A 53,898-nucleotide genomic window follows, 5' to 3' on the forward strand; every position below is an offset into this window, starting at 1 on the left:
TATACCCCCAAAGGTTTCTGATCTTTACATTTTTGAAGTCCCCAACAATAAATTCTCCTACCGTAAGGCTTGGCTTGGCGACGATCCTTACACCATCGATAACATTACCATTGGCATCCGAAAAAGGTGGCATTACATAATTGCCATCAGCATCTTTTGTCAATTTCTTCTTCAGATTGTCCAAAGTGTTGACAAAGACGATATTGGGAACATATACCCCTTCACTATCGTTTGCCATACCAGCGACCAATGCTGCAATGGCATCATAATATTGAGGATTATCTACCTTTACTGTACCCAAGATAGCAGCGTTGAAAGGTGTGGCCATTGCGTCCAATCCCTTAGCCCCTGCCAATAGATCTTGTTGCCTTGCAATGTCATGTTTACGCTTAAGTGTCGTGGTAATAGCCGATTGCAACCACTTGTAATCGAAAAGGGATTCATCGGTAGCCTTCATAACTCCCGCAACCTTGTTGGGCTGGGAATAACTGGTTACGTAATCCACATCGATAAGTGGCTTAAGAGATCCTTCCGCCACAATTGCTGCATCACCTTCCCCTGGTAATTCATCTACATAAGGAATGGAAGCTAGGTCGGTATCACCAACATCGAAGTATTGTTCCAAAAAGATTTCTTCACGCGGTACTTGACTTACGGAACTTACGCTTTGTGATGCAAAAATATCCGCTGCTCCATTGGGGGTGATGTTTCCTGTCGTTGTTACTGCAGGTGCTTTGATCTCGATTTTGAAAGATCCCGTTCCATTTACTGCATCCTTATGGAACTGCTTTAACTTTTCGTGATTTTCCTTAAGGGCTTCGCTTACCATACTTTTAAAGCTGGTATTCGCTGGGGCCACCTCTTTTTCGTTCAAAGATGTAATCTCGGAATTGAGATCTTCGATTTTTTCTTCAAGTGCTTTCAGGGCATCGGTCTTTACAAATTCCTTCATAGTGTCCTCTAGCTCTTTAATAGCTTTGGAAACGTCATCAGGACTTGCTTTATCCTCTACCATTTTTTTGATGGACTTGATCGCTTCTGAATTAAACTCAGCATGCAGTTCGCCCATTTCTGCGGGTGATTTTTTCGCGAAATCTTCTTCGGAAATACCCTTTTTCTTTAAAAATTCTTTAAAATCCATTTTTAACTTAGATAAAATTTAACTTGTTTTTCTCGAAGTGCTCTCGCGGCTTCATTTGTCTGTGAAAGTGCTTTCGCGGCTTCCATACTATAAGTAGGAGTGATAGTGTTGCTCCCTAAAGGAACTGCACTACCCTCTATTACTCTTGCTTCTTTTATGGCCCAGAAGAATCCTTTATCTTCTGCGAAATCCCTATTTATGACCTCTTTTATGTACTTTTCCCATGCTTCGTACTCTGCACCCCCATTTTCTTCGTCATTGATGCATAAGACCAATTTTACGTACCGCATCCCCACGCTGTGATTACGAACGTATTTATCACGGTATTGATCGAACATGTAAGGGTTACGGGATTTCTTTACCAAAGAATCGAACATCAAAGCTTCTGTATTCCCGGATACGTTGTAACCCAAATCCTTCCATGTATAATTTTTTGTATATGCCGTTAGGTCTTCCCCATCACTTATGATCTTGTCGAACATATTTGATTTGTGCTCCTGTACGTGCATGATCATTCTATTCTCACTTAGGGATTTCTTCCATAATCCGGGAAGGTGTACATCGTAATGGCTGTCCATAATGTTGGTAGTGTTGATCACCGCCTTTACTAGTAGCTTATCGACGTTTGCATCAATAGGCGTACCGTCCATTTTAGTTGCTCCATATTTGGAAATAGTAGGAGTTTTGACAAACGCAAAACCATCTGCTTCTTTGATAATACTTTTCTTTTGGGCAATAAGCTTGTCCTTATTTGTCCTTAGAAAATCGAACTTTTCCCTTTTGGTATTGAATTCCGGTAACGCTAAGCTCATAACTGATCTTTTTTACATGATTGGGTGCAATCGGATTCACATGCTTCACACTTTTCTTTTAGTACCATTTCACCCATGGCTTTCTTTTTTTCTTTACACGACCTTTTTAAGGCTTCCTTGTCCACTTTCCCCATTTGATACTAGATTTTCTATTTCTGCGAATTCTGCGGCACTCTCCAATGTGGCCCCAGCATCCGTCAATATCTTTACAATGTCCGCTTGCTCTTTTCGTGATTGACGGGCCATTTTTTCCACTAAGCGCATGATGGGCAAATGTGAAAAGTCCAGACCTATCTTCTTTCCCTGTTCCATATATCCAAAATGATTGGTCCAGGTATTGCCCCAATCGTCTGCCTGTTGTTGAATGGTGTTTTGCAGCCAATCCAAAATGCCGTTCTCGCGATTTTCATAGGTACTTGCACCTTCGAGATACCAGTTAAGTGCGTCCCTGTTTATACCGAAGGTCATTGACACCCTTGTACAGTCTGCGGATATACCCTGATCATATTGGAGTTTTCTAAAATCTGGGGCTAAGGATTGGATATTGATCTTTGCGTTGGTGGCTATCATGTCCTTGCGCATAATCTTATTTTCCACTTCCTCTCGTTCCTGGTCGCCAAGGTTCTTTGATACGTTCATCTCCATACCCTCATTGCTCGCGATATGCTTATGAGCCCATTGGAGATTGATGTTTTTGGATCTTTGGGCCAATTGGATATTCCTAAGTTCTTGCTCTATTCCTTTGATTCGGCTAGGTGATTTGAATACAGAATTGTTCTGCATTCCATTGGTGATATCATAGAAAAAGACCAGATCCGATAACGGTATAGGATATTCTTTGCTTCCAACCTTGTATTCGATCTCTTGCAGTAAAAGCTTCTTGAAATCACTATTGGAAATGATCATTTTATCCAACTTGTTGACATCCTTCCAATTGATACATGAAGGAATGAGATTGTTGAACGACTTTACATTATCAATATCGGAAGCTTCACCTTTATTCCTAATTTTGATCACTCTTACCGCATTGGTGCCGAGCATCTTGAACCATTGGTGTTGGTATATGAAATCCTGTTGTGATTGAAAATAGTTGGGATTTGAAATCTTTTTTACGAATGGATCATCGGGCAACTCCTTGCCTTTTAGATCGGTAACGATTGGTCTTCCCCTACTGACCATCGAACTGGTCATATCGAATGCCGTAAGAAGGGCCATATTGGAAAGTGATAGCTTTAAATAATCCCCTTCCAAAAGACTTTCATTACCATCGAGCCAATAGGAGTATTGTCCGTCCTTGTTGCGGATTACCCTTATCGCCTTTCCCAATAATGTATTGCCAAACCAGCCTATTGCGATCCTTGGACGGTCGCCATTGAAGTTTTAGGGCTGTACAGTGACTTTACCACGAGTTTTGTTTTTTTTCCTGTCCTTATGATGTTGTAATGACCGCATTTGCAAAGGACATCTCCACTTTCGATATATCCCAAATGCCTGTTACAATTCTTACAATTCATAAGTAAATCAAGTAATTACATTCAAATATACAATTATTTTTATTTGGTCTAATTAAAAATAGTAATTATTTTGTATGTTTGCACCGCGTGAACTCACACAAATATTAAAGTTAACGTTATGATTAATCGATGTTAAGACCGTCACCGGGTAACCGTTGGCGGTTTTTTAGTTTCGGACTTTATGATTGGATATTGTTTATTTGTGGTTGGTGGGCATCGAACCATGTGTATTTGATTCCCTGTAAAATTGCCAACAGGTCCGTGTCGCCCTTAGTCGTGTCCGATCCATAGATTTGGCCCATTAATGAATAACCGTTATTTTCCGATTTCACTACTCTGCAATGGCCCTGCCCTTTAAAAATCCTGGTTATGTCTTCTTCTGCAGCCAATAGATTTTCGTATTTCTCGGTATCCTCTTTGGATACTATCTCGGTAAAAAAATTATATAGTACCATTATTCTTTGTTTGTTTAAAATTAGCGGTTTGCTTGTTTTCCTTCATTTCTTCCGCTTACTACTTATGGCTTCTGTTCTCGTTATAACAAAAACGTCTTTTTTGGAATACTGTAAGCGACCCTTACGGCTAAACTGGTATGAAAGGGTGTCATAGTTCAATCCTGTATTATCGGACAAGGCTTTTATACTAGAAAATAATTTGTATTCCTCAGTTTCTTTGTTGTGATAAATGTATGCCATTTCTATAAATTAAAATTGCGTTAATGTATTTAAAATAATCATCTGCTATACATTCAAAATAACATTCTTTAAGTATATCCCTATGTATTTTTATTTGATTTATAACATAATCTAAAGCCATTTTAATAACGCTTTTGCTTCCTGTATATTCGCCAGTTAATAATTTGCAATATGTTTCTTCGTATCTTACCATACCTTTCAATTATATACTTATCCCTAAAATTGTGATAAGTATTGTTCTGATTCGTCTATCATTCCCAAATCAATTGCTATATCTGTCATTATTAATCTAGCATTAGCATTACCGAATTTATTAGCTATTTGAGTCGCTACTTCATTTGCAGAAGCTCCTGTTTTAATCATTTCTATTGCTGTTTCCTTTACTGTTTCGATAATTATTTCTAAAGTCGTCATACTTTCTATTTATTTGTTTTACACTACAAATATAAAACATATATATGTAATATCCTAATACTTTTACATATATAATTAATTATATCAGTAACTATATAGTTATCGCCAATTTAATAGCAAGATAACTGACGCAATACCTGATAGCATCTAGCAAGTGATCGTTCTTCTTAATAGGTTTGTCCAATATTCCTAATCTATCACTATCCCAGCTATATTCATCATATTCACCTTCTAAACTAGAAGAAGTACCTGTGTAACATACATTCGCCCGTTGTATCAATGAAATTCCACTGAATACGCTTCCGGCATTTTTAAAGGCTGGCATTGCATTGTATCCGGCCTTTCGAAGTTCCAATATCTTTTCGGGGTTGGCACTATCGCAGATCATTTGTGCCGACTTATCTACTCCTATCCTTTCAAGTTCATGGATAAGCCCATTTTCCATTTCTCTTTCGGGCTTATAAAGAAGCTCGTGGAAATAGAAAGTGCCGTCATTGTATTTTATACCCGCTATGGCCGTAGGGTTTGCCTGTCCGAAATCTAGGCCATAGAACTCGTCATACGGAAGCGCCAAGTATTCTGAAACAGAAATCTTCTTCCATTTCGAATATATCTTATTTGGCTTCTCGGATTTGATACCAAGGCCGTACACCTCCCACATATAAGCGTTGGCCGTTGGTTTGGACCCGTTGATACTTCTTTCATTTTCCTTGCATCGATGGATCTCGTTTATTTCGGATTTCGAGAAAAGAAACTTGTTTTCTTTCAGATCGTAACCGTACAGGTCTTGTAGGCTTATCTTTCCATCTACTACTACCTGTGCATAGGAAACGGGTTGATAGCTAAGTATCTTCCTTTTCTGCTCTCTTGGACAGAAGGGGTTATCCCTAAATGTAGAATAGATATTCTTACATCGCCAATTCTTGCTAATGGTATCGCTCCAATGCTTTGTCTTTGGGTTTAGGTCAAAAATCAGGAAATCGCTTGTACGCTGGTCTATCTGATCAAATGTTTCTTGACTTATGTTGTAGGGTTCATTGAGCCATGCAAGATCTTGGGTAAGCCCATGTACCGTTTCGTCATCGTCTCCCCCATGTATCTCGAATGTCGTTTCGTCTCCCGCATCATAATCACCATAGACATAGTAGGATTCCGATTTATTGAATTGCTTCCTTATAAATCTTCCCGTAGTCTTAAGACGTTTAAGGAAGTCCTTTAGCACTGTATCTTTACAGCTCTTTTTGGTGTCCCTCCAAGCGGTAGCCCTTTTGTTACTGTTCACTTTGCAATACCAATCTATGATATCGATAATGCTGTAGGTTTTTGAACTCCTGGAACTTCCGGTATTGTTTATATACTTATAGCGGTTCTGGATATGATCGGATAGAACTCGTTTAGCTTCGTTTACATAGGTTTTCTTTAGTTCTTCATGTTCTTGGTCATGAAAGCAGATATAGCCCGTTATTTCTTCGGAATGGTGGATTTTCTTGGGTTCATAATCAAAAACCTTTTTTTCAAATTCATAATCATCGACATAATCAAAGTTTTCGTCTATATCGGAATATGCATAAACCTTGCAATTGTAGTGCTCGTCCGACTCTCCTTCTAAGGATACAAAGAGCATTCTCCGGTTAATGGCTTGGAAGTTCTTTTGCCATACTACCGTTACATCCAATTGCCTACCCATCTTTGGAATTGCTGACAACGTTGTACGTGAAGTCGTTGTTTATTTTTTCCCCGTCTGTGGTAACGTCTATCTTATCACCGTACTTTTTAGGCTGCATCTTGGAAAGCGCCCATTTTCTTGTGTCGACCCTAAGTCTTGATCTCTGTATCGCTTCATGGTCTGTTACTTCCGTACCATCTTTCAGTATTTTTTTATCTGCAGAAGAATCGTCCGCTATTTCGAAAATTTCTTCAAAATGAAACTCTGCCCTTTCTTCACACGCACGCGCGTATTGTTCTACCTTTTTTTCATCATTTTCTAACCATGAATAGAAAGTCCTTCTTGAAGGTGTATCATGAAGTCCTAAAGCGGAACGTAAAGAGTTTCCTTCTGATATGTGCTCACATATTCTTTGAAATGCTTCTGCCTTATTTTCTTCGTTCCAATCCAATTTTATTACTGTTTTTGTTCTAATCCAATTTTACTATATGGAGTTTTTTAATATCCTCTGGGTTGTCGATTAACTCATTGATATCGTAACCGTAAATTATTATGGAAGCGTTATCGTTAGGTCTTCCCTTTTTAATGGATTCTATTGCATTTTGTATGACGTCCATTTATAGTATTGTAATAGTTCCCGTCCTTTCCGAACTAGTTGCTTGGGCTTCCGGGTTCATCTTCCATTTTGGGCAGAACCTTTTTTGTATTCCTTCCCAATACTTTTTCCCAAATAGAGATTTATCGAAGAAAAAAGCGGTATCAAGGTACTTTGGTTTTATTGAAGGCGATATCCTCTTTTCTTTCTTCTGTCTAATATGTTCTTCCATTGCTAACTTTTTAATCTCTTCTGGAAGCTTTTCTATTAGAATTTGTTTGCCCATAGTGTAAATATACTTAAAATATGTAGGTTATTTTGATAATTTAAGTTTTAATTTGTTATATTTGGCTTTGAATTGTATTCGAAATATGTTTGTTTGGTTTTAAAGCTCTGGGTGGTTCCGGGGCTTTTTTTTGTGGGGAATGAATTATTATTAAAAAACATCTGAAGATTTAAATATTTCTAAATGGTTTTTCATTATTTTTTGCTGATTCTGGGTTATTTTTACTTGGTTATCAATTTGGGTTTCATTCATTAAGAATAGAACAAGAATTGCCAAGAGAATTAAAATGCATATTATCAATATCCCTGTTATCATTTCACTTTAGTTTTTCTATTGCGTATTCGGTTAGTTCTAAACGTAATACTCTGTTTACTAGGTCTTCTATGGTTTTTATTTTTAAATTTCTTGGTAATCCATTTACAAACACAATAGACCACATATCACTAATATTTTTAACGTTATTGTGAACTCTTATACCGTTATAGAAATCTATCCCTTTTTTATCTTTTTGTATCTCCACGCCCTTAAACAACACTTTTGATTTTGCTTCCTGGTATTCATTGAAATAGTTTGCGTAGCTGTTATAGTCTGTTTCTAAATCCCCTGTATTAAAATTGTCCTCTCTCGGTTCTTCCATCGGTTTCCCTTCTTCATCACAAGGGATGAACATTCCCAAGGTTAATTCTTGTTGGAGGAAATCATTGTATCTAACAATAGATCTTAATATTTTCCTTTCATGTATAATTAATGATGATTCGCTCAGTAATGATACATCAGAAATTAGCAGGTTGTTTATGTACTGTGATAGTGGTATTAGTTTCATTTTATAGGTTTTTGTGTAGATTTTTAAGAAAATCAAAGGCCTTATGAAGCGATTTCAATGCTTCTTTTTCTTCTGAAATTTCGTTTTCAAAATTTCGTGCATTTCTAAATATCACCGACCAACACCCGTTATCATATCTGTAATATAAATACATCATTCCAAATCCAAAACTTTTATACTTTATATTTTTAAGTATATTTAAACAGTCTTCTATGTTATCCGGGTATACTTCTGGAATGATTTCTTTGAAGCCTTTGTATTCTTGTTCCTTGGTTAGTTTCCAGTTTTTCATGTTATTTAATTTGCTTCATAATTTTGTTCACTCCTTTATAAATCCATATAAAACCAACAATTGAAATGATTAAGGCAAGTATGGAATCTTTAGTAATTGTATCAATCTCAATCCTTTCATTAAATACTAGAATCAAAATCCAACCGATCAAAGCCTGTATCAATGCAGTTACGTATCTAAGCACTCTTTTTGTTTCCTTCTTTCTTCCCATTCGTTTTTAATTTATTCTGTAAATTCTTTATTTGATTCTTTTGGATGTTTACCGTTTCGATCAGTTCTTCGATAAATATTTGCAGCTCAGCAAACTTCTTATAGTTCCATATATGTGCGGTTGCTTCTCTGGAAAAATCTCCATTTTTATTAAGTTGTATATGATGTAAATGTGATTCCTCTTGTAGCTTTGTAGATCTTCGATTACATCTTTCATTCATTTTCTCAAAATAATTCTTGTCTTCTAAGGTCATTTTACTTCAATATTTTTTCCAATAGTTTTTCATATTTAGCCACTACTACAGAGTTTCCAGCTTGCTTGTAGGTTTGGGTATCGCTTACCTCTATCTTGAAATCATCTGGAAAGTCCATGAGCCTTGCACACTCTCTTGGGGTGAGTCTTCTTATTCTGTAACCAAGTTGGATATTATGCATTCTTTCACCTCCCAGACCTGAAACAATCGCTGGACTTAATCCGTTTGGGTCATAAATCCTGTTTTGTTGATATGGTTGTACACCTCCGCTCTCTTGGGAAGGATTTAATTGTATTACTTTGTACATAAGCAAATTATCTTTTTGTACTGTACTCAAGGTGTTTGAAATCAATGGGTTTTCATTAATCTCAATCATTTGCTTTAAATCTTCCCCTGAATTTCTGCTTTTTGGATTTTCTGGATTTCTACCGACCATTCTTCCTCCTAATACAATTACAGCCTGATTACATGCTGTGTCCAATGTCTGCGCTACTTGATTTCCTACCCTTCCCCTTCTTGTTACTGAATTTGGTACGCTTAAGTTGACGCTGTCTCCTGGTTGTGCAACTTCATAACCGCATTTAGTTGCCGATTTGACTTTGATAAATCCATTTGCATAACCGTGGGTTCCTGCTGATATGGTGGGCGAAACCCTATCTATACCATATACTTTTGATGCCTGTGTTTCCTGATTGATAAACCCTTCAATGTTTGGGTTTTTAGAGTTCATCATATTGGCTACCTGTTCATCGCTCAAAAAATACTTTTCGTCCACTTCATCTTCAAGTACATCCCTTAACCTTTTGGTGAGTGGTAATGGCTTGGGCCAAGTGAAATTATTATCCATATCATCGCGGATTCCGACTATGAACACCCTTTCCCTATTTTGGGGTACATTGAATTCGGTTGCATTTATTACTTTGATGTATATGTGATACGGTACTGCCCAATCGTTTGGAAATATAGGAAATACACCATCTACGCTTTTTCCTCCCAAGTAGTGCACCCATTTATTGAAAGTCCTACCTATAGGGTTTTTAGGGTCGTTCGGGTCCTTATCATGACTTAATAGACCTTTTACATTTTCGAAAATGAAATACCTTGGATTGTTCTCCCGGATAAATTCCAGACTATTGTAAAACAGTATTCCCCTTTTATCATTTTCTCCTTCCCTTTTTCCGGATAGGCTGAATGATTGACATGGAACCGTAGAAACATAGATATCCAAAGGTTTTTCCGGTACTTCCCTTTGGTACATATTAAAGGGATAATAGAAACTGAATTTCTTTGCGAATTCGTTGGCTTCTTGCAAAAATTCACTCTCTTTTTGACTAGGATTTTTATCCCTTAATGCAATTTCTTTGACCTTATCCGCATATCTTTTGTGTTCTTTGGTCTTGGCTAGTTTAATATCTTTAGGAGTGCCGTTATTTATAAGATATGTAAGCCTTGCATAGTAATCGTAATCACATGAAAATACGTTTTCATAATGAATATTTTTTCGTTTCAATGCTTCATTGAAAGCGCCTATCCCACTACAATCGCTACCTATTCTTAACATAATATAATTTACTGATTTTTAATGTTTTGATCAAATTTTTTGAAGCCTTGAAAGCATGTTTTTATTGATAGTTATCAACTTGTCAAGCTTACCTCTTTTGTTTTTCGATTCCAGGTAAACAATATTGTCCTGAAGTGATTTTATCCTCATAAATACTTCATGGGAAGTAGATTTACCTACATTGTATTCCTCTCTCTTTAAGCCCTTGAATATTTTACATCTGGAAGCAACACTCTTAGCATCACGTTCCAATAATTTACCTATCCGATAAGGTGTCAGTTCAAAACACTTTGCTTTTATAAATTCCAGTTCTTCGGTTGTGAATCTGTCTGTATTCATTCTTTTCATGATTCTCTAAGACTTTCACCGTTCCACTTGATTATGTTGAACATTTCCGGTATCCTATCTCCTATTCTATCCCCATATCTTTCCGTCAATTCGCTCGAGCTCTTGTTAGTGGATACATGCGTTATAGCACCGCGTCTATGCCTTTCAAAAAGTAATTCCCCCAATAGTTCGGTTGAATTGAAAGCCTTTTTTTCAAATCCTAGATCATCTATGTATAAAGCTCCTTTGTAGTAGTTTTTTATATCAAATGAATTGGATGCGTTTCCTTTTTTCTTGGCATCAGCAGCCCTCATGTAACTTTCTACCAACCACGGGGCCGTTACCGATCGAAACCATAATTGATTGCAATTTCTTTTTATGGAAAGTTCCCTTCCCATCCGATGAAATATTTCAAACAAAACTGATTTTCCAACTCCATAATCGCCATAAAGCATTATCCCTTTGAAAATATTTGCATTGCTCAATACCAGCCCATGCTGATCAAAGTCCAGGTTTCCGAGAAAATATTGCTTCACTGTTTCAATGATGGTATTGGAAATAAATTCTTCTCCCTTACCTTTTTCTTGTAGTACCAGTTTCGAAAATCCATCAAAAAGAAAATCAAAATCTTTATTTGTCAAAACATACTCTTTTACTGGCTCTTTGCCCTTGTGAGGGTTTTCAAAGACAAGTTGCTTGTTTGATGGGTCTATCCTATTCTTAAAATTTTGGATAGCTTCCGTTGCACTTTTAGCCATACTTTTCTAATTTTTTCATCGTTCTTGAATTCGTTTGTTTTTTCTGTTTTTCAGGCAAGTAAAAGCCTTTCCAGCCTTTATCTATGCACTGTAATAAGCATTCAATCGCAAGTTTTTCATCGCCTTTGACCAGATTGTAAAGTGTTTTTAAAGCGCGGTTTTCGGAATCAGAATTAACAAATCGGAACTTGTGATTTTTTTTTCTGTGATCTTTGTATTGCGTCCAATACTTTTCAAATTGTTCAGATTCAAAAATCAAATCCACCCCCTTTATTAGTTTTCTTTTCTTTTCTTTACTTTCCTTTTCTTTACTTTGTGTACTTTCTTCCCCTTTAAGTGAAGTTTCTTGCCCGTTAGGTGTACTTTCTTGCCGAGTAAGTGTACTTTCTTCCTCGTTAGGTGTACCACCCACATCTATAAGGGAATATCTTACTTCAACTTCTGAACACTTCCTATTGGCCTGTTTTGATACATTGATCCAAAATTCCTGAATGTTCTTGGTTGTCAATATGTTCTCGCTAGTACGCAGTTCTTTATTGAAAAGACCCACATTACAGCAATAACCTACAACCTCTCCTATGAGCGATTCTTTCAGATTAAGGGTATCGGACACGTCAAACGCAGTATCATCGTCCCACGATAAGAAATATCCTTTGTCCCTATATATTTCAGTCAATAAATAATTGTATATCAAATAGCCCTGTGCCCCAAAATGCTTAAGTAAACGCCTGACCTTCCTGTTTAGGAATATATCCGTCTTCATGGTGTAATAATCCAATCCTGTTTTTTCCGGTCTTGCCATTTTTTGCCCCTTGATCGTTTAAATTGCTATAGCCCTGTTTATGTTTAATGATAGTGTGTGCTGTATTACCTGAATCAATAGGTTCACATCAGTTACTATTAATGGATTGTCCAAATGCAATCTCCTGGATATTTCTTCGTCAATATCGTCGACCCATTTAACTATTTCCCTGTCCTTTATATCAATAAAGTTTTGTATCATTTTTTTAGAGTGCAATACTGTAGCATGATCCATTGAGTAATTAGATAAATACCCTCCAAACTCTCCTATTTTTGCAGAACTTATCGATGTTCTCTTGCATGCCAAATACTGGAATATCTGCCTTGGAATCACTACGTTCCTCCTTCTTGTCCTGGAGAATAGGATGTGTTCTTCAATACCAAAGTAATCGCTAACGCATAAGGTTATAAGTTGTAATGTTGGTTTCATGATTTCCCTGTTTGATAAGTTTTGTACTTATTGGTCAGCTTCCACAACAAGGGACGATTCTTTATATTCGGTTCCCTTCCAACCACCTTTATCATTCCTTCATTCTCCATTTCATTCAATCTTCTAGCGACTTCATGATAGGATAGGTTTCCTCTTGTAAGTGCAGATATCTGCTTAGATGTTAAACTGGAATTTGGATCTACCTGCATTGCAGCAATAATGATCTCCCAATGTTTGGATTTCTCGGATTTTATGCCTTCATATGCCTCTAATGATGATTGTCTCATTGTTCTGGATTTATAGGTTAATACTCTTTTTTAATTGCTTTACTTTTCCTTGGTAATCCTTTTTGATTTAAATTCACTGAATTCCTTTTGGTAAATTCCTAGTTCTTGATTGGCCCAATTTCTTAGGGCAATCCTTTCTTCGGGGTTCCTTAAGCGAACATCACTTTCCAAGGACTTTAATACTTCCTTTATTTTTGGTCTTAAATCGATGTAATCCAGTTTGGTAAATTTTATGTTTACATGCCTTCTTAATGAGTGGACAAATTCAAAGTACTCTTGTCCGAATATTTCCTTCAATCCATCCTGGTACGCCTTCGAATCACCTCCCCTAAACGTATTGCTCTCAAAACTTTGGATGAATATGTTATGTAGATTCAGTGCTGTTGTACGGTTAGCTCCTACACTCAAATAATGTCCTCCGTTCATTTTACCATAATTTCCCGTAGCTATACATGGATGTCCGTGGTCTATAAGTCTTGCGATTTTATTAATGTCCGGTTGGATGTATTTCTTTCGATAGTTATCCACGGTCATTAACTCTATTTTTATTTTACCCATAGTTTTTCTGTTTTCGGTCTTCCTATGTTTCTCGGTATTCTTTTCGACCTTTGGAAGAAATTGTTTTTGATACCAAATCCTTCCGGCTTCCGTTGTCGTTCCCCAATCAAATAAACATGAAGGACAAAGACCGTATTTCCTTCTCTTTACATTAATAGGTTTTCCGCAACCCATATAACCATATGCCCTACGTTCGCCCTTGCATGTTTTTTCTTGGATCATATCAGATATTAAAAAGGCAAATCATCATGAGCTTCTTCGTTTAAATCTCCTGCTGGTTCAAAAGCTTCGGATGGTGCAACTGGAGGTGTGCCATTATTTTCCAATCCCTCTATACGCCAACCCTGAATAGAATTAAAATATTTGGTTTCCCCTTGTTGGTTGACCCATTCCCTGCCTCGGATATTGATGGATACCTTTACCGTTTCGCCTAGTCTATATTGGTCTAATAGATCGCATTTATCCTGTACAAATTCTATCAAAATATCCTGTGGGTATTGTTCATCCGTGGTAATGACCATTTCCCTTTTTCGAAATCCATTGCTTCCAAAAGTTTGGGTATCACCTATTAATTTCACTGTTCCTTCTAATTCCATTTTTATTCTATTAATGTTAATTCTTGATTTGGGTCCGGAACCTCTATTCCTAGAAACTCCGCTGCCCATTTTTGTATTTCTAAAATGTATTCGGCAAATTGTGTAGTGGTCATTTCGCTGCTGGTCATTTTTTCTGTAACTATCTCTCCAGTTTGCGTATTCGTAATTTCTCTGCTGCAGGAAAATAGCGGTAACAAAATTTGATAATGTATACTATTTGAATCCCTTACCTCGCCCGTACAATCCTTTAACCCCTGTTGGATGATCGGTATCACTACTCCCCAATAAAATCGGTTTTGGGGATTGCTCCTACTCTTCTTTTTACGCTGTATGGTAAACTCTATCACCTTACCTTCAAATGATCTTATAGCAGATTCTATAAGGTTCCGGTTCCTTTTCAATCTTCCATTATTTACCTCGGATATGATGGTTACTTTTTTCATATGAGTTCTGCATATTTCAATTTTGCCCAAGCAACAACTTTGATACAGGTCTTTACTTGAAACATTCCTATGTGGCAGAACTTATCTGGAATTCCAATAGCATCGGCCATTTCTTCATAAGCTGCGTTTCTCTCCATGTGCTTTTCCTTCCAAATCCGATCGAATGCATCATGTGCCTTTCTCTTCCATTGTCTCAACTTCTTATCCGCTAACCTTCCCAACGGTTCCCCATCATCGTGCGTTCCTACATAACTATCGCATTGTGGGTAGTTATCGCAACATATCATGGATCTGTTCCTATAGGTTTTACCGTAAATGAATTCTTCACTTACGACCTTTGTCCTAGATTTACAATAAGGGCAGACCTTGGCACTTAAAATATCCTGTTGTAATGGGGTGAGTGTCATTAGAAAGAAACTGCTAAGGATGATTTTTTTGGTGTTGTGGATACTTTAGGGACTTCCACCCCTTCACTATCATAGATAACATCCTCACTTTTCATTGCCGTTTTTAGCAAGTCTTTTCTATCGGATAGTTTCTTTTCCAAGATCTGGATCATTTCATCTTCCTTGAAGTTAATGGTGTCACCTCCGGATCTATAGGAAGCGGTCAATCCAAATGCTTCAAAGGATTCTTGGCCCAATGCTTGCTTCAATACTGATTCTATCTCGCAAACAGCTTCTTTTAATCTCAATGCCTGTGCATATATTTCATGTGGATTGTGATCGCCACTATCAATTAGACTTTGTGCAAATGCATTCGATGATTTTTTCAATTCTTTCTTTGTTGGTAGAAAGTGTGATGTGGCTACTTCTTCTTCGCGCATCATCATGAATAAATCTTTTGTTTGTCCCATTATGCTGATTGTTTTAATGTTAATTTTTGTTTCATATTCTCTTTAAGTACAGACCAAGCCTTTTTTTCTAAAGGTGTAAGGCTTTCGTATACTTTTTTCAGTTGTTCCACCGTTGTACAACGTTGAAGTCTCCTATCTGCTGTAAGATTCTTTTGATCTGTTTTATTTTTGGATTTGTTTTTTATGGTAGAATTGATGTGCTTGGTAAGATCCCAAACCCTATTTCCTTTATCATCGACTACATGCGGTTGTTTCCCGGATGTCTTCGCTTGGTTTGAGGTCACTTTATGTATCGGTAGATCGTAAAGAAATCTACCTACACCAAACTTTACCGCAGCTCTTTTAAATGCATCGGAACTATGGCCTTTTTGTTTTTCAACATTGCTTTCGCTACCCGTATCGCTCCTTTTATATTCATGACCATCTGCATAAATGGTAATCTCGCAAAAAAGCAAACCTCCTTCGCAATAGTATCTATCCGACCACACACAATTAGCATCCAGAACATCTTGTACGTCCCTACTATCTATGTAGGCTACACATGAAGCTTCCGGTTTGTATTGACTAAAGGATTGTACCCTCCACTTATAAGGTATTTTCTTTTTTAAATTTGTTAGTATTTCTTGTATTTCCATGGTTTCTTGGTTTTAATCTTTATATATCTTCCACAACATCCTTCATATACACATTATCAGCATTAATCCGATCGCATACATGATGTACAATAAGGTGTCGTCTTGGTTCATCCTCTATCTGAATTAAAAAGGGATTCTATGGCTATTGCTACCCCAACATCTAATGAAGTGTGATGGGTACTTACTTGATGCTTTGTCATCCACTTTACCAGATTTGGCTTTCTTTTGGGCTTATGTCCCAATACCGCCTTTACCCTAGTTGTTCCCATCTTTCAATTTTTTAAGTTGTTGTTTAGCTTTCCTAGTGTTGTTTTGTACCGCTATAAGAGCACATATGCCCAAGAAAGTCAATACACAAAGTGCCAGTAATCCAGTTTCTAAAATCATAGTCATTTGGTTTAATTGTAATTGACCGGAACCAGCCTATTACCGTTTATGTAAATCTTTAATTCGTTATTGGTTTCTAGAAGTTGTATCTCTTCGGAAGTAGCATTCATTCCAACATTCTTTGCATATTGCTTTATCCTTTCCAATACGGCCAACCTACTTGCCTTTTTACCTTCGTAATCATCGACACCTCCAAACTCACTATCTATTGCTATAAAGGCATCATGGAATAGGCCTAGGACAAGCTTACCCCTCCTTATGTAAGCTAAAGCGCGTTCGTCCGTAGGGTCTATGAACCACCCTGTTCTTTGTTTTTTCATTTCTGTTGTTGGTTTAATTGAACCTCTCTTTCAATTGTTTTAGCAATTCTAAATCTTCTTGAATTTGTGTTTCAAACTTTTCAATGAAGACGGATAACATGTGTTCCTCCTTTTCTTCTGGAACACTATCGCTATACAGATAATTCTGCTTGTAGCTTGTTTTACTTTTCAAATCCCAATCGCCCATAATTTCTTTGGTGCATTTCTCTTGGGTTTCCAAATGAAGTTTCTGCCTCCAAAGGGATTTTCTTACTTCGTTAATACTTGTCAATACTTCCATATTATTACTATTGTTCTAGTGTTATTCCCATTATACTTGCATGTTCCACACATTCTTTTACTTCATCATTTCGCCAATACTCGGATTCTGGTATGGAATTCAACTTTTCTTGGAACATCTTTTTTAGGTAATCATAAGTCCCTAAATTCATTACTACGGTGTTGCTAAATGTATCTGGTGTCATTTCTTAAAGTTTTTCTGTTACTGAAAAATGATCATGTGCTATTCCTATAAGCTTATCAACATCGCAGTCGATATCACCTATCACCTCAAACTTTGTATGGCTCATGAATGAAAAGGAATCATAGCCCACCTCGTTATGAGTGCATTTCTCTCCCTGCAAGTAGATTTTCAAACCTTTGTAAGTGAATAGAAACAACCCGTTTCCTTTGTTCTCAATTTCACAAGATTCGTAGAATTCTTCTTGTAATTGTGGTACTGAGGTTGTCTGTGGAATTGCTATATTTGACATGACTTGTTTGTTTGATATAACAAATGTACAACGATCATTTGATTTAATCAAATTATTATTTGATATTAAATGTTAAAATTTTGATTATGAATAACCTTACCGATAGATTAAATGCGTTAGCAGGACATTTCAATGTGCCTAAATACGCGGATTTCGCCCGTAAAACTGGGCTTTCCCATCAAAGCGCATCTAATTATCTTAAAGGGAAGCAGAAACCTGATGCTGATAAGCTATCCATAATCATACAATCGTTTGATAATGTAGATGCTAATTGGTTACTCACTGGAGAAGGTCATATGATTAAGGAAAAAGGAATAAACACCTCAGAACTCACCGATTACAAAATATTAGAGACCATAGAATTCATTGAAAAGAATTTGGATAGATTCCTTGAAAAAGAGCAGTTTACAAGATTGATAAATAGACTACAGACTTCAAATACTTCGATGAATGTTGAAGAAGAAATCAGAAAAATAAAAGAGCGATTAAATAAGCTTTCTGCCGATAGTAATTAGGTCCTACATATTGAAATTTTACTTTTTCACTTACTTTAGATATTGTGTGTTCACATATTTTATAGCAATTTATCGAATTTCTTTGCACTTAATCGAATCCTAAAAAATATTACGGATATCTATATTTAGGTATTGTTTCTTTTCCTACATTTCTGGTAAATAAATCAACCAGTAATGAAGATAAAACTTCTATTTATCGTTGTAATATTCAGTATTGTTAATTGCAAAGAATCTGAAAAACAGAATATCGACGAAGTAAAGGCTCTAAAGAGGGCCGATAGTATTGCAAAAGTTGAATACTTAATCAAAGAAAAGAATAGAATACGCTTAGATAGCATTGAAAGAGTAGAACAAGATAAAGTTATAGGCGAAGTACGTTTTATGATGTCCGAAGCCGTAGCTAAAGAGAAAATAGCCAAATTCATAGAAGAAAGTTCACGCCAAAAGTTTTCGAACTATGATGAAAAATATCCTTTCATTGGTAACTATGAGTTTTCAGATTTCAAGGTGGAAGGTAGATATGATGACGACAAGTTATATTCTCTTTCCTTAGATGGGGCTTTTATTTCATGGGAGAATTTCGAAACCAAAGTCCCACAGCAGATTAACTACCTTAAAGATGTAATCCAACGAAAGTATGGACTTCCTGACGATGAAAAACATATTCCTAAATCATTTCAAATGAAAGAGGATTCCGAGTATGAAATATGCAGTTGGAATGTTGGGAAAAAGAAAATAACAATTACGGTAGAAGATAGTGGAACTTTTTATAACGTTAATTTACATATTTACTTACCTGCTAAAATTGAAGCCTTGAAAAAAGCCCGTTTAATTCGAGAAGACAAAATTTCAGAGGAAAGCAAAGATGTATTTTAAACCAGTACTTATGCAGTTAATCGATTATTTCTACAGTTAATCGATTTAGATTACGAACAGATTTAACCGCTTTCTTAGTGTTGTTGATTATTCCTACATTTAGGATATCATCATAACGATGGAATAAATACCACTTCAAATAACCAAAAGTCCATGACGAAAAACATAAAAATTACCTTTTTCCTAATAGTTTCATCCTTCACCATTTCATCTTGTTTAATTTCAACTAAGAAGGATACTAAAGAAGATGAAAAAGTTAATACAATCCCAACAGAAGATTTTAAGAAAAAGTTTGCGGGAAGTTATACGATTGAAATAAAGGGAAAAACTTTTAATGAACATGCCGAAGTATATGCTTTGAACGAAAACGGTGGGGTAAGTTGGTTATGGATAGAGAATAAAGGTAAAGGAAATACTAACATTGATGATCGTAAAGTAGGAACCTGGACAGCTACCGAAAACTCAATAACAATTAACATACAAGGTAATACAGGAGTTATTACAGAATCATATGAATTAAAAGATGAAGTTTTAGTAAACTCAGTATTACCTAAAAGATATCTTAAGCCAGTTCAATAGTCTATAAAAATACATTTTATCTAAACTGCGATTTAAACCATAACTAAAAATGGACTTAAAAGATTTCATTAAACAAACACTGATCGAGATTACAAACGGGGTTACAGAAGCACAACAAGAAATTAAGGATTCAGGAGCTTATATAAATCCGGAAGGTTTTCACACAGGAGAACATGTGCGTTCTAACTATAGTAGAGAGTATCGTCATGTTCAAAAAGTAAAAATGAGTGTCGGAGTTAATGTTGTTGAAAATTCTGAAATGAAAGGTGGAGCTGGAATTATTTCAGTATTATCGCTTGGTGTTTCTGGTAAAGTTTCTGATGTCAATACGATAACAAATCGAATTGAATTTGAAATACCGATTTCTTTACCAGTCATGAAAACCAAAATATAGCACTCTATCATATAATTAATACGCTTTACAGAATTCTATAATTTTTCATCAATATGATTAATAACATTGTCGGTAATATAAACTAACATGTATACTTAATGAAATCAAAACATTGGATAGTGATAATTGCAGGGATATCTGCATGTATTGTTTTTTTTGCAGTAATTGGCATTCCTTTTATGGAAAATTCGGTTAATTCTCACCTAACCAAGGAAGAAGCTGCAGAACAACGCAATTATGAAGATGCCGCTTTCAATGCACAACGATTAATAAAGAATAAGTTAAAAACTCCCACAACAGCAAAATTCCCAGCTTCCTTCCAAGCGACAGTCAATAAAAACGTGAAAGGTAACTATGAAGTTTCCTCATATGTAGATAGCCAAAACGGTTTTGGCGCAATGGTACGTACAAATTGGAGTGCAGAAATAAGATATACGGAATCGGAGGTCCAATTGGTGGATTATAAGTTTTATGAATAAATATATATTCCCCTCCTGGCTTCCATGAAAAAGGAAAACGAAGACGATTGGTAATGGTTCCACTTAAACGAGTTTATAAGTATTTTGTCGATTTTAGAATTTACAGTCTAAATCTGCATTTCTTTGGAAATACTCCAAATTATAGGAAATATTACAAATAGATGTGTGTAGAAGTGCACAAAATATACACATATGAACAATAATGAACTTAATTTAACTATGTATTAGTTAGTTTATGTTAATAATTTCAATATTTTTGACATGTTGCCGTTATCAACTAAAGAAGGCCAGACGATTTGTCTAGCCTTCTGAAGAGGTGCCGACCGGATTCGAACCGGTGTAAAACGAATTGCAGACCCGTTACCTAACCGCTCGGACACGGCACCCGTAAATAACATTTAAAAAGCCTTTCGAAGAGTCGAGAGGCTTTTATTTTTTATATTAGTTCCGTTTGTGTTGCTTGTTTCAGAATAGTTTCTACCATGTTCGAGAAATTTCTGTTCTCCTTCCGTGCGCGCTCCTCTACTAAATCCACTACGGATTTTTGCAGAGTAACTGTCTTAGTTTTTGTAACTTTTTTCATGACTTGAATTTATTAAGGTTATCAGATTTATCACAAATATACAAAATAATGCAATCCATTATTTTTTAATATAATAATATATAAAACAATTATTAATAATTTTGTTAAAGTTAAAACAATATCATTTGACCACCACCTAAAAATTAATTGATGGAACTTCGTTCCGAGAAGGTAGCGGGAGGCCTCCGACAAGTGGGGGTTAATGAAGTGAATTTGAGAGGGCCTGGATATCCAGATGAGTTGTATTGACAATCGATTTAACTTGTATCATTTATGATCATAGAAGAAAGAACTAAGGACTTCAACCACCTAGGAGAAGTCTTGAAAGCCTATTGCCTGAAATTGCTGGCAAGCCATTATAGAACTTACGACTGTCGTATGGGAAATAACAGTTATGAATACCTCATTGAAAGGGAAGTGTTCTTTGAGGTCAGAACAAGTCAATCGGATGATGAAAGGGTACGATTGGTACAATATCATAGCGATGGCCCCGGTATGCATAAAATTGTGGTAAATACAAATGGACAATGTTACTCCAACTTTGAAATATTCTTAAGCCTTGATGAACTGGAAAACAATCTTCCTAAAAAAATGATAAAGGAACTAGATGATGAGTTTTACAGTTATGTAGAAGTTTATGATGATGAAGAGTAAAATGACCTAATTCATGAATAAGAACAAACTGAAGTTATTAATGTTTTAATTGTTACTATACTTAAAATTGTTATTGAACGTTTAAATATTGGCACAGTTTATGCTCATAAATAAAGTAATATATTTATAGATAAATATGTAGTTAATAGTGCTTTAAGCACTGTTTTAACGATAGTTTATAGTACTTTATAACATTTTATTGTAACTTTGACGTGTCAAATATTACTTATATCATATAATAATATTGTTAATAAGCACTAAATTTTTAAGATAAATAACATGGGTGTAATCAAATCATTTTCGAGAAAGCCGGATAGTGGTAAGAAATCCGTAAAATATTCTAGAAAAGACAGTAAAGTTAATCTTACAAGAGTTTCGCCTAAAGAAATTGAAGCGAATAGAAGAAAGGCGTACCCTTATCTTTTTTAGTTAATTGACTCCCTATAATTACACTTTCTTCCATCGTTTTAACGATTGTGATGGAAAATTAATTTCAATAGATCGATATAGATTTGTGACCCGTTTTAAACGGGTCTATTTTATTGACGTCGAAGTTTATCAAAATAATCTTTATTTCATAAAATTCTTTCTCAGGGCTGATAAAGATAAAAAGGATAGGTTTAGAAAAATGACCCATGATAATGATGCATGGAGAATATTGAGTACATGTCTAGCAGTAATGAAAGAGGTTTCTACCCTAAATCCATTAGCATCTTTTGGATTTATTGGAATGCCACAAATTCATGAGAAAGAAAATTCGACAAAACGCTATAAAGTGTACCAGCAAATAGCTATAACCAACTTTCCCCCAAGTAAATACGAGCATCAAAGGGATGAAAAAATGAGTCTTTATTTTTTACTACAAAAAGAAAACAAACTATTGGATATAAATAATCTCGTAAAGGAAATGGAAAATACCTATCAGTCCTTATAGAAAAGGAATATACTTATATGTAATGTTGTACGTTGTTTAAAATATGATCTTTTGAACTCATTTTCTTTCATTACTTTTAAGTTCTCTTGTGGGTTTAACGGCATTTATCTATTTCTTTTGAGCAACCTAAATATGTCCTGTAGTTTAAAATGGAACCCCCATAATTTTAAAGTACCCGCCTCTACCCCTGGTAATATCGGCTCAACATCTTCTTTTTTATCTGTTTCAAGATTTATGATATTCTTGTTTACCTTTTCTTGGAGGGACATTATCATATGGTCCTTCTGATTTATCAAATGGTCTTTTTCTTGAATTCTATCTTGGGCCACAGCAAGCAGTTCCTTAAAATTCCTCGCAATTAACACCACATCTACTACGGCATTATCAGCTCCCACAGTATCGATCGAATTTAAATCCTTAGAATCTGGAATCTTCAAATATATTTTTAGTGCTTCAAATACATTCTTTAGGCTTTCATGTTTGTCATGTGGAGTTACACTTAATATAAACCCTTTATCATCTGTGTCAATTATAGCCGATTTAGCTTGTATACCCAAGTCTTTAAGAAACTGTGAAAAATAAATTAAATATTGCTTATATGCTGGATGAAATTGCTCATCTATTTCGAAAGGAAAATTTATAATATCTTCATTTAATTTAATATTAAAAGATCGGATAAAGGATGCACTAAATAAATTTCTTATTTGTTTTTCGGATAGAAGGATTGCATGGCTAAATTTAGATTTCAAATCCAAATTTAGTGACAGCGTAAAATGGTCATGTGATTTAGTTTTCCAAATACGGTCGATTATAAGCGAAGTTTTCCCTAACCGTAATTCATGACTTAAACTATCCATAAAGTCTAGAGTTGATATCGGAATTTCCCAGTTCTTATTGTTATAGGAAAAGTTCATTGAAATTTTTAAGCCAGGAGAGGTTATTTCATGCGCACTAAAACATATATTCTCTCTCAAAAATGCACATCCAAAAACATTAATTACAACTTTTTCACCATACTTAATGTTCCTTATTTCATCAGTAAACACTTCTTTTATAATTTCAGCTCCAAGATGTCTAAAAATAACCTTATCACTAATAAAAACGTCCTTAATATCAGGGTTTAGACTATTAGGAGCAATTTTTCCTATGTGCATCCCTTTATAAGTAAAATAATTATTTTTATTCAAATTATCCATCAAATATCTACGATATAGTTATTATTTTTTACTAGTAAAATAATTCCTTAAATTAATATTTGGGTCCCACCTATTATAGATATAAAAATATTAATATCTACTCCTCTATTCTTAGGATGTTTATGAACTTTAGTTCTTCGTCGGAAAGAATTTTATTTGCCCAAAATAATACCCAAACTTGACTTCAAGAGTTCTCTTTCCAATAGTAAACCTCTTAGATGATCATTTACCTCTTCCTCTCTTTTATCTTGGAGTACATTTAGGTCTCTCTCAAGCTGAGCATAAGATCTTTCTGGGATAAGGTCAAGATCTTTTAAATCATCAATTATTTTTTTCTTTTCTTCATCAGACATCGTCACGCACTTTTTTTAATGTAGGCCACATAACCTGTTCTTGATATTCCTTTTCATCCTTGACTAAAGGGGGCACATCAGTTATTAATACACCATTTAAGAATCTTATAATTGATTTGAATCTATTCGATCTATTGGATAGATAACGTATAAAGAATATAGAAGCCAATGATATTAAAATGCAAACAGCAATAATAGTGCCTCTATATGCTCTAAGGGGAAGATCACGGTAGGGCCAGAAAGTATATACTTGTTGATAAAATGCCATTGTGAAAGTGGACATTTGAAGAAAGAACAAAGAGATCTTTAATTGCTTGTTCTTTGTGTTTAAGGCAAATACGAAAACGGATATAAGAATTGCAAAAAATATGTACGGTAATCTTATACCCCATCCATTAGCAAGTGCTCTCCAAGTTTTCCAACCGAACACCCTATGTTCGTCAATTTTATTATCAATGAGCTCATCATTATCTTCAATTAACTTCGCTCTTTTTGGTTGAAGTTCATTAATAATTAAATTATAGGCTTGATCTCCGGTTATTTTCCCTTCCTCATATTGAGATTTAGTATAAATTATTTCATCATCTATAACCGTAACTTTACTTCTTAATTCTTTTTTATAGCTTTCAACAACAGGATTTTTTTTAGGCATTTCTATATGCACCAAAGGCGCAGCAAAAATAAATACCGCGCCCAGTGCTATAAATATAGATAGTACTATTTTACTAGTCTTTATCGATTTCTTCGTCCTTGTCTTCTGCATTTTCGTATACTTGATTGTCTGTTGTTGTATCATCTGTACATGATACGAATCCAATTGTAAAAATTGCCAATGCCAAAATTGCTAAATACTTTCTCATCTTTTATAAATTTTAAGGTTATAATAATTACCTTAAAATTAGGACGAAAAAGACTACATAAAGATTGATAACCAATTGTTTATCAACTTCTTTGTTAACATTAAATTTTATCATATTTCGGTACTATAGTCAGTAGTACCAGGGGGAATGGCAATATAAAATAAAACTTGTTTCTAACGCTTTTTTCGGTCGTAAGAAAACTTACACCTGTAAATAATTTCAATGACCACTATATAAAAACCTTAGAATATCTATGGTTTTAATTTCTATATTTAAAAATAGTTTTTGTAATGAATCAATGATCTTTATTACTTGTTTACACAATCAAATCTAAAACAAAAAAGTAAAAACAACAAATAATTAGTTAATTTTATGTATATTTAAACATTATTTTATTTAAGTTAGGTATTTTGACAAATGTTGAATTCAAAGAATACAGAGAACAACTTGGAATGTCCCAAGAAAGTTATGGGGAATTCCTTGGAATTTCTCTTAGCTCCGTACAAAGCTTTGAAAGTGGAAAAAGGCCGATTGGCAGACAAACCATTATGATCCTTGAGAACCACTTTAAATATAAAGAAGGGCCTATTGCAAAACTTCTCGATGGACATATTGATTTTATCAAGGATATGGTAAGGAAGGAACTTGAACATATTCTTCCTAAAATAGTCGATCAAGTTATCCGTGAAAAATTAAATGCCACAGAGGACCACAAAAATCTAATTGACAGCTTGAACAAAGAATTGACCGCCAAAAAATCCACAAGAAAAAAATCTAGCTAATCTTTTTAATCGGTTTTTCTTCTCGATATACCCTTTTTGACTCGCTCAATTTGTACCCAATGAGCTCGTATAGAAACATACAGCTTTCGCACGAATGATCAACGATTACCCGATTTAAAAAATTCATTGTTTCCTTGACCCTTTCCTCATATTTCAAAGTCTCCCCTATTAAATCCAGTTCTATCGTACAAATTGATTTTATATAGATGGATAAACCCTTAGAAATCTCTATTTCGCGTTCTGAATCATATAATGTTTCGCATATTATTAAATCCTCTTGAAGCTTTTGAAGCCCTCCTGGAAAATTATTTATTCTTTCTTTTAAAGACTTTTGCAATCTTACATTTTCTATTCGTCTGTCTGTCATTTGAATTAGCTGTTTGTTGTTTTCAAGTTACGAACTTATACGGAAAAGCGTAACGAAATTTACGGTTTCCCGTAAAACATTCAACAACTTCAAGTTAGCAGAGCAAAAAGATTTCTTTACTCTACATCAATTCATCGGAAATACTACACCGTTTGTCGATAATCGATTATTGTGTAAGAATATTATGTAAGTTTAAGGATGTCAAGTTATTGGATATCCAAACCAAAATCAATCCTAATTAATTGATGGAAGAACGAACGTTTTACGAAAAAAAAATTAAAACCTTCTCACAGAACGTTGTTACTATGCTGGCAAACTTATCATTTTTGGCTATATGGATGCTGGCCCAATATGGGATATTTTATCTTTCCTCCAATTATTCTACAAATGACAAGATGAACGAAAACACTGTTATTGTAATTCGCGTTCTATTTGCCATTGGCACTGTGATACCCATTATCATTAATATGTATCGCGATATCAGTATAATGATCATTCAAGCAAACAAGGAAATCCAGAATGAAAAAGACTAAAGAAAAAATAGAACAACTTCCCATAGCTTTAGGGTGGTCTTTTTTCTTTAAGGATTACCTTAATAGATTGCTAAATTATTTTAGTTGGGTTCTTGTAGTATTTCTATTTGTTGCTCCCATATGCGTATTGGTAGGAGGTCCTATCAAGGAATTTGAAGATTACTATACTGTAATCACAGAGGTGGAAATATTCTACTTATTTCCTCTTATACTGTACCAACTTTCAGGGACAATATTAACCTTAATCAAACTTAGTAGTTTAAAAAAGGAGAATACCCGTGATTCACTGGATAAAATTAAATATAAATATTTCGATATATTTAAACTATCCCTATCGATTTTAATTATTTTGTTTTATGCATTGGTCTTTTATTATGCTCAAAATTCCCTAGCCTACAAATCCAACACTCCTCATTTTAATGTTATTTTCATGACCACCATGTTCATATTATTGTTTTATGTCAATACTAAGAAGTTCGAAGATATGGTAGAAAGATTCCTGAAAATCACTATTAACTTTCTAAAGCTTATAAACATAACGGTCCCGGAAATAGAAAGATTCAAAGACATGGATTAAGTATATCCTGAATTACTCCGAAAACAATATTTCAAGGTCTTCCACCTCCGAAACCTTCTTCCAATCCTTACCTATTTGTATATAAAGGTTCTCCTTTCCTCCTGCCAATGAAATCATTTTATTGAGTTCCCCCAACCCATATACCATTACTTTGGTACTGTTCTTTTTGGTATCCGTGCATACCTTATAACTTGGTCTATTAGGAAATAGCATAGGTACTATTTCCGACCCAAGGGCTTCGGCAAGCTTTTCCATTCTTTCATGGTTCTTACCCAATGTCGCCCGGCCAAGCGTGACGCTGACACTTTGCGGCATGACCCTCCAAATGTCCTTGGCAATACCATAGGTCGTTAAACCCTTCTCTTGCATCAACCTCCATATCTCAGGATTATTTATTTCAATATCGTTCTGTTTCTTTTTTGCCATACAGCAAAGATAAAAATATTTTACAATTTTTATACTATTATTTTGATTATACAATTTTTATTGTACTTTTGTATTGATTACAATGATGGAGGATTGTAATACGGAAAAGTTTTTAAGGTTAGTTTTTTCATTTTCTAAAGCCCGTGTCCAACCTCCAAATTAGGATTGCGGGCTTTTATCTTTTGAACAATAATTATGAGAAAATCAATATTCATTATATCCACACTATTGATTATAAGCTGCCAGAAATCTGCAGTAGGTGAATGTGTGGCCTTTGAAAAAGACGGGGAGTTATTCACAATAGAAATATTCGACGCTGAAAACAGCCAAGGATTTACTGATAGGGATTTTTATCTGCAGGTAGCAACAAGGGAAGAACTAAGACAGGCTGCACTTGACAGCCCATGTAACAATAACAATTAAAAGCAAAACAGAAATGGAAGTATTCAGAACATTGATTTTTTACAGAAAAGTAAACAACGGCCCTAAGCCCTATGATACCATAGTAAAGGTATACAACACCCACAACGATAAGTTTTTTGAGGAAGTTGGAGGAGAACTGAGGGAGATAACCAAGGAGGAATACGAAAAGCTGGACAGTGATACTGCGGAGATTCTATCTAAGGAAAAAAAGTAATAACCAGAAGCGGAGGGCCAAGGAAAAAGTAATCTTGGTTGGTTTAGTAATACTGGCCTTTCCGCTTCATAAAATATAGATGCAATGGAAATAAATTTTCGTGAAGCAAGTATCGAACAGTTACTAAACCCAGACACTACTATTTGGGATTGGAAATATTGTTCGGGATGCAGTAATCAAACACCTCACACATTTAGGGTGCATGACAAAGTATGTCAATCGTGTAATCAAGTAATCTTATGAAAAACGAATTATTAGAAAACTACCAAAGATATTATCAAGTGTGCGACCCTTGGGGAAGGCACCCTATGGATGAGTAATAACACTAAAAACAAAAATAATGAACAATACAAAGGCAGTCCCAAAAGAAGAACAAATGAAAAATGCTTTAACCCATTATGAAAAAGCTGGTGCTTCAATCAATGAATGGCGAAGTGATATACCTGTAGCCATTGAACAGTTTTATAAAAAACCAAAAGAGTGGATTTTACCTAAAGAAAAAACTCCTGAACGTGTTCAAGAATATTGGTGTCCGGAAGACACAGCACAAGAGGTCTTAGTTCAATTTTTCAGAGCTAAACGATATAAAATTTGTGTAGGATGGTTCGAAGGTGGTAAATGGTGGTGCAACGATGAAGTTATTGAATACCCTGTAATTGCTTGGAAATATCTACCAAAACAATATCAACCAGAGATAGATTGGGATTTTGTTATGTGGAATGAAAAAAGTTTAAATGATGCTCAATTAATAGGTGTCGATGAAAATGGCGTTCATTATTTAGGTTCTGGAACTTGGGTAGATGGTGAGTTGCTTTATGAACCAAGAGACGTTGAAATGATGTCTGAGGATGACGCAAAATTAATTGACGGATAAACCAAAAGACTTTTTAAAACAGTAGGTATGACAACACAACTAACAATAAAAAGCATAAAATGTCCTCAATGTGGAAATGATATTTCCATAGACATTTACGAATGGGAAACGGGAACGGGAAAGCCCACGGAAGCCGGATATCATATTTTTTGTTCAGATAGTCTATTCAGTCCTAACAATTGTCAATTTACCTATGAGGAAATTGTAGGGGTCAGCGAAGAAATAAACTCCTTTTTGGATAAACAACATGATTTATGAAAACTGAAACTAAACAGAAGAAAGCAAAGTGCTATAACTGTAAGCATGCCGGAAAGCAATTTAAGATTATTGGTAAGACCCATTTACATTGCGAGCATCCCATTTACACTAAAGAACGATTTGAAAGCGGTGAATTTTCGCCATGGGATACTTTAAAGGAGTTTTGGAACACTTGCAACGATCATGAATTTAAAAGCTAATTAACCTTATAAACAAAAAGACAATGAAGAAAGTATTTAAAATAAATTCATCTGAAGGCCCGGGAACTCTAGTTCTTTTTTCTGTAGAAGAGGTAAAAGAGAATATAGTTGTTTTATTGGAAGAAATGGATAATGAAGAACATCTAACATTATCAATAGGTACAGTGTCAGATGGACAGATTGCAAACCTTCGTGAGTTTGATGGATTTTAACCTTAAAGTAAACAACTATGATAAACAAACTATCAAACGAAATCCACCAGAACAATATCCGAAAAGGATTTTACGAAGGAGAAAAGAACATAGGGGAAATGTTGGCCCTTATCCATAGTGAAGTAAGCGAAGCCTTAGAGGCTGATAGAAAGGACACTTACACAGCGGGAAACATTTTTGCTGTAAACGGATGGAACAGTGATGCTGATTTTAAAGACAGTTTTGAAAAATATGTAAAAGACACTTTTGAGGATGAATTGGCGGATATCATGATACGAGTAATGGATTTGGCAGCTTTCAAAGGAATTGATCTAGACCAGCATATATCAGCTAAAATGCGCTTCAATTCATTGAGGGAATACAAGCACGGAAAGAAATACTAAAGTAAACAGTCACGGAAAACATTGAAATCATAAAGAAGCTTTTAAAGAAGGGTATTTACCGGACATTCCCTAAAAGATTTACAGGGTGTCTGCATACTTACGATGCGGTACTTCTTTTGAACGATAAGTTTCCAATGATTTCTAAATCAAGACTACTGGAAATTATTGCCAGGAACATTTTTATAAAACAGGGCCGTTGGACATCATTCATTTGGGGTTACACCAAGGCAGCAAGAGAGATAAGTAAACTATTAAAGTAAATGATATGAACAAACAGCAATTTGAAGAAATATCGAAATGGCAGGAAAAAACTTTTGGAAAGGCTACATCACTTTCTAAGATGGCTCATTTGAAACAAGAGATTATCGAGTTAGAAAAGGAATTGATTTTTTGGAATCAAAACAAAGAATCTTTTACCCATACAGAAGCAAATAAGATTACAAAGCAAAGGGAGTTTGCAGATTGTTTCATACTCCTATTTGGTGCAGCAGCTTCGGATGGTATGACCTATGAAGAAATATGTAATTGCATTGAAGAAAAAATGCAAATCAATTATAGCCGAAAATGGGGAGAGCCTAATAAAAATGGAGTTGTAAACCACATCAAATAATCAACCACCCCTTAGAGGGTATAAATAAGAACAGATGAATATAGATTTACAAAGAATTAAACAAGCGTTGCCTAAAAGGGCCAAAGTTGAACTTATCAAATACAGGGGTAAAAGCCCTGCAATTGAGGTAAAGATATCCCCTGCATTGAGTGAAGAGGATTTTGAGCAATGCAAAGAATGGCAGCGACAAATAATAGGCAAGGAAAATATAAATGAGTTTTATACGGAGGAAACCGGAAGCCATTGGTACGTATTTCTAAAACAAAAAAACACCCCTATATCCTTTGAGATTGGTTAAGGGTTTGCCCACAACAGAAATCACTAAAGAGGGTATAACACAATAGAACATGGGATATCATTATTCTAAAGACAACAAAGACGCTTACCAGATTTGGCGTGAACATCCAGAATGCCCTATCAGAATGCCAGGATGTGCACGTACAATGACATCTGCAAGGATAGATTTTGAACGTGTTCAAGATGATGTAATATCATGGTATGAGGAAATAATTTTAAAAGATTAAACCCAACCACCAAAAGCATAAAATAACACAGTAACATGAAACAAAGTGGGAAGCGCGAAATGCGTAAAAAAGACATACCGGGGCGTCGCGATTAAAACAGAAGAAGGCCAACGGGGTTCCTTCCCACTTTTAAAAAAAAAGGAGTAAGCCGAAAATCCTTTAAAGAGTAGGCACAATTTTAAATTTAATCTATGACCAAAGAAGAAAATGAAATCTTGGAATCGTTAAAAATGTCTTTTCAGTTAGATATATGGGAAGATTTTTTATTGGTTCTCAATGAAATTAGAGGACGAGACAAAGAAATAATCTCAATGTATAGAAATAGTCACATTCATTTAAAAAGATTAAAAAATGCATGTACAAATGCAATCAATGAATTAAATCGTTTAAACGGGTCGATAGAAATTGCGAAAATGGAATTAGAAAAAGGATTGAAACCATTAGATCACATAACCTAGGAGCGTACGGCCCTAGGTTGTTTAAAAAGAAGCAATGAAAGAAACTTCAATAGTTCGGGAAAACCTGATGAACGAAAAAGATTATACTGGTTATTGCGGTAATTTCCATTGTAGCAAAGGATCGCCTAGAACAAACTGGAATCCAGAAATAAACCAATTTGAGTGCCCTTGTGGTTGGGTTAGTAAATTCCCATTAGATTTCATAATTAGATATAAGAAAAAGTGGAACAAGTAACCAGAGTAAAATGAACGAGGATAAAAATACTTCTGATAATGAATCTTTCAATCAGTGTTACGATTGTTATAATCCAGGATGGTTTTGTACAACAAAGAAGGAGTGCATTTTTGAAGCAACAGCAAAATTAGAATAATGAAAAACGTATCACGTAGATTAATTGTGTTATTGATTATAGTAGTACTTATGGGTTGCAATTCAGGAGAGATTAATTATAATCAAACAAGTTGGGAAATCAAAGCGAAGAAGCTACGGCTAGACTACTTAAAAGAATTGTATGAAGTAAGGAATGACATTCCATGTAATAAGAAGTTAGCAAAAATAGATAGTTTAATAAATCAAGAATTATGAAAGAACAATTACAACTAACTGACATAGTAGGTTATATGCCTTATGGATTGGAAGTACTAGGCAAGAAACATCTTTTCAAATACCAAGAAAGGCCAATACTTAAAGTTAATGGGTTGGCAAACAATATCAATGGTGAATGGCAGTGTGAATATCTTTATGATGGCGATTTACATTTTACAGAAATTAGTGATAAAAAATACCAACCCCTTCTCTACCCAATAGAGTACCTGACCAAAGAAATAACCGTAGATGATGAAACTTTTGTTCCTGGATTAAAATTGTTTGAATTAAATAATATTCCCGGAATGTATGAGGATTTACATATAGCAGAAACAAAAAACGAAGGAACTAACGAAAAAGGATTTATTGTCACATATTTAGACTTCGAAGTTTTTGGATTTGAATATACTGTTTCTGATTTAAAGCTGCAGCCTTATTGGATTATCCAAAAACTATACGAATGGCACATAGATATCGGGGGATTGATTCCCAAAAGTCTGGCGCTGGATAAAACACAATTTGAGAAATGAAACCAACAGAAGTAAGAATAGGGAATTTAGTTGAATATGATAACAATGTGTTTCCAATACATTCAATTGGGGATGTGTTTCCAACGCTTGATACTATCGAGTTTGGTATAGGTGTAGTGGATTGGAATAATATAAAACCAATTTCATTAACTGAAGAATGGCTTTTAAGATTTGGGTCTTATACTTGGAATGGTTTTTTATGCTTGGACGCTTTTTCTCCGGGCCACCCTTCACAAAGATTCAATCTATACTGGTCCGAAAAAGATGGTTTTAATTGCAAATCAAGATATCAAGGGGAAGCTGAATTGGGTTATAAAATGAGACAAATTAAACACGTCCACCAATTACAAAACCTATACTTCGCTTTGACCGGAGAAGAACTTAAATTAAATGAAACTAATATTGAAAAATGAAAATAATAAGAATTGAGCGAAAGCAAAAAACAGAAAAAGAGGATTACACTTTAATTACATTTAAGACATGGTGGGGAAAGGAATTTACAGAAACTTGTGTAACCCCTAATTGGAACTTAGGAACGTCATACGCCAAAAATGGAAGGCGAATACCTTATAGTTTGTGGGAAATCGTAAAAGGTTTTTTGCGAACTGAAGACGACGTGCACGAATATTGATTATAACGTATATGAAAGAACAACTAATAAGTTTTGAAACGGCAAAACTGGCCAAGGAAAAGGGATTTAACGAGGTGGTGATAGATAATTATGGGCCTATGGAGAGTATTTTATGGAAAGGGCAACATAAAAATTCTGAATTAAGATATTTAGAATACTCCGCCCCTACCCAATCATCACTACAAAAGTGGTTAAGAGATAAACATGGAATAAATGCGAACTCTTTTCCTTCATTAATAGAAGCACTAAACCAAATCAAATGAAAAACAAAGTCAAACTTATTGAACAAGAAATACCAATTTCATTGGTCGAAAATATATGGCCTAGAATTCAGTGCTATTTGGAAAATTATCATAATAGCAACTTAATAGAATCAAGAGTTTTTAACTGGCCTAATAATAAGCCAGTAACCCTGAAACAGTTATGCATATCATGCTATACGCAAGGTCTAATTGACAGAGGAGAAATTGACCAAAATATAATAGGATGAAAAAAGCAATAACCTTCCTATCCAACAAATGGACTTTCTTGGTATCTGGAATAATCACTTCAATATTAGTTTGGTTGAAGCTAGAGCATATCTACAATAACACAATATTGATACTGATCTTTTGTGTTATATTTCATTTAAGTCTTTTTGTAAACGCTGTAAAAATAGTAGTCAAACATTTAAAATAAAATGAAACTACCCCCTTTACATCGCGTTCGCGGAATAAAGGTTTACCTTTCATCAGAACAGGTAGGGTACATTATGAACAAAAGTTCCAGGTGGGTAAGAGATAATAGAGCTCTATTTGAACACAAACGAAAAGGGGAAAAGATCTGGCAATTTGAATTGTCCTCAGTCCTGGAATATCATTTTAAATGCGAATTATCTTAATATGGGCTTCATCGACCACTTTTTGCGGGAATTCATTTGTATATATGCTTGTTGTTGTCTTTCTTACATGCCCCACTATTTGGGCTGTTATCCTTTCATCTATAAGTAACTGCTGCGCTCTATCTATAAACGTATACCTTGCCCCTTTTGGCCTTAACTCTACACTTATGCCCATTTCCCTACAATGCACCCTAAAACGCCTTGCAAAGTTACCCATAAATGTTTTATAGTTCCTATATTTAAATATTGGGACTAAATAGGGTTTGCAATGATAGGTTTTCAATATCTCTAGTGCTGCATCCGGTATTACGTTAGAACAAAAAGTATTTGAATTTCCCTTATCCCTATTAAAATTTATTCTTCCATTGGCTACATGCCTATCATATCTAAGTTTTGACAGTACTTCGGGATCTATGCCGCCTAGATAAAACATAAGTAGCCAATAGTTTCTATAATCGTTTCTTGTGCCTTTTAAGTGGGCTTGCTGTAATATTTCGATATCTGCAGTAGTAGCTGTAATATTTTTCTTTTGCGGAATGTTTACCGTTATTCCACTGAAAGGATTATCATTGTTGCTTATTTTGTTGAATACGGATTTTAGTGAACGGATATAGGAATCAACGCCCCTTGGACTTCTTCCAGACCTTAAAAGGGTATTTTTGTACCGTTCTATAAATTTTTTATCAATGTCGTTTATCTTGATATCCGGATAGAATTTATTGAACGACTTTAGAGCGCTCCATCTTGTATCATATTCTTTGACTTCCTGCAATCCCCTTTCGAAGAAACTTTCACTATAATTACGGAACAATAATTTTTTCGCTTCGTCGAAATCAATATTTCTTTTGGTGCTTTCCAGGATAATATTGGCGATTTTACCTTTCAGCTGTTGTACATATTCAAAAAGATTGTAATAATCGGGGTGTTTCTTATTTGGACATTGTAGGGCCTTGTTCCAATGGATATCTTTTGATCGATATTTGGTATAAACTCTTTTTTCACTATAATTGTTGGACATATAGACTATGATGGGATGCCCTTCAATGGTTTCCCTTTTCTTCGCCCTGTCCAATGAAATGGTCAGTTTCATAGACGTTATTGTATCGGAATTGTATCGGAATTATTTCCTAAAACTAAGCAATTTGTGGAAATAAACAAGGATTCACAAAATATAAAAAACTAAAAAACCCCGTATTACCGGGGTTTATTGTAGTGATCGCGATAGGATTCGAACCTATGACCGTCTGCTTAGAAGGCAGATGCTCTATCCAGCTGAGCTACGCGACCCATACCATTTCAGTATAAAATAAAAAACCGAACCTAAGTCCGGTTTTTGTCGGGGTGGCAGGATTCGAACCTGCGACCTCCGCGTCCCAAACGCGGCGCGATAACCGGGCTACGCTACACCCCGAATGATAACTTATTTCATTAAGTTATATCAATAAATTAAAAAGCGGAGAGACTGGGACTCGAACCCAGGCGACAGTTACCCGTCGACAGATTAGCAATCTGCTCCGTTACCACTCCGGCACCTCTCCTAGAATTTTAATGAACTTGCATTAAAAATGCGGATGCAAATGTACCCTTTCATTACTAAGAATACAACTTTTTTTTACTTTTTTGAGCTAATTTTTATTTCAACTCCCCTACTATTCTGGATACTCGACTCTTAGGTGGTAAATATTGGTCAGCTTTTGCTTTAGAATTTTCTTGACCGCTTCAATTTCCTTGAAAGTAATATCCGCATTTAAAAACTGATTGGCCTGCATTTGTCCGGCAATAATCTTATTTACAAAATCATTGATGATGACAAAAGTAGGATTCTTTAAACTCTTGGAAGCGGCTTCTATGGCATCGGCCATCATTAAAATTGCAGTTTCTTTGGAAAAGGGAATTGGCCCCGGATATCTAAAGTCATCAGCCTTTACTTCTTCTTCCAATTCTTGTTGTTTCTTATAAAAATAGAACACCAAACTGGTCCCGTGATGTACCCGGATAAAATCGATAACGCGATCGGGCAATTTATTTTTTCGCGCTATTTCGATTCCCTCAATGACATGGTCAATAATAATCTTGGCGCTCTCCTTAGGAGGCAACTCATCATGAGGGTTTACATTGGTCACCTGATTCTCTGTAAAATAGGTAGGATTGTTCATTTTCCCAATATCGTGATACAAGGCCCCAACTCGGACTAACATGGAATTTGCCCCTATTTCATTGGCAGCGGCTTCTGCCAAATTAGCCACCTGTAGGGAATGATGAAAAGTCCCTGGCGCTTTATTGGACAATTCTTTCAATAGCTTGGAATTGGTATCGGAAAGTTCCAAGAGGGAAACATCGGAGACCAGTCCAAATATTTTCTCGTAAATATAGATCAAAGGCTGCGCAAATAGGGTAATCATGCCATTGAGCAGGAAGAAACCAAAAGTGAGCCATTCTATATTTCTGATATTCCCTTCGTGGATGACATGAAACGCAAAATATCCAATAATGTATATCAGGGTAATCTGTCCAATGGAAATAAAGAGGTTTGCACGTTTGTACAACTCGGACACACTCAAAATAGTTACAATTCCTGCAATGATCTGAAGAAAAATGTATTCAAAGCTATTCGGCACCACAAACCCTAAAATCAATACGGTGAGGACATGTACATATAATCCTAATCGGGCATCAAAAAAGGTTTTCAAAATCAATGGTAAAATGCACAAGGGCACTACAAAAACATACGTTTCATTGTACTTTACTACTAAAGTGGTCAAAAATACCATCAGCAGAATATTGAAGAAAATAAAGGTGACTTTAGTATTATTATCATAAATATCTTTCCGATATCGTTTTAAAAACAGAAACAACATCATCAATACCAAGGCGACCAAAACGGCATAGCCAGAAAGAATAAAATAGACATTCTCAGTAGTCCACAAGGCCGATTCATATTCCTCTTTTAAGGAATTGAGCATATTGTAATTGGACGCTTCCACCACCTCACCTTTCGCTATGATCAATTTCCCCTCCTCTACATTTCCACGGGTGTAGGAAATTTTGGCCAATTCTGCTTCCCGTTCTTTTTCCGATAATTGGCGATCATAACTTACGTTGGTTTCCAAAATATCGGAAAACAGGTTTTTATAGATGGGCCAAAACTCTGCCAAAGCATTTTGCCGCAATTGTTTGCGAATATACTGTCCTACATCTTCAAAAACGTAGAGCTCCTCTTTTTCAATAAGAATGGCTTCGTTGTTTTTATATAGATAGAGTTCTTCATTCGTATTGCGATCTATTACTTCTCGCGCAACAATACCATAAATGTATAAAGACTCAAGAATATCTTCCCCGGCTATCCTAAGCGTTTCCCGCTGCGATGCGTCACTGTTTTCATCCGTGAAAAAGCTTGGGAACTTATTGGAAAAGTTCGAAAACACGCTAGTGGCAACAGCATTGTCATAGGCATAATACGCAATCTGATTTTGTTGGATCTCCAAACGTTCCTGAGCAACTTCCTCGGCGCTCTTCTTAATGGAAAAATCAAAAGGGGCATATAGGTTTTCATACTGCCACGGTTTTCCTTTGGAAAATTCATATTTGAACTTTCCTCCCTTCGGGAAAAAGAAGACAATGAGAAATAAGGTGGACAGGTAGAGAAAGTACTTATAAACAAGCGATTGATTTGTATATAACCTATCTAAAAATTTTCGCATATGGCAGGTATCTACACCAAAAATAGAAAAATATATATTTAAAAAGGGCTTTTACTGTTCAGAAGCATTTGCATTGCACTTTAATTTATTAATTTCGCAGCATTAAAAATATCATTTGTTATTATGAAGAAAGTGGTCATCGTATCCGTTGCTAGAACTCCTATAGGAAGTTTTATGGGAAGTTTATCCAGTATATCCGCACCAAAGCTTGGTGCAACAGCTATAAAAGGTGCTTTAGATAAAATTAATCTAAAACCTGAACTTGTTGAGGAAGTCCTCATGGGCAATGTTGTTCAGGCAGGTACCGGACAGGCCCCAGCAAGACAGGCTGCCATTTATGCAGGTATTCCTGATACTGTGCCCTGTACTACGGTAAATAAAGTATGTGCCTCTGGAATGAAATCGGTAATGATGGCCGCACAATCCATTGCCTTGGGAGATACTTCTATTGTAGTTGCCGGAGGAATGGAGAATATGAGTCTCATTCCACATTATGTACACCTAAGAAAAGGGCATAAATTTGGTCCTTCCAGCTTTATTGATGGCATGCAAAAGGACGGCCTTGTAGATGCCTATGATGAGAATGCTATGGGAGTTTGTGCAGATGCCTGTGCCACGGAATATGAGTTCAGCCGTGAAGATCAAGATAATTATGCCATTCAATCCTATCAGCGATCCGCTGCAGCATGGGAAGCGGGGAAATTTGATAATGAAGTGGTCCCTGTGACCATCCCGCAACGCCGTGGTGAACCCATAGTGATGACTCAAGATGAAGAGTTCAAAAATGTAAAAATGGAAAAAATCCCGGCCTTACGACCTGCTTTTTCCAAAGATGGTACGGTTACTGCTGCAAATGCTTCCACGATAAATGATGGCGCTGCGGCTTTAGTATTAATGAGTGCCGAAAAAGCTGCCGAAATGGGATTAAAACCCCTTGCTACGGTAAAAAGTTATGCCGATGCCGCTCAAGAGCCTAAATGGTTTACCACCGCACCCGCCAAAGCTTTGCCAAGCGCTATTGATAAAGCCGGTATTGGTATTGATGATGTGGATTATTTTGAACTTAACGAAGCTTTTTCTGTTGTAGGCCTTGCCAATATGAAAATTCTTGGTCTTAACGATTCCAAGGTCAACGTCAATGGAGGCGCCGTATCCTTAGGACATCCCTTAGGTTGTTCCGGAGCCAGAATTCTAATTACGCTTTTAAGTGTTTTAGAACAGAATGATGGTAAAATAGGAGCAGCAGGAATTTGTAATGGCGGTGGAGGTGCTTCAGCCGTTGTGTTGGAAAGAGAATAAAAGCCCTTAGTGTAGTTCTATGCAGTATGGTATCTGTCACCTAAGTGTTGTTCCCGTTCGATCTGTTGCAGATGATGCCAGTGAAATGGTGACCCAGTTATTGTACGGGGATCATTTTAAGGTCTTGGAACAACGAAAATTCTGGAGCAGAATACGTATTGCCTTTGATGGTTATGAAGGTTGGGTAAGTGCAAAACAATTTCAATTTATCACCGAAGAAGCGTATCAGGTTGCGGAGCAATCGGAGAACTCAAAATTTGTTTCGGATCTGGTTTCTTTTGCCAGTGCTAAAAATGATGTTTTGATTCCTATTCCCTTAGGGTCTTGTGTACAACATACACAGCTTGTTTCCCACATTTTTGAAGGGAATCATACCTGTGGTATTCGATCCCGGGAAATTTTGATCGATACCGCATTACTGTACCTCAATAGTCCGTATTTATGGGGTGGAAAAACACCTTTTGGTATTGATTGTTCCGGATTTACCCAAATGGTCTACAAGATATGTGGATATGCATTATTGCGTGATGCACACCAACAAGCTACCCAAGGTGAAGCTTTAAGTTTTATTGAGGAAAGTGAAGCTGGGGATTTGGCCTTTTTTGACAACAATGAAGGGGTCATTGACCATGTTGGCATCATTATGCAAAATAATTATGTGGTGCATTGCCATGGAAAAGTACGGATCGACCGCATAGACCATACCGGAATCTTTAATACAGAAACTCGAAACTACACGCACAAGCTTCGGGTCATCAAGAAAATTATACCTTAATAAAAAAGAAAAGGCCCTTCATGCATGAAGGGCCTTTTTTAATTCTTGTTTCAGGAAATTTATTCCCCTAACAACTTCTTGATTCTCAAAAAGTTTTCATTGTCTCCTAAAGCCCCATAAATGTTCTTTAATTGACTTAAAATTCCTTGATTGTCAGGGTTTTGTTTCAATGCTTCTTCCAAAACATTGGCACCAACCACAAAAAGGTCATCTTTTTTCTGCTTTAACTCGTCATATTTCTTTAAATCTGCTCTTGAAGTACCCAATTCGTTCAACTGATCGATCAAAGCATTTCCTTCATTAATATAGGTGCTAGACAGGTTCAATTGTGCATTGATATATCCTGGGTTGATTTCCAAAGCTTTGTTATAAGCGGCTCTGGCCTCTTCCAAGTTTCCTTGTTCCATATTGATTACCCCAATATTGTACTGAAGATCGGCATTATCAGGAGCCATGGCACTAGCTTGTTCCATCATGGATTTAAAGGTATCCTTATCTCCCAATTTATAATGCAAATTGGCTTCGTTCAATACTAGGTTTACATCATCAGGGTTATCGGCTCTTGCATCTTTATAGGCTTCCAAAGCTTTTTCATCGTTTCCTGTCTGCGTATAAATCAAAGCAATATTCTTCACAATCTCGGCTTTTTTGGAAGCTGTCTTTACCTCTTTTGGATCATTATACGTTCCTGACTTTACCAAAAGATCACGCTGCTGCTTACTCATCTCCTCCACTTCATTGGTTTCAAGATTTACAGCGGTATATTTCACTTCTCTTCCATCGTAGCCAAGATCTTTAAGCTCATTGTAGTACTTTAAGGCATCCTCGTAATTCTTAGCATTAACAGCGCTGCTCGCCGCATAGTACAAGTAAATGGTATCTCTTTTACTAAGGTTATATCCCATGTACAATTTGGAAGCCGCTTGCTCAAACTTTTCGGCATTGGTATCCGCAACGGCAGAATTGATCAAATCTGTAGATAATCCTTGAAGCCCCGCTTGCGCTTGTTCTGTATACTTCTTTTTACCACTTTCCTCTATTGAAACCACTTCGTTAAAAGAAGCAATAGCAGTTTCAAAGGCAGCATCATCTCCTTTTTTGGCCAAATCTGCATATATTCTTCCTTTTAGGAAAGCGTACTGCGATTTTATTTTGGGGTCCGCTGCATCAATAAGCGAAGCAGCTCCTTCCAAAGCCGTCTTAGCAGAGGCGACATCCCCTTTTTTAAGGGCTTTCTCCGCTGCCTTTATCTCGCTCTTCTGAGAAAATCCTACTAAAGTGTAGGACATAGCTGCCAGTATTAAAATTTTAGTTTTCATCGTAATAATCAATTTTGAATTAGTGTTATAATCTTTGTTATTCTTTTGTTTCCGTATCATCATTATCAATTGCCGTGCCATCTTCTTCCTTTACTTCAATATCCATGACATCCGTTTCATCCATTGCCTCCTCTTCCTTCATTACTTTGGCAACAGCTGCAATGGAATCATTTCCTTTAATATTAATAAGCTTAACGCCTTGGGTAGCACGTCCCATGACCCGTAAATCCTCAACACTCATGCGAATGGCGATACCCGATTTGTTGATAATCATTAAATCGTCCGAATCCGATACATTTTTGATGGCAACAAGTCCTCCGGTCTTATCGGTTATAGAGATGGTTTTGACTCCTTTACCTCCTCTATTGGTTATTCTATAATCCTCAATGCTGGATCGTTTTCCATAACCATTTTCCGAAACTACAAGGATTTCATCTTCAAAATTATGAACAGAAACCATTCCAATGACTTCGTCTCCTTCGTTCGCCAAAGTTATTCCACGAACACCAGAGGCATTTCTCCCCATAGGTCTGGTTTTACTTTCTTCGAATCGAATTGCCTTTCCAGATTTCAATCCTAAGAAAATCTGACTCGTACCGGTAGTCAACTTAGCCTCTAAAAGTTCATCTCCTTCGCGTATTCCGATAGCATTGATTCCATTTTGACGCGGTCTGGAATACTGTTCCAATGAAGTTTTCTTTACCGTACCTTTTTTGGTAGCCATAATGACATAGTGGCCGTTTACATAATCTTCATCTTTCAAATCCTGCGTACAGATAAAGGCCTTCACTTTGTCTTCCTTTTCTATATTGATCAGGTTCTGGATGGCCCTACCCTTAGAGGTTCTACTTCCTTCTGGAATTTCATAAACACGCATCCAGAAACATTTTCCTTTCTGCGTAAAGAACAACATATATTGATGATTGGTTCCTACAAAGAGGTGCTCCAAGAAATCTTCATTTCTAGTAGAGGAAGCTTTTTGCCCTACTCCCCCTCTGTTCTGCGTCTTATATTCCGTTAAAGGGGTTCTTTTAATATAGCCCGCATGTGATATGGTAATCACCACCTGTTCATCCGGAATCATATCCTCTATACTGAGATCTCCTCCGGCAAAATTAATTTCAGAACGTCTCTCATCGCCATATTTGGATTTGACTTCCAAAAGTTCGTCCTTGATGATCTGCATTCTGCGTTCCTTCTTGTCCAAGATATCTTTTAAGTCCGCAATGGTCTTTACAATATCGTCGTATTCCGAGCGAAGTTTATCTTGTTCCAGTCCTGTAAGCTGTCGCAATCGCATCTCGACAATGGCCTTGGATTGAATTTCGGACAGTTTAAAACGCTCCATTAAGGAGGCTCTGGCTTCTTCGGCATTTGAAGAAGCTCTAATGATTGCAATTACCTCATCAATATTATCCGAAGCTATGATCAGTCCTTCCAAGATATGGGCCCGTTCTTCGGCCTTCCGCAATTCGTACTTCGTACGTCTTACCACCACCTCGTGTCTGTGCTCTACAAAATAGTGTATAATTTCCTTGAGGTTGAGCAACTGAGGCCGCCCATTGACCAAGGCAATATTGTTCACACTAAAAGAAGACTGCAATGCAGTGTACTTATACAGCATGTTCAATACAATATTGGGAATGGCATCACGTTTTAGGATATATACAATGCGCATTCCATTTCTATCCGACTCATCACGAATCGTAGAAATCCCCTCTATCTTTTTATCATTGACCAAATCGGCAGTCTTTTTGATCATGTCTGCCTTATTGACTTGATACGGTATTTCCGTTACAATGATACACTCTCTTCCCTGGACCTCTTCAAAGCTGGCTTTGGCTCGCATGACTACCCGGCCTCGACCTGTATGAAAGGCTTCTTTTACACCATCATATCCATAAATGACCCCTCCGGTTGGGAAATCGGGTGCTTTTACATAGGTAATAAGCTCATCTATTTCAATATCATTGTTATCTATATAGGCTATAGTGCCATCAACAACTTCGGAAAGATTATGGGGAGGCATATTGGTTGCCATACCCACGGCAATACCCGATGCTCCATTGATCAACAAATTGGGTACCCGGGTAGGCAATACCATTGGCTCTTGAAGCGAATCATCAAAATTCAATTGATGATCTACGGTTTCCTTATCAATATCTGCAAGCATATCGTCCGCAATCTTGCGCATACGTGCTTCCGTATAACGCATTGCCGCAGGACTATCGCCATCAATAGAACCAAAGTTCCCCTGACCATCGATCAACATATATCGCAAACTCCATTCTTGAGCCATACGGACCATGGAATCGTATACCGATGTATCTCCATGCGGGTGGTACTTACCTAATACCTCACCAACAATACGTGCCGATTTTTTATGTGCGCTACTGGAGCGAACCCCCAATTCATGCATTCCATACAAAACCCTTCTGTGCACTGGCTTTAGACCATCCCTGACATCTGGCAGGGCACGTGACACAATGACCGACATTGAATAATCAATGTAGGCGGATTTCATCTCATCCTCAATATTAATCGGAATTAATTTTTCTCCTTCTGCCATTCTAAATTTTAAGTTTTTTCTTTGGTTAAAAAAGCAAGCTAATATACGGAAAATAGAAGCTTTTAACGCATTCCCGAAATACTTTATTAAAGAATTTATTAACACTTTGACCTCAATAAATTTGCCCCCCTTTTTTTATGGAATTCTTTGTCAAAAGTGTTTTTTTTCGTCAATTCGTCCTAGTTTATCGAATATGGGTACAGTCTTTGCTCTACTTTCGGATAGATTTACTATTTTTAATGTTGATAATAATATACTATGGACGATAATTTTTCACCTAGGGTAAAAGACGTAATTGCTTACAGTAAAGAAGAAGCCTTAAGGTTAGGTCATGATTTTATCGGCACTGAGCATTTAATGCTTGGATTACTGCGTGATGGAAACGGAAAGGCCATCAATATTTTGGACGCTTTGGATGTTGATCTGGACCACTTGAGAAGAAAAGTGGAAATTTTGAGTCCGGCCAACCCAAATTCCGGTGGCGCCCAAAAAGATAAAAAAAACCTACACTTGACCCGACAAGCAGAGCGGGCACTTAAGACTACTTTTTTAGAAGCGAAACTCTTTCAAAGCTCTTCTATAAATACAGCACATCTTTTGCTGTGCATCTTAAGAAATGAAAACGATCCCACCACAAAACTGCTTCATAAACTCAAAGTAGATTATGACGGGGTCAAAGAACAATTTAAATTAATGATTACAAGTGACGATGACTATATAGATTCGCCTACCTCCGAATCTTTTCCAAGTGATAATGATGATGCCAATGAAGGAAAAGAAAGTGGAACCTTTGGATCTGGACCTGCACAAAAAGGAAATAAAAAATCCAAGACTCCGGTTTTGGATAATTTTGGACGCGATCTTACCAAGATGGCCGAAGAAAATAAATTGGATCCGGTTGTGGGACGTGAAAAAGAAATTGAGCGCGTATCCCAAATATTAAGTAGACGGAAGAAAAACAATCCGCTGCTCATCGGGGAACCGGGTGTAGGTAAGAGTGCCATTGCAGAAGGATTGGCCTTGCGCATTATCAATAAGAAAGTATCCCGCATTCTCTACAACAAGCGTGTGGTAACCTTGGATCTAGCCTCCTTGGTGGCCGGAACCAAATATCGGGGTCAGTTCGAAGAGCGTATGAAAGCCGTCATGAACGAATTGGAAAAGAACGATGATGTTATTCTGTTCATTGATGAGATACATACTATTGTTGGTGCTGGTGGAGCTACAGGAAGCTTAGATGCTTCCAATATGTTCAAACCTGCATTGGCAAGAGGCGAAATTCAATGTATCGGTGCCACCACTTTGGATGAATACCGACAGTATATTGAAAAGGATGGAGCCTTGGAAAGACGTTTTCAGAAGGTCATGGTAGAACCTACTTCCGTAGAGGAAACCATTGAAATTTTGAAAAACATAAAAGGAAAGTACGAAGATCACCATAATGTCAATTATACCGATGATGCCATTGTTGCCTGTGTAAAGTTGACCAACCGGTATATGACGGATAGATTCCTTCCGGATAAGGCTATTGATGCTTTGGACGAAGCTGGTTCTAGAGTACACATCGTTAACATGGATGTTCCCAAACAAATCTTGGAGTTGGAAAAACAGCTGGAAGATGTACGCGAACTCAAAAATAGCGTCGTTAAGAAACAACGTTATGAAGAAGCTGCTAAGTTAAGGGATGATGAAAAACGCATTGAAAAAGATCTATTGACCGCACAGGAAAAGTGGGAAGAAGATAGTAAACTGCATAGAGAGACCGTTTCTGAGGATAATGTAGCCGATGTAGTGTCCATGATGAGCGGTATTCCTGTGAATAGAATCGCACAGACAGAAAGTAACAAACTTGCAGAATTGCCGCAATTGATCAAAGGCAATGTTATTGGACAAGATGATGCCGTTGCGAAGGTAGCAAAAGCTATACAACGTAATAGAGCCGGTTTAAAGGATCCCAATAAACCCATTGGATCTTTTATTTTCCTTGGACAGACCGGTGTAGGTAAAACGCAATTGGCCAAAGTCTTGGCTAAAGAACTGTTTGACTCCGAAGACGCACTTATTCGAATCGATATGAGTGAGTATATGGAAAAATTTGCCATCTCCCGTCTTGTTGGAGCACCTCCGGGCTATGTAGGCTATGAGGAAGGTGGGCAGCTGACGGAAAAAGTGAGACGCAAACCCTATGCTGTTATTCTTTTGGATGAAGTTGAAAAAGCGCATCCAGATGTATTCAATATGTTACTGCAAGTGCTGGATGATGGGTATTTGACCGATAGCCTTGGTCGAAAAATTGATTTCAGAAATGCGATCATTATCATGACCTCCAATATTGGTGCACGTCAATTAAAAGATTTTGGGCAAGGTGTTGGTTTTGGGACATCGGCAATGAAATCCCAAGAGGATAGTCATAAGAAGGGCGTTATTGAAAATGCCTTGAAAAAGGCATTTGCTCCGGAATTCTTGAATAGAATAGATGACGTTATTGTCTTCAATTCCCTGGAACGTGAGGATATCCATAAAATCATTGATATTGAATTGAAGAAATTATTTAGTAGAATTCAAGACATAGGATACTACTTGGAACTATCGGAAAAAGCAAAGGATTATATCGCCGATAAAGGCTTTGATAAGCAATACGGTGCGCGACCTCTAAAACGAGCGATTCAAAAGTATATTGAAGATGCCTTGGCAGAGGAAATCGTTAATTCCAAGTTGGAAGAGGGAGATAGTATTTATATGGATTTTGATGAAAAGAAAGAAGAACTTACCATTAAGATCGAAAAAGCAAAAACATCTTCTAAGAAAGCCTAAGTTGTTTTTAGCACTTACAAAAAAAGGTCAACCTAGGTTGGCCTTTTTTTATGTCTTGATACACAGGAATTAAGCCGCTCCATAGAATAATGTAAGGGAGTTGGTTATATAAACGATATTTACGCTTTTAATCTAGTTTTTTTCACTATCGCAATATATACGTCTACTTTCGCTCAAGAGACACTATAAACAGCATCAAATGAGCATCGGACAATCTAAGAAAACCGTAATTGTCAGAGAATATCACTTAGATATTGGAAAAGTTCAAGTATACAACGATTATATTGTAGCCATCTTTGATGAAGGCGCTACCATTACGTTAGAACGGGCATATCAAATTATCGGAATCACAGAAATACACTTTAGGAACAAAAAATTTGGGTATATCAGTTTGCGCAAGCATTCCTATGCCATTGACCCTACCGTTTACAACTACATTCGTGAACTGGACAATCTAAAAGCTTTTGCCATTGTTTCTTTAAAAGAAATAGACATGCACAACTTTAAGATCGAAAAGTTATTCTATAAAAAACCCATGAAATTCTTCATTGAATATGAGAATGCATTAGCATGGGTAAAGCGAAGGGTACGCGCTAAATAATGACTTCTTTTATTCCGTTGCGGCCTCTTCTTCTTGTTGAGGCTGCTCCGGCACTTTGAATAAATCCAGGAACGCTTCTTTAATATAGTCAATGACTACCGAAGCTGTCAGTGCCTGATATCCGTAAGTTTCCACAGCAATATCGGCCGCCCTACCGTGTAGGTATACTCCAAAAATAGCGGCTTGCAAGGGCGGATATCCTTGTGCCAGTAATCCAGTGATCATCCCCGTTAGCACATCGCCACTACCAGCAGTAGCTAAACCAGGATTGCCTGTTGTATTGACATAACCATGGTCTTGATACACCACAATAGTATGGGCTCCCTTAATAAGAATGATACTATTTAATTCTTTAGAAAGTTGTTTGGTCTTTTCCAATTTGTCAAAATCATCTTTCCAAACGCCCACCAAACGTTCCAATTCCTTAGGGTGTGGTGTTAAAATAGATTCTGCAGGAATCTCAGCTTGCAATTGGGGATTCTGACTAAGAATATTCAAGGCATCCGCATCCAATACCATAGGAGCGGTTATTCGGGATAAAAAGTCCGCAAATGCTTTTTGGGTTTTCTCATCTTGCCCCAAGCCCATACCAATACCAATAACTGTTGGCGTAATATCAAAATCAATATGCGTTATACATTCTTCATGGCTATCTGTAAGGACCATGGCCTCCGGTAAGGACGTCTGTAAAGGAATATAACCGCATTTAGGTACATAGGCTGTTACCAGGCCACTCCCTGCGGTCAAGCATGCTCTTGATGCCAAATTTACCGCACCAATTTTACCATGACTCCCTCCTATGACCAGCGCATGGCCATAGCTTCCCTTATGTGAGAATTTTTCCCTGGGCATATACCACGGAAGAATTTCATTTTTATCCATCAGTGTATAAGGTGTCGGTGTATTGATCAGGTATTCCGGGTCCAAGCCAATAGGCAGTATTTCCCACTGGTTGCTATAAATACCCGTCTGAGGTAAAAAGAAAATCAGTTTTGAACTTTCAAAACTCAGCACATGATTTGCGTTTATTACAGCTTCGGTATGTTCGGGTACCTGATCGGTATATAAACCAGATGGAATATCTACGGACAAAATAAACGCTTCCGTTTCATTTAAATACTGTATCAATTTAGCTACCCAAACATCTGGGGCTCTATTTAATCCAATGCCAAAGATCGCATCAATAATAATATCATCTTTTCCAATACTCGGAAAAGTACAATCATCATTTAAAAATTCGGGCCATATTTTTCGGTCTTTGAGTCGATCTAAATTGACAAGGAAATCTTGGGAACGCTTTTCGCTATAGTTCACCACGTACACCCCAATATTATACCCATGTTCCTGAAGGTGCCTTGCCAACGCAATACCATCCCCCCCATTATTTCCAATACCGCAAAACAAATGTATTTTTACTTGTGCCCCTTGCATCCGCAAATGAATCCAATTGAATATTTGAACCGCAGCCCTTTCCATAAGTTCATTGCTTGTAATCTGTTGTTTTTCAATTGTGAATTTGTCAGCTTCATATATCTGACTCGCAGTAAAAATCTTCATTCCATAAAATATTTTCGAAATACTGATGATTTGGCAAAAATCAAACCTCATATTTGATAAGGAATTCAAAAATACTACATTTACACCTTTATACGAAGTAATTGGACAATACGCTTAGAAATACAAACGCAACACAGGCTACCAATGGATGTATCATCCGTTTCTCTTTTGGTACCACAACCCCTTTGGGGTAAATAACTACATACACGTCCGTCCCCTGTTTATTTCAATTTCGTTTTATATAATCAACCCACATCATGAAAGTTTTAAAATTTGGAGGCTCTTCTGTCTCTAACGCCCAAAACATAACGCTAGTAAAAAATATCGTAGCCCAAACAGAAACCGACCGCATTATTGTTGTTGTATCTGCCCTTGGAGGTATTACCGATCTATTATTAAAAACGGCCCATTTGGCTGCTACCCAAGAGCAAAGCTATAAAACCGTGATCCAAGAAATTGAGCAACGACATTTATCTACCATTAAAGCGCTTATTCCTGTACAGGATCAAAGTGGGATTCTCAGTAAGATCAAGAGCGAATTGAATGTATTGGAAACCCTTATGGAAGGTGCTTATTTGATTGGTGAGATTACCCCAAAACTCTCGGATAAGATGGTCAGTTATGGAGAATTACTTTCTTCATATATCATCAATGCGTATTTTCTAGCAGAGCATCTGGATAGTGAGCATATTGATGCCAGGACATTGATCAAAACAGACGAAACTTATGGTAAAGCGGTGGTGGATTTTGAACAAACTACGGCCAATTGCAAGCATTCCTTTCATAATAGCACACAAAAAATAATGGTTATGGGAGGATTCATAGCCTCCTCTGTCAATGGAAACTCTACTACCTTAGGGCGCGGAGGTTCAGATTATACAGCTGCAATTCTTGCAGGAGCCTTAGAAGCCGAAGTCCTGGAAATTTGGACGGATGTCAGTGGAATGTATACCGCTAATCCAAAGATTGTAAAACAATCTAAGGCCATAGCCCATATCTCCTATGAAGAGGCCATGGAATTATCCCATTTTGGTGCCAAGGTGCTATATCCGCCCACCATACAGCCAGTACTGGCCAAATCTATCCCCATACGCATAAAAAACACATTTTCACCTGAGGACACCGGAACACTGGTCAGTAAAAATCAAAATGAAAATACGAAAACGGTACGTGGAATAAGTCATGTGGGGCAAGTTGCCTTATTATCCCTGGAAGGTCCCGGAATGGTAGGTATCCTAGGGATTTCAAAACGATTTTTTGAAGTATTGTCACGCCATGGCATTAGTATTGTACTGATTACCCAAGCCTCTTCCGAACACTCTATTTGTGTCGGAATTGCCGCGGACGATGCTCCTATGGCCGAGGCAATTGTCAATGAAGAATTCCAGAATGAAATTTCCCGTAAGAAAATAAAAGCAGTATTTGTGGAGAAGAATTTGGCCATTGTTGCTTTAATAGGAGATTATATGAAGCACCACCAAGGTCTAAGCGGAAAGATGTTCAGTGCTTTGGGGCGAAACAATGTCAATATTCGGGCAATTGCCCAAGGGGCTTCAGAACGGAATATTTCGGCCGTTATTTCCGAAAACGATGTAAAGAAAGCATTGAATACCCTACATGAAGAATTTTTTGAAGCCCAAACAAAACAATTGAATCTGTTTGTCATGGGCGTTGGCAATGTAGGAGCAAAGTTTTTGGCGCAGATAAAACAACAGCAAGCGTACTTAAAATCCCATTTAAAACTAAACCTCCGGGTGATTGGAATATCAAATTCCAGAACAATGGTGTTTAACGAAGAGGGCATTTCTCTGGCACAATGGGAAAAAGATTTGGAAAATGGGCAAAAGGCCGATAAGGAACTTTTCTTTGATATGGTGAAATCTTTGAATTTCAGGAATAGCATCTTTGTAGACAACACGGCAAGTGAAGAAGTTTCCCAAACCTATGCCAATTACTTAAAACACAGTATTTCCGTAGTTACTTGCAATAAAATAGCCTGTTCTTCCGATTATGATTACTATCAGTATTTAAAGGACTTGGCCAGGCAGTACAATGCCCCTTTTTTATTTGAGACCAATGTAGGCGCTGGCTTGCCCATTTTGGATACCCTGAAACACTTGATTGCCTCAGGGGACACCGTATTAAAGATACAGGCGGTCCTATCGGGCAGTCTCAACTTTGTATTTAATAATTTCAACGACCATACTACTTTTCACGATATTGTACAGCAAGCACAAGAAGAAGGCTATACAGAACCTGATCCAAAAATTGATCTAAGCGGTATTGATGTGATGCGTAAAATTTTAATTTTGGCGAGGGAGAGCAATCATATTTTGGAAATTGAAGATATTGAGAACCGGGCGTTTTTACCACAAGAAAGTTTGGATACGACCAATAATGAAGATTTTTTCTTGTCATTAAAAAAATATGAAGCCTCTTTTCAGGAATTGTATCAAAAGGCAAAGGGGGCAGATAGCAAACTAAAATATGTAGCCCAGTTTGAAGATGGAAAGGCCAATGTTGGGCTGCAACAAATCCCCAAAGGACATGATTTTTATAATCTGGAAGGAAGTGATAATATTGTATTGTTCTATACAAAACGTTATCCCGATCAGCCTTTGATCATTAAAGGAGCCGGAGCCGGAGCCGATGTGACGGCATCAGGTATTTTTGCCGATATTGTTAGAATTGGAAATTTTTAATGTAAAAGGAAACCATTCCAGATTAGCATGAAAAATAATGAAATTAGCATTTTTTGCCCCGCTACAATTGCCAATGTTTCGTGTGGCTTCGATGTTTTAGGTCTTGCTCTTGATGGCGTTGGGGATACCATGCGTGTTCGCAAGGTTGCTCAAAAAGGGATTAAAATCACAAAAATGGAGGGACAGGACCTTCCTATGGATACCTTAAAGAATGTGGCCGGTGTGGCGGGTCTTGCCTTATTGGAACAAACCGATTATCAAGGAGGGTTTGAAATTGAAATCTACAAAAATATTAAGGCAGGTAGTGGAATAGGCAGTAGCGCTGCGAGTTCGGCTGGGGCGGTTTGGGCTATGAATGCCTTGTTAGACTCCCCTTTTTCATTGGAAGAATTGGTAGTTTTTGCTATGGAAGGAGAACGCTTGGCCAGTGGTGTTGCCCATGCGGACAATGTTGCCCCTGCCCTATTTGGTGGTTTTACATTGGTTCGTAGTTACGATCCCTTGGATATTGTACGCATTCCATCGCCCCAACAACTGTACGCCACGATCATACATCCTCAAATTGAGGTTAAAACGGCAGATTCCAGAAAAATATTAAAGACCACCATTACGCTGGAAAATGGCATTAAACAATGGGGGAATGTCGGAGGCCTGGTTGCCGGATTATTTACTGAAGATTACGATTTAATAGGCCGCTCTTTGGTTGACCATATTATTGAACCTGTACGATCCATTTTAATTCCTGCATTTGATCGCGTGAAAGAGAGTGTTATGGCGGCTGGGGCTTTGGGTGCAGGAATCTCTGGTTCTGGTCCCTCTGTTTTTGCTTTGAGCAAAGGAAAAAAAACAGCGGAAGCTACTGCCCAGGCCATGAGAAATGCATATCAGGACCTAGATATTCCGTACGACATTCATGTCTCCAAAATTAATTTAGAGGGGATACGTGTAATTACCGATCCTTCTTGAACTAAAATAGAATGATCGAATTTGCCGGCACTTAAAGAAATAACACTAAACTTGAAATCATTGTTTTCATGAATTTTTACAGTCTCAACAATAATGCTCCGGAAGTATCCTTTAAGGATGCTGTTATTAATGGCATAGCCCCAGATAAGGGCTTGTATTTCCCCAAAAAAATCAGTGCTTTACCTTCTTCTTTTTTTGAAAATATAGAGGCGTTGTCGCACCATGAAATTGCATTCAAGGCCATAGAACAATTTGTGGGAGATACCATCCCTGCAACGCAACTCAAGAAAATCATAGCCAGCACCCTAGATTTTGATTTCCCCCTTGTTCCCTTACATGAAAATATAGGTACCCTAGAGCTTTTCCATGGTCCAACAATGGCTTTTAAAGATGTTGGTGCACGTTTTATGGCCAACTGTTTGGGGTATTTTTCAAAAAGCGATACCAATGCCGTTACGGTCTTAGTAGCTACCTCAGGAGATACGGGAGGGGCTGTTGCCCATGGTTTTTTAGACGTTCCCGGAGTACAAGTTGTCATTCTCTATCCTAGTGGGAAAGTAAGTGATATTCAAGAACGACAACTCACGACTTTAGGTAAAAATATCACCGCTTTGGAAGTGGACGGAACTTTTGATGATTGCCAGCGAATGGTAAAACGTGCTTTTCTAGATGAAACTCTATTGAACAGCATGCAACTTACCTCAGCCAATTCTATTAATGTGGCACGTTGGCTTCCACAGATGTTCTATTTTCTGTTTGCCTATCAGCAATTAAAAGCACAAAAGAGATCGCTAGTATTCTCTGTTCCAAGCGGTAATTTCGGTAATATCTGTGCCGGGATGATGGCACAACGTCTTGGAATGCCTCATACCCATTTTATAGCATCCACAAACGTAAACGCTATTGTTCCCAATTATATGAAAACAGGACAATATGAACCTCAACCTTCTATAGCCACCATTTCAAACGCTATGGATGTCGGGGACCCCAGTAATTTTATACGTATCCAGACCCTGTTTCAAAATGATTTTGAATCTCTTTCCAAAAACCTTTCCTCCTATAGTTATACGGATGATGAAACTAGAAAGGCGCTTAAGGAATTATATGAAAAGACGGAATACATTGCTGATCCCCATGGAGCTGTAGGTTATTTAGGCCTTCAAAAGTACTTGGCAGCCCATCTTGAGGCTTATGGCGTATTTTTAGAAACGGCCCACCCTGTAAAATTCCTGGACGTTGTGGAGGAAATCATTGCAACCAAACTGACTATACCTCCTCAAATTCAACAAGT

71 protein-coding genes and 4 tRNA genes (2 of these 75 running past the window's edge) are annotated in these 53,898 nt (G+C 36.8%); 31 read left to right on the forward strand and 44 right to left on the reverse strand.

The window, feature by feature from the left end; genetic code table 11:
• From ACEXOE_RS14520 to ACEXOE_RS14670, 31 genes are all read right to left on the reverse strand, one after another.
• Positions 1-1,141, reverse strand: the 5' portion of a protein-coding gene (locus ACEXOE_RS14520) for a phage major capsid protein (RefSeq protein ID WP_394749541.1). 155 nt of this gene lie to the left of the window's left edge; 1,141 of the gene's 1,296 nt are visible here — the first part of the coding sequence; it begins with the start codon at positions 1,139-1,141; its stop codon lies off the left edge, out of view.
• 2 nt (positions 1,142-1,143) lie between these two features.
• Positions 1,144-1,953: a hypothetical protein gene (locus ACEXOE_RS14525; protein ID WP_394749542.1), complete on the reverse strand. Its 810-nt coding sequence runs from the start codon at positions 1,951-1,953 to the stop codon at positions 1,144-1,146.
• 93 nt (positions 1,954-2,046) lie between these two features.
• The gene (locus ACEXOE_RS14530; protein WP_394749543.1) at positions 2,047-3,279 is read right to left on the reverse strand and encodes a hypothetical protein; all 1,233 of its coding nucleotides are present in this window, start codon (positions 3,277-3,279) and stop codon (positions 2,047-2,049) included.
• Between the two features lie 367 nt (positions 3,280-3,646).
• The gene (locus ACEXOE_RS14535) at positions 3,647-3,922 is read right to left on the reverse strand and encodes a hypothetical protein (protein ID WP_394749544.1); all 276 of its coding nucleotides are present in this window, start codon (positions 3,920-3,922) and stop codon (positions 3,647-3,649) included.
• A 42-nt stretch (positions 3,923-3,964) separates the two neighbouring features.
• Positions 3,965-4,162 carry a hypothetical protein gene (locus tag ACEXOE_RS14540; RefSeq protein WP_394749545.1) on the reverse strand — a complete coding sequence of 66 codons (198 nt, stop codon included), beginning with the start codon at positions 4,160-4,162 and terminating at the stop codon, positions 3,965-3,967.
• A 216-nt stretch (positions 4,163-4,378) separates the two neighbouring features.
• Positions 4,379-4,576 (reverse strand): hypothetical protein, encoded by a 198-nt coding sequence (locus ACEXOE_RS14545; RefSeq protein WP_394749546.1) that lies wholly within the window; start codon positions 4,574-4,576, stop codon positions 4,379-4,381.
• 91 nt (positions 4,577-4,667) lie between these two features.
• The gene (locus ACEXOE_RS14550; protein ID WP_394749547.1) at positions 4,668-6,263 is read right to left on the reverse strand and encodes a phage terminase large subunit; all 1,596 of its coding nucleotides are present in this window, start codon (positions 6,261-6,263) and stop codon (positions 4,668-4,670) included.
• On the reverse strand, positions 6,256-6,693 hold the full coding sequence (locus tag ACEXOE_RS14555; RefSeq protein ID WP_394749548.1) for a terminase small subunit-like protein: 438 nt from the start codon (positions 6,691-6,693) through the stop codon (positions 6,256-6,258). Before ACEXOE_RS14555 ends, ACEXOE_RS14550 begins: the two co-directional genes overlap by 8 nt.
• 19 nt (positions 6,694-6,712) lie before the next feature.
• The gene (locus ACEXOE_RS14560; protein ID WP_394749549.1) at positions 6,713-6,859 is read right to left on the reverse strand and encodes a hypothetical protein; all 147 of its coding nucleotides are present in this window, start codon (positions 6,857-6,859) and stop codon (positions 6,713-6,715) included.
• Entirely contained in the window at positions 6,860-7,123 is a 264-nt protein-coding gene (locus tag ACEXOE_RS14565) for a hypothetical protein (protein WP_394749550.1), read from the reverse strand.
• Between the two features lie 316 nt (positions 7,124-7,439).
• On the reverse strand, positions 7,440-7,946 hold the full coding sequence (locus ACEXOE_RS14570) for a hypothetical protein (RefSeq protein ID WP_394749551.1): 507 nt from the start codon (positions 7,944-7,946) through the stop codon (positions 7,440-7,442).
• 1 nt (position 7,947) lies between these two features.
• Positions 7,948-8,238: a hypothetical protein gene (locus ACEXOE_RS14575; protein WP_394749552.1), complete on the reverse strand. Its 291-nt coding sequence runs from the start codon at positions 8,236-8,238 to the stop codon at positions 7,948-7,950.
• 176 nt (positions 8,239-8,414) lie between these two features.
• Positions 8,415-8,702: a hypothetical protein gene (locus ACEXOE_RS14580; protein ID WP_394749553.1), complete on the reverse strand. Its 288-nt coding sequence runs from the start codon at positions 8,700-8,702 to the stop codon at positions 8,415-8,417.
• Between the two features lies 1 nt (position 8,703).
• The gene (gene dcm / locus ACEXOE_RS14585) at positions 8,704-10,263 is read right to left on the reverse strand and encodes a DNA (cytosine-5-)-methyltransferase (RefSeq protein ID WP_394749554.1); all 1,560 of its coding nucleotides are present in this window, start codon (positions 10,261-10,263) and stop codon (positions 8,704-8,706) included.
• 30 nt (positions 10,264-10,293) lie between these two features.
• Positions 10,294-10,611 (reverse strand): hypothetical protein, encoded by a 318-nt coding sequence (locus tag ACEXOE_RS14590; protein WP_394749555.1) that lies wholly within the window; start codon positions 10,609-10,611, stop codon positions 10,294-10,296.
• Complete coding sequence (locus ACEXOE_RS14595; protein WP_394749556.1) at positions 10,608-11,348, reverse strand: P-loop NTPase family protein; 741 nt, start codon at positions 11,346-11,348, stop codon at positions 10,608-10,610. Before ACEXOE_RS14595 ends, ACEXOE_RS14590 begins: the two co-directional genes overlap by 4 nt.
• Entirely contained in the window at positions 11,341-12,150 is an 810-nt protein-coding gene (locus tag ACEXOE_RS14600; protein WP_394749557.1) for a DUF4373 domain-containing protein, read from the reverse strand. Before ACEXOE_RS14600 ends, ACEXOE_RS14595 begins: the two co-directional genes overlap by 8 nt.
• Positions 12,151-12,168: 18 nt before the next feature.
• Complete coding sequence (locus tag ACEXOE_RS14605; protein WP_394749558.1) at positions 12,169-12,579, reverse strand: helix-turn-helix domain-containing protein; 411 nt, start codon at positions 12,577-12,579, stop codon at positions 12,169-12,171.
• Entirely contained in the window at positions 12,576-12,866 is a 291-nt protein-coding gene (locus tag ACEXOE_RS14610) for a hypothetical protein (protein ID WP_394749559.1), read from the reverse strand. Before ACEXOE_RS14610 ends, ACEXOE_RS14605 begins: the two co-directional genes overlap by 4 nt.
• 39 nt (positions 12,867-12,905) lie before the next feature.
• The gene (locus tag ACEXOE_RS14615; protein ID WP_394749560.1) at positions 12,906-13,646 is read right to left on the reverse strand and encodes a recombination protein NinG; all 741 of its coding nucleotides are present in this window, start codon (positions 13,644-13,646) and stop codon (positions 12,906-12,908) included.
• Between the two features lie 8 nt (positions 13,647-13,654).
• Complete coding sequence (locus tag ACEXOE_RS14620) at positions 13,655-14,020, reverse strand: DUF3127 domain-containing protein (protein ID WP_394749561.1); 366 nt, start codon at positions 14,018-14,020, stop codon at positions 13,655-13,657.
• Positions 14,021-14,022: 2 nt separating this feature from the next.
• The gene (locus ACEXOE_RS14625) at positions 14,023-14,463 is read right to left on the reverse strand and encodes a hypothetical protein (RefSeq protein ID WP_394749562.1); all 441 of its coding nucleotides are present in this window, start codon (positions 14,461-14,463) and stop codon (positions 14,023-14,025) included.
• Positions 14,460-14,870 (reverse strand): zinc-finger-containing protein, encoded by a 411-nt coding sequence (locus ACEXOE_RS14630; RefSeq protein ID WP_394749563.1) that lies wholly within the window; start codon positions 14,868-14,870, stop codon positions 14,460-14,462. Before ACEXOE_RS14630 ends, ACEXOE_RS14625 begins: the two co-directional genes overlap by 4 nt.
• Complete coding sequence (locus ACEXOE_RS14635) at positions 14,870-15,319, reverse strand: hypothetical protein (protein ID WP_394749564.1); 450 nt, start codon at positions 15,317-15,319, stop codon at positions 14,870-14,872. The genes ACEXOE_RS14630 and ACEXOE_RS14635 overlap by 1 nt, the downstream gene beginning before the upstream one ends.
• Positions 15,319-15,954 (reverse strand): Rad52/Rad22 family DNA repair protein, encoded by a 636-nt coding sequence (locus ACEXOE_RS14640; protein WP_394749565.1) that lies wholly within the window; start codon positions 15,952-15,954, stop codon positions 15,319-15,321. Before ACEXOE_RS14640 ends, ACEXOE_RS14635 begins: the two co-directional genes overlap by 1 nt.
• Positions 15,955-16,061: 107 nt before the next feature.
• Entirely contained in the window at positions 16,062-16,223 is a 162-nt protein-coding gene (locus ACEXOE_RS14645; protein ID WP_394749566.1) for a chromo domain-containing protein, read from the reverse strand.
• Positions 16,210-16,341, reverse strand: coding sequence for a hypothetical protein (locus tag ACEXOE_RS14650; RefSeq protein ID WP_394749567.1), 132 nt, complete (start codon positions 16,339-16,341; stop codon positions 16,210-16,212). Before ACEXOE_RS14650 ends, ACEXOE_RS14645 begins: the two co-directional genes overlap by 14 nt.
• An 11-nt stretch (positions 16,342-16,352) precedes the next feature.
• Entirely contained in the window at positions 16,353-16,661 is a 309-nt protein-coding gene (locus ACEXOE_RS14655) for a hypothetical protein (RefSeq protein ID WP_394749568.1), read from the reverse strand.
• Positions 16,662-16,674: 13 nt separating this feature from the next.
• Positions 16,675-16,941, reverse strand: coding sequence for a hypothetical protein (locus ACEXOE_RS14660; protein ID WP_394749569.1), 267 nt, complete (start codon positions 16,939-16,941; stop codon positions 16,675-16,677).
• Between the two features lie 7 nt (positions 16,942-16,948).
• The gene (locus ACEXOE_RS14665; RefSeq protein ID WP_394749570.1) at positions 16,949-17,125 is read right to left on the reverse strand and encodes a hypothetical protein; all 177 of its coding nucleotides are present in this window, start codon (positions 17,123-17,125) and stop codon (positions 16,949-16,951) included.
• A 3-nt stretch (positions 17,126-17,128) separates the two neighbouring features.
• Complete coding sequence (locus tag ACEXOE_RS14670) at positions 17,129-17,413, reverse strand: hypothetical protein (protein WP_394749571.1); 285 nt, start codon at positions 17,411-17,413, stop codon at positions 17,129-17,131.
• 86 nt (positions 17,414-17,499) lie between these two features.
• Here ACEXOE_RS14670 and ACEXOE_RS14675 point away from each other — a divergent pair, with 86 nt between their 5' ends.
• The 5 genes from ACEXOE_RS14675 to ACEXOE_RS14695 all read left to right on the forward strand — a co-directional run bounded on the left by ACEXOE_RS14675 (position 17,500) and on the right by ACEXOE_RS14695 (position 20,256).
• Entirely contained in the window at positions 17,500-17,928 is a 429-nt protein-coding gene (locus tag ACEXOE_RS14675) for a helix-turn-helix domain-containing protein (protein ID WP_394749572.1), read from the forward strand.
• Positions 17,929-18,102: 174 nt separating this feature from the next.
• Complete coding sequence (locus tag ACEXOE_RS14680; RefSeq protein ID WP_394749573.1) at positions 18,103-18,804, forward strand: hypothetical protein; 702 nt, start codon at positions 18,103-18,105, stop codon at positions 18,802-18,804.
• Between the two features lie 153 nt (positions 18,805-18,957).
• Complete coding sequence (locus tag ACEXOE_RS14685) at positions 18,958-19,383, forward strand: hypothetical protein (RefSeq protein WP_394749574.1); 426 nt, start codon at positions 18,958-18,960, stop codon at positions 19,381-19,383.
• Between the two features lie 49 nt (positions 19,384-19,432).
• A complete protein-coding gene (locus tag ACEXOE_RS14690) occupies positions 19,433-19,777 on the forward strand; it encodes a hypothetical protein (RefSeq protein WP_394749575.1) in 345 nt (114 codons plus the stop codon).
• A gap of 98 nt (positions 19,778-19,875) precedes the next feature.
• Positions 19,876-20,256 (forward strand): hypothetical protein, encoded by a 381-nt coding sequence (locus ACEXOE_RS14695; RefSeq protein WP_394749576.1) that lies wholly within the window; start codon positions 19,876-19,878, stop codon positions 20,254-20,256.
• A 314-nt stretch (positions 20,257-20,570) separates the two neighbouring features.
• Here ACEXOE_RS14695 and ACEXOE_RS14700 read toward each other — a convergent pair.
• Positions 20,571-20,642 (reverse strand) — tRNA-Ala (locus ACEXOE_RS14700).
• 470 nt (positions 20,643-21,112) lie between these two features.
• On the opposite strand from ACEXOE_RS14700, the gene ACEXOE_RS14705 reads away from it, so the two are divergent.
• Positions 21,113-21,493 carry a hypothetical protein gene (locus tag ACEXOE_RS14705; RefSeq protein ID WP_394749577.1) on the forward strand — a complete coding sequence of 127 codons (381 nt, stop codon included), beginning with the start codon at positions 21,113-21,115 and terminating at the stop codon, positions 21,491-21,493.
• Between the two features lie 514 nt (positions 21,494-22,007).
• Complete coding sequence (locus ACEXOE_RS14710; RefSeq protein WP_394749578.1) at positions 22,008-22,427, forward strand: hypothetical protein; 420 nt, start codon at positions 22,008-22,010, stop codon at positions 22,425-22,427.
• A gap of 104 nt (positions 22,428-22,531) precedes the next feature.
• Here ACEXOE_RS14710 and ACEXOE_RS14715 read toward each other — a convergent pair whose 3' ends face one another.
• The 3 genes from ACEXOE_RS14715 to ACEXOE_RS14725 form a co-directional block, all read right to left on the reverse strand.
• A complete protein-coding gene (locus tag ACEXOE_RS14715) occupies positions 22,532-23,623 on the reverse strand; it encodes a hypothetical protein (protein ID WP_394749579.1) in 1,092 nt (363 codons plus the stop codon).
• Between the two features lie 152 nt (positions 23,624-23,775).
• Positions 23,776-23,976: a hypothetical protein gene (locus ACEXOE_RS14720; protein WP_394749580.1), complete on the reverse strand. Its 201-nt coding sequence runs from the start codon at positions 23,974-23,976 to the stop codon at positions 23,776-23,778.
• Complete coding sequence (locus ACEXOE_RS14725; RefSeq protein ID WP_394749581.1) at positions 23,969-24,739, reverse strand: hypothetical protein; 771 nt, start codon at positions 24,737-24,739, stop codon at positions 23,969-23,971. Before ACEXOE_RS14725 ends, ACEXOE_RS14720 begins: the two co-directional genes overlap by 8 nt.
• Before the next feature lie 507 nt (positions 24,740-25,246).
• On the opposite strand from ACEXOE_RS14725, the gene ACEXOE_RS14730 reads away from it, so the two are divergent.
• From ACEXOE_RS14730 to ACEXOE_RS14740, 3 genes are all read left to right on the forward strand, one after another.
• A complete protein-coding gene (locus ACEXOE_RS14730; RefSeq protein WP_394749582.1) occupies positions 25,247-25,618 on the forward strand; it encodes a helix-turn-helix domain-containing protein in 372 nt (123 codons plus the stop codon).
• Between the two features lie 672 nt (positions 25,619-26,290).
• On the forward strand, positions 26,291-26,518 hold the full coding sequence (locus tag ACEXOE_RS14735; protein WP_394749583.1) for a hypothetical protein: 228 nt from the start codon (positions 26,291-26,293) through the stop codon (positions 26,516-26,518).
• Positions 26,505-27,095 carry a hypothetical protein gene (locus ACEXOE_RS14740; protein WP_394749584.1) on the forward strand — a complete coding sequence of 197 codons (591 nt, stop codon included), beginning with the start codon at positions 26,505-26,507 and terminating at the stop codon, positions 27,093-27,095. The genes ACEXOE_RS14735 and ACEXOE_RS14740 overlap by 14 nt, the downstream gene beginning before the upstream one ends.
• Positions 27,096-27,107: 12 nt before the next feature.
• Here the strand turns inward: ACEXOE_RS14740 and ACEXOE_RS14745 are convergent, their stop codons facing one another.
• Entirely contained in the window at positions 27,108-27,521 is a 414-nt protein-coding gene (locus tag ACEXOE_RS14745) for a hypothetical protein (RefSeq protein ID WP_394749585.1), read from the reverse strand.
• Positions 27,522-27,716: 195 nt separating this feature from the next.
• Here ACEXOE_RS14745 and ACEXOE_RS14750 point away from each other — a divergent pair, with 195 nt between their 5' ends.
• The 14 genes from ACEXOE_RS14750 (at position 27,717) to ACEXOE_RS14815 (ending at position 33,687) form a co-directional block, all read left to right on the forward strand.
• Positions 27,717-27,944 carry a hypothetical protein gene (locus tag ACEXOE_RS14750; protein WP_394749586.1) on the forward strand — a complete coding sequence of 76 codons (228 nt, stop codon included), beginning with the start codon at positions 27,717-27,719 and terminating at the stop codon, positions 27,942-27,944.
• 13 nt (positions 27,945-27,957) lie between these two features.
• The gene (locus tag ACEXOE_RS14755) at positions 27,958-28,158 is read left to right on the forward strand and encodes a hypothetical protein (RefSeq protein WP_394749587.1); all 201 of its coding nucleotides are present in this window, start codon (positions 27,958-27,960) and stop codon (positions 28,156-28,158) included.
• A 340-nt stretch (positions 28,159-28,498) separates the two neighbouring features.
• On the forward strand, positions 28,499-29,032 hold the full coding sequence (locus tag ACEXOE_RS14760; RefSeq protein ID WP_394749588.1) for a glycosyltransferase family protein: 534 nt from the start codon (positions 28,499-28,501) through the stop codon (positions 29,030-29,032).
• A gap of 27 nt (positions 29,033-29,059) precedes the next feature.
• The gene (locus ACEXOE_RS14765) at positions 29,060-29,290 is read left to right on the forward strand and encodes a hypothetical protein (protein WP_394749589.1); all 231 of its coding nucleotides are present in this window, start codon (positions 29,060-29,062) and stop codon (positions 29,288-29,290) included.
• Positions 29,287-29,490 (forward strand): hypothetical protein, encoded by a 204-nt coding sequence (locus ACEXOE_RS14770; RefSeq protein ID WP_394749590.1) that lies wholly within the window; start codon positions 29,287-29,289, stop codon positions 29,488-29,490. Before ACEXOE_RS14765 ends, ACEXOE_RS14770 begins: the two co-directional genes overlap by 4 nt.
• Before the next feature lie 23 nt (positions 29,491-29,513).
• Entirely contained in the window at positions 29,514-29,702 is a 189-nt protein-coding gene (locus tag ACEXOE_RS14775; RefSeq protein WP_394749591.1) for a hypothetical protein, read from the forward strand.
• A 17-nt stretch (positions 29,703-29,719) separates the two neighbouring features.
• The gene (locus tag ACEXOE_RS14780) at positions 29,720-30,085 is read left to right on the forward strand and encodes a nucleoside triphosphate pyrophosphohydrolase family protein (RefSeq protein ID WP_394749592.1); all 366 of its coding nucleotides are present in this window, start codon (positions 29,720-29,722) and stop codon (positions 30,083-30,085) included.
• A 265-nt stretch (positions 30,086-30,350) separates the two neighbouring features.
• Entirely contained in the window at positions 30,351-30,695 is a 345-nt protein-coding gene (locus ACEXOE_RS14785) for a dATP/dGTP pyrophosphohydrolase domain-containing protein (protein ID WP_394749593.1), read from the forward strand.
• 34 nt (positions 30,696-30,729) lie between these two features.
• The gene (locus tag ACEXOE_RS14790) at positions 30,730-30,993 is read left to right on the forward strand and encodes a hypothetical protein (RefSeq protein WP_394749594.1); all 264 of its coding nucleotides are present in this window, start codon (positions 30,730-30,732) and stop codon (positions 30,991-30,993) included.
• A 417-nt stretch (positions 30,994-31,410) separates the two neighbouring features.
• The gene (locus ACEXOE_RS14795; RefSeq protein WP_394749595.1) at positions 31,411-31,677 is read left to right on the forward strand and encodes a hypothetical protein; all 267 of its coding nucleotides are present in this window, start codon (positions 31,411-31,413) and stop codon (positions 31,675-31,677) included.
• A gap of 582 nt (positions 31,678-32,259) precedes the next feature.
• Positions 32,260-32,793: a hypothetical protein gene (locus ACEXOE_RS14800; protein WP_394749596.1), complete on the forward strand. Its 534-nt coding sequence runs from the start codon at positions 32,260-32,262 to the stop codon at positions 32,791-32,793.
• On the forward strand, positions 32,790-33,206 hold the full coding sequence (locus ACEXOE_RS14805) for a hypothetical protein (protein WP_394749597.1): 417 nt from the start codon (positions 32,790-32,792) through the stop codon (positions 33,204-33,206). The genes ACEXOE_RS14800 and ACEXOE_RS14805 overlap by 4 nt, the downstream gene beginning before the upstream one ends.
• Positions 33,203-33,424 carry a hypothetical protein gene (locus tag ACEXOE_RS14810; RefSeq protein ID WP_394749598.1) on the forward strand — a complete coding sequence of 74 codons (222 nt, stop codon included), beginning with the start codon at positions 33,203-33,205 and terminating at the stop codon, positions 33,422-33,424. Before ACEXOE_RS14805 ends, ACEXOE_RS14810 begins: the two co-directional genes overlap by 4 nt.
• An 11-nt stretch (positions 33,425-33,435) precedes the next feature.
• Entirely contained in the window at positions 33,436-33,687 is a 252-nt protein-coding gene (locus tag ACEXOE_RS14815; protein WP_394749599.1) for a hypothetical protein, read from the forward strand.
• A gap of 597 nt (positions 33,688-34,284) precedes the next feature.
• On the opposite strand, the gene ACEXOE_RS14820 is transcribed toward ACEXOE_RS14815, so the two are convergent.
• The 5 genes from ACEXOE_RS14820 to ACEXOE_RS14840 form a co-directional block, all read right to left on the reverse strand.
• Positions 34,285-35,394, reverse strand: a complete 1,110-nt coding sequence (locus ACEXOE_RS14820; protein WP_394749600.1) for a tyrosine-type recombinase/integrase — start codon at positions 35,392-35,394, stop codon at positions 34,285-34,287.
• A 123-nt stretch (positions 35,395-35,517) separates the two neighbouring features.
• Positions 35,518-35,591 (reverse strand) — tRNA-Arg (locus tag ACEXOE_RS14825).
• 49 nt (positions 35,592-35,640) lie between these two features.
• Positions 35,641-35,715 (reverse strand) — tRNA-Pro (locus ACEXOE_RS14830).
• A gap of 43 nt (positions 35,716-35,758) precedes the next feature.
• Positions 35,759-35,842, reverse strand: a tRNA-Ser gene (locus ACEXOE_RS14835).
• 111 nt (positions 35,843-35,953) lie between these two features.
• Positions 35,954-38,005: an HD family phosphohydrolase gene (locus ACEXOE_RS14840; RefSeq protein WP_394749601.1), complete on the reverse strand. Its 2,052-nt coding sequence runs from the start codon at positions 38,003-38,005 to the stop codon at positions 35,954-35,956.
• A gap of 123 nt (positions 38,006-38,128) precedes the next feature.
• Here ACEXOE_RS14840 and ACEXOE_RS14845 point away from each other — a divergent pair, with 123 nt between their 5' ends.
• Both ACEXOE_RS14845 and ACEXOE_RS14850 read left to right on the forward strand, forming a co-directional pair.
• Complete coding sequence (locus tag ACEXOE_RS14845) at positions 38,129-39,304, forward strand: acetyl-CoA C-acyltransferase (RefSeq protein WP_394749602.1); 1,176 nt, start codon at positions 38,129-38,131, stop codon at positions 39,302-39,304.
• 19 nt (positions 39,305-39,323) lie between these two features.
• On the forward strand, positions 39,324-40,079 hold the full coding sequence (locus ACEXOE_RS14850; protein ID WP_394749603.1) for a C40 family peptidase: 756 nt from the start codon (positions 39,324-39,326) through the stop codon (positions 40,077-40,079).
• Positions 40,080-40,138: 59 nt separating this feature from the next.
• On the opposite strand, the gene ACEXOE_RS14855 is transcribed toward ACEXOE_RS14850, so the two are convergent.
• Both ACEXOE_RS14855 and gyrA read right to left on the reverse strand, forming a co-directional pair.
• Positions 40,139-41,398, reverse strand: a complete 1,260-nt coding sequence (locus ACEXOE_RS14855; protein WP_394749604.1) for a tetratricopeptide repeat protein — start codon at positions 41,396-41,398, stop codon at positions 40,139-40,141.
• A gap of 37 nt (positions 41,399-41,435) precedes the next feature.
• On the reverse strand, positions 41,436-43,967 hold the full coding sequence (gyrA, locus tag ACEXOE_RS14860; RefSeq protein ID WP_394749605.1) for a DNA gyrase subunit A: 2,532 nt from the start codon (positions 43,965-43,967) through the stop codon (positions 41,436-41,438).
• Between the two features lie 258 nt (positions 43,968-44,225).
• On the opposite strand from gyrA, the gene ACEXOE_RS14865 reads away from it, so the two are divergent.
• Both ACEXOE_RS14865 and ACEXOE_RS14870 read left to right on the forward strand, forming a co-directional pair.
• Complete coding sequence (locus ACEXOE_RS14865) at positions 44,226-46,781, forward strand: ATP-dependent Clp protease ATP-binding subunit (RefSeq protein ID WP_394749606.1); 2,556 nt, start codon at positions 44,226-44,228, stop codon at positions 46,779-46,781.
• 199 nt (positions 46,782-46,980) lie between these two features.
• Positions 46,981-47,382 (forward strand): STAS/SEC14 domain-containing protein, encoded by a 402-nt coding sequence (locus ACEXOE_RS14870; RefSeq protein ID WP_394749607.1) that lies wholly within the window; start codon positions 46,981-46,983, stop codon positions 47,380-47,382.
• A gap of 9 nt (positions 47,383-47,391) precedes the next feature.
• Here the strand turns inward: ACEXOE_RS14870 and ACEXOE_RS14875 are convergent, their stop codons facing one another.
• Positions 47,392-48,939 carry an NAD(P)H-hydrate dehydratase gene (locus ACEXOE_RS14875; protein ID WP_394749608.1) on the reverse strand — a complete coding sequence of 516 codons (1,548 nt, stop codon included), beginning with the start codon at positions 48,937-48,939 and terminating at the stop codon, positions 47,392-47,394.
• 257 nt (positions 48,940-49,196) lie between these two features.
• On the opposite strand from ACEXOE_RS14875, the gene thrA reads away from it, so the two are divergent.
• The 3 genes from thrA to thrC form a co-directional block, all read left to right on the forward strand.
• Positions 49,197-51,641 (forward strand): bifunctional aspartate kinase/homoserine dehydrogenase I, encoded by a 2,445-nt coding sequence (thrA, locus tag ACEXOE_RS14880; RefSeq protein ID WP_394749609.1) that lies wholly within the window; start codon positions 49,197-49,199, stop codon positions 51,639-51,641.
• Positions 51,642-51,668: 27 nt separating this feature from the next.
• On the forward strand, positions 51,669-52,607 hold the full coding sequence (locus tag ACEXOE_RS14885; RefSeq protein ID WP_394749610.1) for a homoserine kinase: 939 nt from the start codon (positions 51,669-51,671) through the stop codon (positions 52,605-52,607).
• Between the two features lie 68 nt (positions 52,608-52,675).
• Positions 52,676-53,898: the 5' portion of a threonine synthase gene (thrC, locus tag ACEXOE_RS14890; RefSeq protein WP_394749611.1), read on the forward strand. Its footprint extends 73 nt past the window's final position; only the first 1,223 of its 1,296 coding nucleotides appear in the window; the start codon lies at positions 52,676-52,678; its stop codon lies off the right edge, out of view.

This window comes from Spongiimicrobium salis (assembly GCF_043678055.1).
Lineage (GTDB): Bacteria > Bacteroidota > Bacteroidia > Flavobacteriales > Flavobacteriaceae > Spongiimicrobium > Spongiimicrobium salis.

Excerpts from the sequence above, each read along its gene's own strand:
- ACEXOE_RS14770 (WP_394749590.1), top strand. The coding sequence starts at position 29,287 with ATGAAAACTGAAACTAAACAGAAGAAAGCAAAGTGCTATAACTGTAAG.
- thrA (WP_394749609.1), top strand. The coding sequence starts at position 49,197 with ATGAAAGTTTTAAAATTTGGAGGCTCTTCTGTCTCTAACGCCCAAAAC.
- ACEXOE_RS14625 (WP_394749562.1), bottom strand. The coding sequence starts at position 14,463 with ATGAAAAAAGTAACCATCATATCCGAGGTAAATAATGGAAGATTGAAA.
- ACEXOE_RS14580 (WP_394749553.1), bottom strand. The coding sequence starts at position 8,702 with ATGACCTTAGAAGACAAGAATTATTTTGAGAAAATGAATGAAAGATGT.
- ACEXOE_RS14735 (WP_394749583.1), top strand. The coding sequence starts at position 26,291 with ATGCTGGCAAACTTATCATTTTTGGCTATATGGATGCTGGCCCAATAT.
- ACEXOE_RS14525 (WP_394749542.1), bottom strand. The coding sequence starts at position 1,953 with ATGAGCTTAGCGTTACCGGAATTCAATACCAAAAGGGAAAAGTTCGAT.
- ACEXOE_RS14775 (WP_394749591.1), top strand. The coding sequence starts at position 29,514 with ATGAAGAAAGTATTTAAAATAAATTCATCTGAAGGCCCGGGAACTCTA.
- ACEXOE_RS14780 (WP_394749592.1), top strand. The coding sequence starts at position 29,720 with ATGATAAACAAACTATCAAACGAAATCCACCAGAACAATATCCGAAAA.
- ACEXOE_RS14820 (WP_394749600.1), bottom strand. The coding sequence starts at position 35,394 with ATGAAACTGACCATTTCATTGGACAGGGCGAAGAAAAGGGAAACCATT.
- ACEXOE_RS14660 (WP_394749569.1), bottom strand. The coding sequence starts at position 16,941 with ATGGAAGTATTGACAAGTATTAACGAAGTAAGAAAATCCCTTTGGAGG.
- ACEXOE_RS14670 (WP_394749571.1), bottom strand. The coding sequence starts at position 17,413 with ATGTCAAATATAGCAATTCCACAGACAACCTCAGTACCACAATTACAA.
- ACEXOE_RS14840 (WP_394749601.1), bottom strand. The coding sequence starts at position 38,005 with ATGCGAAAATTTTTAGATAGGTTATATACAAATCAATCGCTTGTTTAT.
- ACEXOE_RS14800 (WP_394749596.1), top strand. The coding sequence starts at position 32,260 with ATGAAAGAACAATTACAACTAACTGACATAGTAGGTTATATGCCTTAT.
- ACEXOE_RS14875 (WP_394749608.1), bottom strand. The coding sequence starts at position 48,939 with ATGAAGATTTTTACTGCGAGTCAGATATATGAAGCTGACAAATTCACA.
- ACEXOE_RS14680 (WP_394749573.1), top strand. The coding sequence starts at position 18,103 with ATGAAGATAAAACTTCTATTTATCGTTGTAATATTCAGTATTGTTAAT.
- ACEXOE_RS14815 (WP_394749599.1), top strand. The coding sequence starts at position 33,436 with ATGAAAGAACAACTAATAAGTTTTGAAACGGCAAAACTGGCCAAGGAA.
- ACEXOE_RS14595 (WP_394749556.1), bottom strand. The coding sequence starts at position 11,348 with ATGGCTAAAAGTGCAACGGAAGCTATCCAAAATTTTAAGAATAGGATA.
- ACEXOE_RS14870 (WP_394749607.1), top strand. The coding sequence starts at position 46,981 with ATGAGCATCGGACAATCTAAGAAAACCGTAATTGTCAGAGAATATCAC.
- ACEXOE_RS14845 (WP_394749602.1), top strand. The coding sequence starts at position 38,129 with ATGAAGAAAGTGGTCATCGTATCCGTTGCTAGAACTCCTATAGGAAGT.
- ACEXOE_RS14590 (WP_394749555.1), bottom strand. The coding sequence starts at position 10,611 with ATGAAAAGAATGAATACAGACAGATTCACAACCGAAGAACTGGAATTT.
- ACEXOE_RS14855 (WP_394749604.1), bottom strand. The coding sequence starts at position 41,398 with ATGAAAACTAAAATTTTAATACTGGCAGCTATGTCCTACACTTTAGTA.
- ACEXOE_RS14640 (WP_394749565.1), bottom strand. The coding sequence starts at position 15,954 with ATGGAAATACAAGAAATACTAACAAATTTAAAAAAGAAAATACCTTAT.
- ACEXOE_RS14575 (WP_394749552.1), bottom strand. The coding sequence starts at position 8,238 with ATGAAAAACTGGAAACTAACCAAGGAACAAGAATACAAAGGCTTCAAA.
- ACEXOE_RS14630 (WP_394749563.1), bottom strand. The coding sequence starts at position 14,870 with ATGACACTCACCCCATTACAACAGGATATTTTAAGTGCCAAGGTCTGC.
- ACEXOE_RS14865 (WP_394749606.1), top strand. The coding sequence starts at position 44,226 with ATGGACGATAATTTTTCACCTAGGGTAAAAGACGTAATTGCTTACAGT.
- ACEXOE_RS14535 (WP_394749544.1), bottom strand. The coding sequence starts at position 3,922 with ATGGTACTATATAATTTTTTTACCGAGATAGTATCCAAAGAGGATACC.
- ACEXOE_RS14765 (WP_394749589.1), top strand. The coding sequence starts at position 29,060 with ATGACAACACAACTAACAATAAAAAGCATAAAATGTCCTCAATGTGGA.
- ACEXOE_RS14745 (WP_394749585.1), bottom strand. The coding sequence starts at position 27,521 with ATGGCAAAAAAGAAACAGAACGATATTGAAATAAATAATCCTGAGATA.
- ACEXOE_RS14675 (WP_394749572.1), top strand. The coding sequence starts at position 17,500 with ATGAATAACCTTACCGATAGATTAAATGCGTTAGCAGGACATTTCAAT.
- ACEXOE_RS14810 (WP_394749598.1), top strand. The coding sequence starts at position 33,203 with ATGAAAATAATAAGAATTGAGCGAAAGCAAAAAACAGAAAAAGAGGAT.
- ACEXOE_RS14725 (WP_394749581.1), bottom strand. The coding sequence starts at position 24,739 with ATGCAGAAGACAAGGACGAAGAAATCGATAAAGACTAGTAAAATAGTA.
- ACEXOE_RS14690 (WP_394749575.1), top strand. The coding sequence starts at position 19,433 with ATGGACTTAAAAGATTTCATTAAACAAACACTGATCGAGATTACAAAC.
- ACEXOE_RS14790 (WP_394749594.1), top strand. The coding sequence starts at position 30,730 with ATGAATATAGATTTACAAAGAATTAAACAAGCGTTGCCTAAAAGGGCC.
- dcm (WP_394749554.1), bottom strand. The coding sequence starts at position 10,263 with ATGTTAAGAATAGGTAGCGATTGTAGTGGGATAGGCGCTTTCAATGAA.
- ACEXOE_RS14615 (WP_394749560.1), bottom strand. The coding sequence starts at position 13,646 with ATGATCCAAGAAAAAACATGCAAGGGCGAACGTAGGGCATATGGTTAT.
- ACEXOE_RS14605 (WP_394749558.1), bottom strand. The coding sequence starts at position 12,579 with ATGAAACCAACATTACAACTTATAACCTTATGCGTTAGCGATTACTTT.
- ACEXOE_RS14695 (WP_394749576.1), top strand. The coding sequence starts at position 19,876 with ATGAAATCAAAACATTGGATAGTGATAATTGCAGGGATATCTGCATGT.
- ACEXOE_RS14635 (WP_394749564.1), bottom strand. The coding sequence starts at position 15,319 with ATGGGACAAACAAAAGATTTATTCATGATGATGCGCGAAGAAGAAGTA.
- ACEXOE_RS14570 (WP_394749551.1), bottom strand. The coding sequence starts at position 7,946 with ATGAAACTAATACCACTATCACAGTACATAAACAACCTGCTAATTTCT.
- ACEXOE_RS14650 (WP_394749567.1), bottom strand. The coding sequence starts at position 16,341 with ATGATTTTAGAAACTGGATTACTGGCACTTTGTGTATTGACTTTCTTG.
- ACEXOE_RS14685 (WP_394749574.1), top strand. The coding sequence starts at position 18,958 with ATGACGAAAAACATAAAAATTACCTTTTTCCTAATAGTTTCATCCTTC.
- ACEXOE_RS14740 (WP_394749584.1), top strand. The coding sequence starts at position 26,505 with ATGAAAAAGACTAAAGAAAAAATAGAACAACTTCCCATAGCTTTAGGG.
- ACEXOE_RS14750 (WP_394749586.1), top strand. The coding sequence starts at position 27,717 with ATGAGAAAATCAATATTCATTATATCCACACTATTGATTATAAGCTGC.
- ACEXOE_RS14760 (WP_394749588.1), top strand. The coding sequence starts at position 28,499 with ATGAACAATACAAAGGCAGTCCCAAAAGAAGAACAAATGAAAAATGCT.
- ACEXOE_RS14805 (WP_394749597.1), top strand. The coding sequence starts at position 32,790 with ATGAAACCAACAGAAGTAAGAATAGGGAATTTAGTTGAATATGATAAC.
- gyrA (WP_394749605.1), bottom strand. The coding sequence starts at position 43,967 with ATGGCAGAAGGAGAAAAATTAATTCCGATTAATATTGAGGATGAGATG.
- ACEXOE_RS14620 (WP_394749561.1), bottom strand. The coding sequence starts at position 14,020 with ATGGAATTAGAAGGAACAGTGAAATTAATAGGTGATACCCAAACTTTT.
- ACEXOE_RS14610 (WP_394749559.1), bottom strand. The coding sequence starts at position 12,866 with ATGAGACAATCATCATTAGAGGCATATGAAGGCATAAAATCCGAGAAA.
- ACEXOE_RS14795 (WP_394749595.1), top strand. The coding sequence starts at position 31,411 with ATGACCAAAGAAGAAAATGAAATCTTGGAATCGTTAAAAATGTCTTTT.
- ACEXOE_RS14655 (WP_394749568.1), bottom strand. The coding sequence starts at position 16,661 with ATGAAAAAACAAAGAACAGGGTGGTTCATAGACCCTACGGACGAACGC.
- ACEXOE_RS14705 (WP_394749577.1), top strand. The coding sequence starts at position 21,113 with ATGATCATAGAAGAAAGAACTAAGGACTTCAACCACCTAGGAGAAGTC.
- ACEXOE_RS14565 (WP_394749550.1), bottom strand. The coding sequence starts at position 7,123 with ATGGGCAAACAAATTCTAATAGAAAAGCTTCCAGAAGAGATTAAAAAG.
- ACEXOE_RS14665 (WP_394749570.1), bottom strand. The coding sequence starts at position 17,125 with ATGACACCAGATACATTTAGCAACACCGTAGTAATGAATTTAGGGACT.
- ACEXOE_RS14720 (WP_394749580.1), bottom strand. The coding sequence starts at position 23,976 with ATGTCTGATGAAGAAAAGAAAAAAATAATTGATGATTTAAAAGATCTT.
- ACEXOE_RS14885 (WP_394749610.1), top strand. The coding sequence starts at position 51,669 with ATGAAAAATAATGAAATTAGCATTTTTTGCCCCGCTACAATTGCCAAT.
- ACEXOE_RS14600 (WP_394749557.1), bottom strand. The coding sequence starts at position 12,150 with ATGGCAAGACCGGAAAAAACAGGATTGGATTATTACACCATGAAGACG.
- ACEXOE_RS14545 (WP_394749546.1), bottom strand. The coding sequence starts at position 4,576 with ATGACGACTTTAGAAATAATTATCGAAACAGTAAAGGAAACAGCAATA.
- ACEXOE_RS14540 (WP_394749545.1), bottom strand. The coding sequence starts at position 4,162 with ATGGCATACATTTATCACAACAAAGAAACTGAGGAATACAAATTATTT.
- ACEXOE_RS14645 (WP_394749566.1), bottom strand. The coding sequence starts at position 16,223 with ATGGGAACAACTAGGGTAAAGGCGGTATTGGGACATAAGCCCAAAAGA.
- ACEXOE_RS14755 (WP_394749587.1), top strand. The coding sequence starts at position 27,958 with ATGGAAGTATTCAGAACATTGATTTTTTACAGAAAAGTAAACAACGGC.
- ACEXOE_RS14550 (WP_394749547.1), bottom strand. The coding sequence starts at position 6,263 with ATGGGTAGGCAATTGGATGTAACGGTAGTATGGCAAAAGAACTTCCAA.
- ACEXOE_RS14560 (WP_394749549.1), bottom strand. The coding sequence starts at position 6,859 with ATGGACGTCATACAAAATGCAATAGAATCCATTAAAAAGGGAAGACCT.
- ACEXOE_RS14715 (WP_394749579.1), bottom strand. The coding sequence starts at position 23,623 with ATGGATAATTTGAATAAAAATAATTATTTTACTTATAAAGGGATGCAC.
- ACEXOE_RS14850 (WP_394749603.1), top strand. The coding sequence starts at position 39,324 with ATGCAGTATGGTATCTGTCACCTAAGTGTTGTTCCCGTTCGATCTGTT.
- ACEXOE_RS14785 (WP_394749593.1), top strand. The coding sequence starts at position 30,351 with ATGAACAAACAGCAATTTGAAGAAATATCGAAATGGCAGGAAAAAACT.